The sequence below is a fragment of the Streptomyces sp. NPDC088400 genome, from assembly GCF_044753355.1.
Lineage (GTDB): Bacteria > Actinomycetota > Actinomycetes > Streptomycetales > Streptomycetaceae > Streptomyces.
Genome location: NZ_JBIVMZ010000022.1, coordinates 15,178 through 72,700 on the forward strand (window position 1 = coordinate 15,178; position 57,523 = coordinate 72,700).

Genomic DNA, 57,523 nt, shown 5'->3' on the forward strand with positions numbered 1-57,523 from the left:
CGGTCGAACGCGGAGATCAACTCGATGGGTGAGGACTCCGGTTACTGCCCCGAGCCGGAGGAGGCCGGGGCGTCGTCGGGTACGCCCAAGAAGGATGGCGTGAAGTGCACGGATCAGGTGAATTACGCGGGTGACTCGCGGTCGAACGCGGAGATCAACTCGATGGGTGAGGACTCCGGTTACTGCCCCGAGCCGGAGGAGGCCGGGGCGTCGTCGGGTACGCCCAAGAAGGACGGCGTGAAGTGCACGGACCAGGTGAACTACGCGGGTGACTCCAGGTCGAACGCCGAGATCAACTCGATCGGCGAGGAGTCCGGCTCCTGCCCGCCGGTGCAGAACCGGTGAGTTCCTGCCGCGTGTGCCCGCTCCGGCGGGCGCGGTGATTGACGACGTCGGATGCGGACCTGCGGGCCGGCGTCCGAGCCGCCGAAAGGGTCCTCGGTGGCTACCTCAGTGTGCACACGGCACAGAAGCCAGAAGCTGAGCCAGACCCACTACTCGTGAATCATGACCGAGGAGCCTGCGGGAGCTGCCTGTTGAACGTGAGGGGCGGAGCTCAGACGTGCCGGGTCCTCGGTCCCGATCCCACCCGGCACGGTGTGGTTGTCACGGCAGGAGAGTCAGCGCGGGAACGTGGACCGGTTTGACGGCGTGGAAGTGGCGGTGGTCCAGCGTGGCGACACTGGTCGCCTTGAGACGCTCGGCGAGGGCGATCACCGAGGCATCGGCGATGCCTCGGTGATCGCCGAGGCATCGCCGATGCCAAGAGGGAAGCCCCGGTACTGCCGCATGAGTTCGGTCATACGGGACAGATCTGCGCCCTCGGTAGCTACCTGGATCAGCTCCCCTGCGGCGACGGCTTCGACGAGGTTGATCTCCGCGTCGGGACTCACGTACTTGGCGAGCAGGTAGCAGGCTTCGGTGAGTACATAGGGAGTGATCAACAGTTCGCCGTCATGGGATTCCAGCAGCTCGGCGCAGCTTTCGTGGTCCTTGTCGTTCCGGTTCAGCAGGGCGACGACGGGCCCGGTGTCAACGATCAGCATCGGACTCGCCGAGCTCCTCACGAACGATGCCCTTGGCACGGGCTCCGAGGTCGCTCGACGGCCCGTCGAAGGTTCTCAGGACACGAAAACGGCTGGGTGGGGGTGTCTCGACCAGGCGCAGTGCATGCCGACGCAGTTCCTCAACCTGTTCTGGCTCGAGTCGCTCGATGATGTCGTACAGGTCGCTGTAGTCATGGGCGGCAGTCATCGCGGCTCTCCCTGTCGGGCTGTCTCTGATGTCACGATAGCGCTCGTCCGCGAAGCCCGCCGACAGCTCCGCAGGTGGTGCGGTTCTGGGCAAGAGGCATAGAGAGGCCTGGACAATAAACAAGTCCCGGCTCTGTGACCTGGTACTTCGTCGTGGAGCGGGTGACGAGAATCGAACTTGCGCTCTGAATCCTGGGAAGCAAGGGTCCTATGTGCCCAAGGTGCCCTGACGGGGATTGCGCGACAGCCCTTGGCGAGTTGCAGGTCCTCCTCCGGCAGCCAGGCCCTCCCCCCCGGGGTCCCAAACGGGTAGGCGAGGGCCGTGGGCTGGACCGTGACGGTACGAAGGCCGCTATCATCCCCGATGTGGAACGTTCCCAAAAAACATCGCCGACCATCGTCATGTGGGATCTCGGCGGCGTCCTGGCGCCATCGGGCCGTGCGCTGGCCGCCCTCGCCGAGGCCCTTGACGTATCCGAGTCCGAACTTGCCGACCCGTACTGGAGCCACCGGGACGCCTACGACCTGGGCGATTCCCCGGACACGTACTGGCAACGGATCGCCGAGGCTCTGGGGCGCCCGCTCGACGGGGGGTGGATCGAGCGGCTCGACCGGATCGACACCGAGAGCTGGGCGGCCCTCGCGCCCGAAGCGACGGCGCTGCTCGACCGACTGGCCGCGCGGGGAACGCCGTTGGGGGTCCTCTCCAACGCTCCGGGCTCGCTGGCGCGGGCGGTCCGCCGGGCGCCGTGGAGTGGTCCCTTCGAGACCCTGGTCTTCTCGTCGGACCTCGGCCTGATGAAACCGGACCCGCTCGTCTACCGGGCCGCCGACGAGCGGCTGGGCCGCTCACCGTCGGAGGTGGTGTTCTTCGACGACCGGCCGGAGAACGTCGCGGCGGCCCGCGCGCACGGCTGGCGCGCACATCTGTGGACCGGAGGCGAGGCGGCCGTGGCGGTGCTCGCCCGGGAGGGCGTGCTCGATGACTGACCGGCCGCGCAACCCGACGATCATAGATGTGGCCGGGCAGGCCGGGGTGTCCAAGTCGGTGGTGTCCCGCGTCGTCTCGGGGCGCGGCAGCGTGGGGGAGGAGACCCGGCAGCGGGTCCTCAAGGCCGCGCAGGAGCTGGGCTACGTCGTCAACGCCTCCGCGCGGGCCATGGTGGCCCACCGTACGTACACGGTCGGGGCGTTCGTGCGTGATGCGGCGACGCCCTTCTACGGTCACCTGCTCACCGCGATGCAGGAGCGCGCCGCCTTCCACGGCTACCGGGTGATCACCGCGACCGGGTCCGGCCGGTTCGAGGTGGGCGGCGAGTACCGGGCCCTGGAGACTCTCGCGATGCTGCGGGTCGAGGCGCTGGTCGTGTGCAGCGGGCTGCTGCCGAGCGAGCAGATCCTGCCCTTATCGGCGCGGTTGCCGACCGTGGTGGCGGGACGCCCGGAGACCCATCCCAGCATCACCAGTGTCTACTGCGACGAGGAGGAGGGCGGTGTCGCCCTGGCGGACCACCTCGTCGAGTTGGGGCACCGCGAGGTCGCGGTGGTCACGGTGCCGGTGAGCAGTTCCGTGACGCTGGGGCCGCGGACGGCGGCCATGGCCCGTCGCCTGCGCGAGCGCGGGGCGCGCGTGCTGGAGATTCCGGGGGAGCACCGGGAGACGGCCGGCGCGTGGATGACCGAGGTGCTACGGCATCCAGGGATCACGGCGGTGATGGCTCCCAGCGACCGCCACGCGGTCGCCCTCCTGGAACAGCTCCGGCTCCGGGGCGTGCCCGTGCCGGAGCAGCTGTCCGTCACCGGTTACGACGGCATCGGGGATCTGGCGACGTCCTTGATCGGCCTGACGCACTGGCGCCAGCCGATCGACCTGATCGGCAGCGGGGCCGTGGACGCCGTGGTGCAACTGCTCGACGGGGAGCAGCCGCCCGACCACCACCGGGCGCTGCCCGGCACGCTGGTGGTGGGCCGGACGACGGCCGTGCCGCAGACTCACGGCTGAGACGGCTGAGACATCTGCCGGACGGCGGCGGCGCCGCAGCCCCACGACTGGGACAACAGAGGCAGTTGCCGGGTGGCGCCGCCGCCGCAGCCCCACGGCGGAGCCCGCCGAGCCCACCGAGTCAGCCGAGCCCGCCGAGTCAGCCGAGGCGGCAGCGACCGTCGGGGGGCCGCAGCGACAGCCGACGGGCATTTTGCGAGTTGTTCACCCATCGGGCCCTTCGGAGGTCCCACCCGAAGTGGGAACGTTCCACTCATGATTGGGAACGTTCCACTCCGCCGCCGGCGCGGCAGACCGCCCGGATCGGCCGGACCACGTCCGGCCGCCCTGGTCGGTCCGCTGATGGTCCTGCCGTGCGTCGGACTGCTGCTCGTCTTCGCGTACTGGCCGGTCGTCCGAGGCATCGTCCTGAGCCTGTACGACACCGACCTGCTCGGCGAACCCACGCGGTTCGTCGGCGTCGCGCACTACGTCGACCTCGTCGCCGACCCGGAGCTGCGGCGGGCGCTGCTCGCCACCGGGGCGATCGCCGGGCTCAGCGTGCTGCTCTCCGTGGGCGGCGCGCTCGCCGCTGCGCTCCCGCTGCGCCGGGCCGCCCGGAAGCCGCGTGCCGTGGTGTCGGTGCTGCTCTCCCTGCCGTTCGCCTTCTCGGCGGCGGCGTCGGCGGCCGTCTTCGCGGGCCTGTTCGCGCCGGCGGTCGGGACGCTCAACCAACTGCTGGTCCATCTCGGCGTCGCCGGGCCGCAGTGGCTGCAGTCACCGACGTGGGCCATCCTCAGCATCTCGATCGCCACCGCCTGGTACGAGTTCGGTTTCGCCTTCCTCGTGCTGCTGGCCGCGCTGAGCCAGCTCGATCAGGAGGTCATCGAGGCCGCGGCGCTCGACGGCGCCTCGGGGCCGCGGCTCGCCTGGTCGGTGATCATCCCCATGCTCCGGCCGAGCCTGGTGTTCCTCCTGGTCACCCAGACCATCAACGGCCTCCAGGTGTTCACCCAGGTACAGGTGCTCACCCGGGGCGGCCCGGCCGGCGCCACGTCCACGGTGGTGTACGAGCTGTACCAGCGGGCGTTCGGCGAGGCACTGCCCCAGGTCGGTTCGGCCTCGACCCTGGCCGTGGTCCTGCTGGCCCTCGTCCTGGCGATCACCGCGATCCAGTTCCGGGTGCTCAGGAGGTGGGCGTGAAACGTCTTCAAGCCGGTCCCGTGAAACGCCCTCAGGCCGGTTCCGTAAAGCGTCTTCAGGCCGGTTCCGTACTGCGCTGGTTGTGGCTCGGCGTCGTGGTCGTGCTCGTCACCTTCCCCGTCTACGTCACGGTCGTCACCGCCCTCCTTCCGTCGGGCGACGTCGCCGCGGGCCGCCTCGTCCCGGTGCCGGGCCGGTTGACCCTGGACAATGTGCGCGAGGCGCTGGACTCCGCTCCGCTGGCCCGGCAGTACCTGGTCAGTGTGGCCGTCACCGCCCTCCAGGCGGCCGCCCAACTGGCCACCGCCGCACTGGCCGCGTACGCCCTCGTCTTTCCCCGCTGGCGCGGCCGGGGCATCGCCTTCGCGCTGGTGCTGGCCACCCTGGCGTTCCCCGGGGAGAGCCTGGTCATCCCCAACTTCGAAACCGCCACCGCGCTCGGGCTGCGCGACACCCTGCTCGGGATCGTCATCCCCTACCTGGCCGCGGGCTACGCGGTCTTCCTGCTCCGCCAGGCGTTCCTCGCGCTGCCGCGGGAGACCTGGGAGGCCGCCCGCCTGGACGGCTGCGGCGAACTGCGTGCCCTGCTGCACGTCGTACTGCCCATGGCACGGCCGCAGTTGATCACGGCGGCGATGTGGTGCGCCCTGTCGGCGTGGAACGGCTACTTCTGGCCGCTGCTGATCACCGACTCCCCCCAGCGGCGCACCATCCAGGTGGGCCTCGCCCAACTCGCCGTCGACCAGGCCACCACCCCGGCCGTGATCTACGCGGGCACCCTGCTCGTCCTGCTGCCGACCCTGCTGCTCGTCCTGTTCGGGCAGCGCTATCTGGTCCGGGGTCTGGCCTCACGGGTCACCACGTAGCCATCCCCTCCGTCACACGTACCGAGAAACACACCGGCACACACGCCGACACACGTACCGAAAAACGCCGCCACGCACACCGGCACACGTACTGAGACGCACACCGTCATGCACCGGCACACGCACCGGCACACGCACCGAGAAGAAAGACGATCCGTCATGTCCTCACGAACCCCGCGCTCCAGAAGACTGCCCCTCCTGGCCGTGCTCCTGACAACCATCACCGCGACGACGCTCACCGCCTGCGGCGGTTCCGGCGAGGAGGCGACCGGAACCGCACCGGGACCCTCGGAGCTGGCAGCCGCGAAGGGGCCGGTCACCGTGACCCTGTGGCACGGGGTCGGCGGCCCGGCCGGCAAGGCGCTCCAGAAGGAGATCGACGCGTTCAACAAGGCCAACACCGGCAAGATCGTGGTGAAGGCGTCGTTCCAGGGCAGCTACGCCGACGCCACCGCCAAGTACACCTCCGCGATCCGCGACGGTGGCACGCCGAGCGTCATGGTCACCAACGACATCACCACCGGCTATCTGCGCGACACCAAGCAGACGGTCTCCGCCCAGGCGATGGCCGCCGCCAACCCGAAGGACCTCGACCTCGACCAGCTCCGCCCGGCGGCGCGCAACTACTACACGGCCGACGGCGAGTTGCTCGCCGTACCGCTCAACACGTCGATGCCCCTGCTGTACGTCAACGACAAGATGCTGGACCGGGCGGGCGTGGACCGCTCGACCCTCGGCACGCTGGAGGGCGTGGCAGCGGCCGCCCGCAAGATCCACGCCAAGGTCTCCGGGGTCAAGGGCATCGACATGCCGCTGGACGGCTGGTGGTTCGAGCAGCTCACCGCCGCCGCCGGGGTCCCGTACTGCACGCCGGACAACGGCCGTAAGGGCGACGGGGCCACGGCGCTGAAGCTGACCAGCGAGCCGCAGCGCGCCGCGATCGGCACCATGGCCAAGCTCTACACGGACGGCGTCGCGCTCGACACCGGCGTCGAGGGCAACGCCGCCCTGTCCGCCTTCACCGCCGGCAAGACCGCCATGATGTTCAACTCCAGCGGTGCCATCGGCGGCATCAAGGAGGCCGGCATGAGCGACTACACCGCGCTGCCCTATCCCCTCTCGGGTTCGAAGGACACCGCGGGGCCCGCGATCGGTGGTGCCGCGATGTGGGTGGACCAGGCCGGGCACAGCAAGGCCGAGCAGGTGGCGAGTTGGAAGCTGATCAGCTACCTGGCGTCCGCCGGGGCACAGCAGCGGTTCGCCGAGGCATCCGGCTACGCCCCGATCAACACCGCCGTCGACAACTCGCCCGCCTGGAAGCGGTTCCTCGCGAAGAACGAGCCTTACGCCGTGCTCGACAAGCAGTTCGCCGACACCCCGGCCACGACGGCCGCCTCCGGCTGCCTCACCGGTGCGATGTCGGGCGTACGTGCCGAGGTCGTACCCGCGATGCAGCAGGCGTTCAGCGGCAAGGCCTCCCTCGACAGCGCCCTGAAGGCGGCCGAGAAGGCGGCGACCACCAAGATCAAGAACTACCGGAAGCAGGCAGGGCAGTGACCGCGAACGTGACCCCGATCAGGACCCCGGCGCCGACCCCGACCCCTGCTTCGCCCCACACCCCGGCCCCCGACCCGGCCGAAACGCCCGAACGATTCGCGCAGGCCCCCGGGGACCCGTACCGCTACGGCGTCTACCTCCGCCCCGACCCCGCGACCTGCTACGCGGTGACGGCCGTGACCGCGCAGCTGCGGGCGCAGTACGGGATCGTCTCGGCCGGCGCGTTCCCGCCCCACGCGACCCTGGTCGGCAGCCGGCACATCACGGCTCCCGTCGAGGAGATCGTCGCCGCGGTGACCCGGGGACTGGCCGACGTCTCCGCCTTCACCGTCCACAACGCGGGCGCCCAACGGCAAGGAGTGGGAATGGTCTACGACGTCCACCACCTCGCCGACGGCATCACACCGAACCCCGACTTCGTGGACCTCGCCGCCCGCGTCGACAAGGCCGTCGCACCCCTGCAGACCCCGGCACCGAACCACACCATGCACGATTTCGACCGGGACACGTTCCGGGCGCACCTGTCGCTGGTCTCGCACGACATGTACGTACGCCCCGATCTGGGCGACGAGGTCGAGGAGTACGTCAAGGGGCTCCCCGTGGCGGTCCCGGGCACATTCCCCGGCGACAGGGTCACCCTCTACCGCACCCGCAGCGACGACTGGGCGGGCCGCTGGTGGCAGACCCTCACCTGGGACCACGTACACACCTGGCGGCTGGCGCGCTGAGTGGTTTTCCAGCGGCCTTCCTCCCCAGCCCTGACCGGCGCTCACCAGCCCTTGCCAGCCTGACCAGCCCTGACCGGCGCTCACCAGCCCTCTTTCGTACAACGCGCGTTGCGAGACGTCTGTTGTACGAAAGGGGGCTGCGGCCTGCTCGGGCGGGCACGACCGCGGCCCCCGGTGGGCTCTCACGCCTCCAGCATGCCGGTGACCAGCAGCCGCAGCGACATCGCGAGCCGCCGAGCCTCTCCCTGCCCCAGCAGGCGCACGACCGGTCCGTTCTGCAGAGCGCCAAGCAGGATATGGGCCAGCAACTCGGCGTCCAGGTCAGGGCGTTCCTCGGTGATCAGCTTGCTGATGTGGCCGTGCCAGAACCCGTAGACCGAGTGCTGTTCGCGGGAGTCCTCCTGGGCCTCGCAGGGGGCTGTCGTCACCTCGCCGAGAGCGGCCAGCAGACCCTTGTTGCGGCCGACCACGTCCACGACCGCGTCGAGGAAGGCCAGCAGCCGCTGCCTGGGCGGGGCTCCCGGGCCCAGCGGCGGGGGTCCGTCCGTGACCGATTCGCGCAGGGCGTCGGCTCGATTCAGCATCAGCTCCCGCATCAGGCCCGCGCGGCTGCCGAAGCGATGGAACACCGTGCCCTTCCCGACACCGGCCGCGGCAGCGATGCGCTCCATCGAGACCTGCTCCGGAGGGTGTTCGGAGAGAAGACTCTCGGTGGCCTTCAGGATCGCGTGCCGATTGCGTGCCGCGTCGGCGCGTTCACGACGGACTTCCGCCATCGGCTCGCTCCCCATCCAGAATCATGATCCGTGGACAACTGGACCATCGGTCCAGTACGGTCGAATTGGACCGCCGGTCCAGTTTAGCCCACCCTCTTGTCCGGGGAGATCTGCCATGCGACGAATCCGCTACCACTCCTACGGTGGCCCCGAGGTCCTCACTCTGGAAGAAGTCCCCGTTCCCGTCCCGGAGTCGGGGCAGGTGCTCATCCGGGCCGAAGCGATCGGCGCCAACTTCGTGGACACCCAGCTCCGGCGCGGCATGGCCCAGACCGAGCTCTACCCGCGGCCCTTACCCAGATCCCTCACCGGCGACGTGGTGGGCACGGTCGAGTCGGTCGGGCCGGACACGGATCCGGCCCTGATCGGGCAGCGGGTCGCCACGAGCTCCGAGGACGCGTTCTGCGACCTCGTCCTCGCGGACGCGCGATGGCTCGTCCCGGTACCCGACGGGCTCGACGCGGGCACGGCCGGCGCGCTCCCGACGGTGGCACCGGTGGCCCTGGGCGTGCTGCGCGCCGGGCGGCTGGCGCAGGGCGAGACCGTACTGGTCCATTCCGCCGCGGGCGCCATCGGCCACCTCACCGTGCAGCTCGCGAAGATACTCGGTGCGGGTACGGTCATCGCCACTGCCGGTACGCCGGCCAAGCTGGACTTCGCTCGCGCCCACGGCGCCGACATCGGCGTCGACTACACCGACGAGGACTGGCCGGAGCAGGTCCGCACGGCCGTGCCCGGCGGCGTGGACGTCGTCCTCGACGCGGTCGGCGGCGACATCCTGCGCCGCAGCCTCGACGTACTGGCCCCGTACGGACGGCTGGTGATGTACGGAGCCGCGAGCGGCGAACTCGGCAGTATCCCCGTCACCGACCTGTTCGCCCTGAGGTCCGTCACGGGGTTCTCCCTCATGGCCGCGCATGCGGCCGACGCCGAGCGTGCGGTGAAGGACCTGGCTGAACTTACCGAGTACGCGGCCCAGGGGTTGCTTCGCACAGCGGTCCACGCCCGGCTGCCGCTGACCGAGACCGCCGAGGTGCATCGGCTGCTGGAGAACCGTGCACAGCTGGGCCGCGTACTGGTCGTCCCGTAGGGCGCGGGCCGGTCCGAAGGCTCGTTGTCACGGCCGACGGTCAGCCGCCCTGACGGGTGCTCTTGACGGGTGCCCCTGACGGGCGGCTGGCCGCCCCACGTTTGCCACCACGTCAGTGCCGACCCGATTGCCGGTCGGTCTTATTCCCCCGCGCAGAGCCGCAGGCCCTCCGGGGTGAGACAGGGGAAGTGCCCCTGGTCCCGCACGATGTCCTGTCCGGCGCCGCGGCTCAGGTAGTTGACGAAGCTGGCGGCGAGCGAGTCGGCGGGCGGGCGGCCGTAGGTGTAGGCGTACTCGATCTCCCGGTAGGGGTAGCCGCTGGTGCCGATGGTCTCGATGGACGCCGACTGTCCGTCGATACGCAGCGGGTGCAGGCCCTTGGTGGCGGAGGCGGAGCGCGGTTCGGTGTAGCCGATCGCGCCGGGCAGCCGGGCCACCGTCCTCAACACCTGTGCCGTGCTGTCGAGTTCGCAGCGGATGACCGAGGCACTCGTGTCGTCCTTGGTGCGGCAGTCCCGGGAGGAGTTGACAGGTTCGTTGCGCTCCAGAACCTGCCGCTGGAAGACCTCGCGGGTGCCCGAGTTTGCGTCGCGGCTGACCAGGAGGATGGGCAGATCCGGGCCGTCGAGGTCCTGCCAGTTACGGATCTCGCCCCGGTAGATCTTCCGCACCTCGGCCAGGGACAGATCCTTCACCGGGATACGGTCGTTCGCCACCAGGGTGAAGACGGAGACCGCGACGGGGTTCTCGCGCAGTGCCGGGTAGCCGTTCGGCTTGGGGCCGTCGGAGAGGGCGACGACGGACGGGATACCGCCGGCCGAGAGCGTCTTGGCGCCCGCCGCGTCCAGCGCCCGTATCCCCGCGGTGCTGCCGTGCGGTTCCACGGTGATGTCGGAACCGGGGCAGGCCTTCTCGTAGCCTTCCCCCAGTTTCTGAGCCGCCGGGGCGAAGGCGGTGGATCCCGTGACGGTCAGGGTCCCCGTCGCGCAGCCGATGGGGGACGGTACGTCGCTGCCGCGTATGACGATGATGGACGCGAGCGTGATGACGCACACGGTGAACAGGACCGTGATCAGACGGGCCGGGCGGCTGAAAAGGGGCGGCTTGTCGTCGGGCGTCGTACTCCGGTTGGGCGTCACCTCGCCGTCCCGGACACCGCCGGTCACCGTGACGTCTCCGCCGACTCCGCCGCCGGTCAGCAGCGCCAGCACCTTGAAATGCTGGCCCCTGTTGAGCGGAACCTTCGGGAGGTACAGGGTGTTTCCGTCGTGGTGCAGGCCCGCGATCGGGGTGAAGTGCTCGATCAGATGAACGGCGTTCGCGGGCTGGGTGACGGCGATGCCCCGGATGGAGCGGCCGCTGAAGACGACGGTGAGACCGTGGCGTTCACTGCTGGTGTAGTCGTCACCGGCGATGCCCTCGAAGCCGTCGTTCTCGATGCGCAGCAGGACGAGGGTGGCATCGGACAGGTCGGAGAACTCGTCGAACAGACCGAGCCGTACGTTGCCCCGTCCGCCGTTACGGGCGTCGCTGCCGATCGGAGTGTCCATCTGGACCCGGAAGCCGATGCGTTTGCGGCGCGGGATCCGGCGCTCGTACCAGACCACGCCGACGGAGGCCGCGAGGCCGAGTACCGCCGTACCCACCGCCACGATGTTCTCTGCGTTCAGCCATTCCACGAGTTTGCCCCCGCACCTCGCACGTCGCACGCGTGTCGTACACGCGTCCGCACACCGTACGGAGCCGGGGCGGATGCGCCGGGCGCTTTCGCCGTCCCGTCGGACAATGGCCGTCAGCTCGCCGGTTGTTGTTCGCCTGCGGTTCGCGGGAGTTCCCGGAGAGCGTTTCGGCGGATCTGTCGCCGTAAGGGACTGTCCCCGTAAGGGACCTTCGCGGTAAGGGACCTTCGCGGTAAGGGACCTTCGCGGTAAGGGACCTTCGCGGTAAGGGACTTTCGCCGGGAACGAGCGGCGCCGGATACCTTCGTCGGCTGTTCATCCGGACAACGTTCCCTGCTCCCTCGCCGGGTGGGACCATCCTGCACCGTCACTGTCGTACATCTGTCACTCGTCACTGTCGTACAGCGGAGAAAAGATGCCCCCGAAGAGAACCTACGCCGCGCTCGTAGCCGTAGCTGTCACCGCCGGCGTGCTGGCCGGCACGGGCGGGGCGAGCGCACACCAGGAGCGGCAGCGGCCGGTCGCCTTCGACCGCACCGCCACCTACCCGGTCTTCCAGAACCGGCCGGCCGGCGAGGACCCGGCCTCCCCGACCGTCGCCGAGATCTCGGCGACCAGTGAGGACGGCCGGACCCTCGTCTACACCGACGCGGCGGCCCGGCGGATCGGCTTCCTCGACATCGGCGACCCCGACGCCCCGCGGGGGCTCGGAACACTGTCGCTGACCGAACTCGGCAACGCCGAGGACGAGCCGACCTCGGTGGCGGTGGTCGGCCAGTACGTCCTGGTGGTCGTGAACACCAGCGCCGGCTACGCCGACCCGTCCGGCCGGCTCGACGTCATCTCGCTGCGCGACCGCAAGCGGGTGGCGAGCCACGACCTCGGCGGCCAGCCCGACTCCATCGCGATCAGCAAGGACAAGCGGTACGCCGCCATCGCGATCGAGAACGAGCGCGACGAGGAGGCGACCCCGCCCGGAGGCGAGGAGGGCGACCTGCCCCAGGCTCCGGCCGGCTTCGTGCGGATCGTCGACCTCAAGGGGGACAAGCCGGACCGCTGGCGTACCCGCGCCGTGCCGCTGACCCAGTCGAACGGCGAGGCGCTGCCCGCCCTGGCCGCCGCCGGGATCACCGAGCCGACGGACCCGGAGCCGGAGTACGTCTCCATCAACAGCCGCAACCAGCTCGTGGTGACCCTCCAGGAGAACAACGGCGTCGTCGCGCTGGACCTGCCGACCGGCAGGATCACCAAGGCCTTCAGCACCGGTACGGCGTCGGTCGACGGCATCGACACCGTCGAGGACGGCACGATCGACCTGACCGGCTCGATCACCGACGTACCGCGTGAGCCCGACTCGGTCGGCTGGATCGACGACCGCTACCTGGCGACCGCCAACGAGGGCGACTGGCGCGGCGGCACCCGGGGCTGGTCCGTCTTCGACAGCCGCACCGGCAAGGTCGTCTGGGACGCGGGCAACAGCTTCGAGTCGATCGCCGCGCGCTACGGGCTGCACAACGAGGGCCGGGCCGAGAAGAAGGGCGCCGAGCCGGAGGGCCTGGCGATCGCCGAGTTCGACGGCGTGCGCTACGCCTTCGTCGGCTCGGAGCGGAGCAACTTCGTCGCCGTCTACGACCTGAGCCGGCCGACCGCCCCGGTCTTCCGGCAGGTGCTGGCCACCACCAACGGCCCCGAGGGGCTGCTGCCGATCCCGTCACGTGACCTGCTCGCGGTCTCCAGCGAGGAGGACGACGCCTCGGCCAACGTGCGGGCGTCGGTGAGCCTCTTCCGTCTGGGCAAGAACGCCCCCGGGTCCCCGAGTATCGTCTCGGCCGCGGACTCCACCGGCGCGCCGATCGGATGGGGCGCGCTCGGCGCGCTCTCCGCCGTACCCGGCAGGTCGCACCAGCTCTACAGCGTCACCGACGCCGCGTACTCCGACACCAAGATCCTGACCATCGACGCGGCGCGGCAACCGGCGGTCATCACCCGGTCGTTGACCGTCAAGGGCACCGACGGCCGGCCGGTCGGCTACGACGCGGAGGGTATCCACGCCCGGCCGCAGGGCGGCTTCTGGCTCGCGGTGGAAGGCGCGACCGGCGCGGGCAACAAGCTGGTCCGGCTCAACAGCGCCGGGCGTACCGAACAGGTTGTTCCCCTGCCGGCGGACGTCGCCGCGGGCCTCGGGGGACAGGGCTTCGAGGGGGTCACCGCCACCACCGACCGCAAGGGTCGCGAGGTGGTCTGGGCCACGCTGCAGCGTGAGGTCAAGACCGACCCGTCGGGGATCGTCCGGCTCGGCCGGTACGATGTCGCGGCCGGCACCTGGAGTTGGTACGGCTACAGGACCGGCTCCACCACCACCCCGGGCGACTGGATCGGCCTCTCGGAGATCACCGCGGTCGGCGACAAGCTCGCCGTCATCGAGCGGGACAAGCTGAACGGTCCGTCCGCCAGGATCAAGCGGGTGTACACGGTCGACCTGCCGAAGTCCCCGGCGCCGTCGGGCCAGTTGCCCGTGCTGCCGAAGAAGCTCGCCCACGACGTACTGCCCGACCTGCGCGCGACGAACGGCTGGACCCAGGAGAAGCTGGAGGGACTGACCGTGGCCGGTGACGGCGAGGTCTACGCCGTGACCGACAACGACGGCCTGGACGACGCCACCGGAGAGACAGCCTTCCTGCACCTCGGCTCCAGCAGGAAGATCTTCGGGCGCCACTGATCCGCGCCACTGATCCGCGCCACTGATCCGCGCCACTGATCCGCGCCACTGACCCGCGTCACTGACCCGCGTCACTGATCCACTGCGGCGCTCACGGCGTCGCCTCCGACAACGAATCCCGAACGGCCGCCGGCGGATCGCCGGCGGCCGTTCGCACAACTGTCGGCCGGGCCTCCCTGGCGTCATCGCTTCTGGGCGGGATGCTCCTCCGGTCCGGACAACGACGAACTCCGCTGACCTGGGGTCTCGTCCGAGAGCGGACGGCGGCCAGGCTGGATCAGCTGCTGGACAGCGTCGTCGCCAGCGACTGGAACCAGGCGCCGTGGGAGAACGGCTCGGGCGGGCTGACCTCCATGCCGAGGTCGGCGGCTGCCAGAGCGTAGTCCGCCTCGTCCAGGGGGAGCGCGAGCAACTCGTGGAGTTCGCCCACGAGCCGTGCGACCAGCTGGGGGTCGGTGGTGGCGGCGTAGTCGGCGACGGCGGCGTCGTGGTCGGGGAACTCGTCGACGATGTCCTGCGAGAACCAGCCGCCGAGCAGTTGCGCGGTCTCCTGGAAGCGTGCGTGCCATTCCCAGTGTGTCTGCGGGGACGACGGTTCCGGGACGTCGCCTTCCTCGATGCTCTTCTTCAGGTGGTCGGCCAGCACCATCAGCCAGCCGCCGATCTCCGACTGGGGCATCCCGGTGTCCGGGATCGCGTAGAACTCGCCCAGGCCATGCCGGATGCGGCCCGGAGGATTGCGGCTGTACTCGCGCAGCTGGCGCTCTGCCTCCGCGATGGCCGAGGGACGGGTGTGCCAGGTGTGACGGAGGTACGCGTCGAGCGCGCGGCTGCGCCTCTCCGGGGTGTCGTCGGCCGGCTGACCCAGGTACGCGCGCATCACCTGGTCCAGCTCGCCGTACCGGCGGTCGTGTTCGAGGGGCTTCATGGACATGTGCGTGCGGCCTCTACAGGTAGAACGGGACGGTCGTGTGGACGACGAAGCCGTGCGGGCTCGACGGCTCGCGGCGCAGCACCACGCGCGCCGCGCGCACATCGACGGGCCCGCGCCCGGCCAGCAGCTCGGCTTCCAGCTGGACCCGGCCCACGGGCTCCTCGCGGGACGGCCAGGAGGCCTCGATGGTGAGGCGGGCCCGGGTGTGCTGGGCGAGCCAGCGGTGGATGGCCTGCTCGTTGGTGCTCACCACCTGCTGGGTGGCCCATTGGGCGGTCTCCCGGTCAGGATAGGAAGCGGAACGGGTCAACACGGGAGCATCCTCTCGAAACGCCTGGTCAGAAGCTGCGCTCAACGGGTCGGCGACCGGATCATCAGTCGGTGAAGTTCCAGAACAGGCCGACCTCGGTGTTCGAGACGATGACGAGGCCGCAGTCCTCCATGTAGACGCCCAGCGGGTTGTACCCGAAGGTCTCCAGCGTGAAGTCGAGTGTGCCGGGCGCGCTGCCGTGCTTGCTGACGTTGGTGTGGTAAGTGGCCTCGTCTCCGTAACGCGCGAGAATCGTGCGCGCCATCGCCCGCAGTTCGTCAGGGGATTCGGCGAAGTACTGGAGGTTGGACAAGGTGCAGCCGCCCTCGGTGATTGCCAGGAGCAGGTTCTCGGCGCTGTCCCGATCGATCTTCTTGAGGCGCTGCGCCACGTACTCCGCGGGGTGGCAGGAGAAGGGGTACGTGGGAAACCCCTGACGCTCCGGATCCTCAGCCGCGTCGTCGACGACGGCCCAGCCCCGGGGGTCCGGGATCCGGGCCATCACGGCGAGGACGTCGAGTGTCCAGTCCTCGTGACGGCGCGGTCCGGTGGCAATGTACGCGTACGCGTCCGCGTACAGGTGACGTACCGCGGCGTCCCAGGACGACTGGTCGACGGACGGCATGTGGTGTGGGCCTTTCTCGGGGCTTAAGGGGTCTGCGTGTTCTGGGGCCTGCAGGGCATCGAGGTCATGACCGTGAACGGCGGATTGCGACTGCTGTCGTACTTGAGGCGCGCCTCAACGCCGTTCACGTCGTACGCCCTGGCGTCAGATCCCCCCTGTTTGTACCCGGACAGCGGGTCGTTCGGGTCCACGGGCTGCTTACTCACGCTGCGGCCGGAGGTCTCCCCGTCGGGCACGGTCGACTGGAACTTCTCGACCCTCCCCTCCTCCGGCGGTGGCGGCCCCTTGATCCACGCCTCGATGGCGGCCTTGTTCTTGTTGAGGGTGTACTCGGTCAGTTCCTCCGCCCGCTGGTAGTTCGGGAAGGCCGAAGAGCTGTTGGGCATGGGCTTGCCGTACGGCCAGGCCTGGGTCGGGCCGCCCGACTGCTGGTCGCGCAGGCGTTGCGCGAGTTGCTCGTCCGTCTTGCCGACGTGCTTGTCGAGGGTGTGGCCGTTCTCCAGGTACTCGTTGGCGGCGAGGTTCAGGTCGTACGTGCCGTTCGAGTCGACCTTCAACCAGACCTGCGAGTCCTTGAACTCCTCCAGCGAACGGGCGCCGAAGCCGTGTGCGCGCGCAACACCGGCCTCGAACTTGGGGGCGCTCAGGTACGCCTCGTCCAGCGGCCCCTGCAACGCCTCCATGCGGGTGGTCAGGCCCCCCAGGATGCCGGTGTACGTGTCGACGATCCGGTTCAACTTGGCCGTGTTGATGTTCAGTACGGTCTTGACGTCGAACGACAGGACCATCCCCACCCCCTTGCCGAGCACGGACGTGACCGCGCCGAGGACGCTCTTGGGATCCTTGGGCCTGGCGAGGTCCTCGATGACCTCCTTGGCGGCCACCAACATGGCACGCTGGAGCTCGGCCGCGACGTCGCGGTTGAGGTCGACGGCGGCCTCCGCGTACTCCCGGAGAATGGTGGCGATCTTGTCGGCGGTGTCCTTCAGGACGGTCATGACGGGCTGACTGCCCGTGGGGACGCGGGGCGTGCCCTGGCCTGAGCTGGCCGTCTGTCCCCACTGGGCGCCGTGCCGCTGCTGTCCCCATGCCGTCGCGCCCCACAGAGCGCTGCAGAAGGTCCGCATGGCGGCTTCCCATTCGGCTTGCTGGTGGTTGGTGATGGCGCCGACGGCCTGGGTGAGCTGGTCCGCCCCCGTCGTCGCCGTGATGGAGACGTTCATCCAGCTGTGGCACAGGGAGTTGAGGTAGTGCTGATGTGGGAAGGGATGGACGTCCGCCACCTTTCCGACCCGGAACACGTTCTTGCACAGTGGCTGGAGGATGTCCCGGACGATCTCCGGGATACCCTCCATCGCGCCGCGCATGAGGTCGTCACCGCCGTCGTCGTCGCCCCACTTGATGTCGGGGATCGAGTCGAAGCTCGGTGCCTTGTCGATGACCGCCGGCCGAGGGCGCTGCTCGGCCGTCTTGCCGGGCTTGGGGTGGGCCGCCGCATCCGCCTTGCTGTAGGCGTTGGCCGTCTCGGTGAAGCCGACGGCGACACCGCCGACACTCAGGACGGACCGGCCCCAGACCTCCAGCCAGCGGTTGCCGATCTTCTTGTACGCCTGGGCGAACTTCTGGGCCTCGGTGCCCGCGCCCCCGGCATCGGGGTACTTGCCCAGCTCCTCCAGGAGCCTGTTGGCGCCCCGCACCAGGAAGTCCTGCTGCGCGGCGACCTGTCCGGAGACCGACCACAGGTCGCCCGGCTTGACGTCGATGGTGCCGTTGCCGCCCGGCGGCGGGGCGGGGGTGGGCGGTCCTGCCATCAGGCGCCGCCTCCCCAGCCTTCGAGTACGGACTTGTTGGCCGCGGCGTAGTTGAGGTGCCCCTTGACCACGACCTCGTGGAGCCAGGCCTGGGCGGCCTTGAGGTCGTCGGCGGAGCGGCTCCACTTGTCCAGCTCGTCGATGAATGCCTCGCGGGCCTCGCCGTCCCAGCTCAGTACGACCTTGGTGGCCCGTCCGTACAGCGTGTCCAGCCTCTCGTTGAGGGCGCGGAGGATCTCCTCCAGGTCCCCGGAAAGGTGTTGCAGAGTAGCGAAGTTGACGGTGATCCGGTCTTCGTCCGGCATGGTGCTGATCCCCCGTGGTTCAGACGTCCAGGATGCTGCTCTTCGGCTGACCGGCGTCCGGCACGGGCACCGGGTCGGGCACGGTGAGGGCGCGGGCGGCCGCGGAGACGTCCTCGCTCTCCTGCGTCCGCCGGATCCGGGCCAGGGTGTCGAGCTCCTGCTCGGTGAAGCCGTCGCGCGAGGCGCGCATGGCCGCTTCGAGGAGGATCACCACCTGGCGGATGCGTACGGCGTCCTCGGCGACCCCTCGGTGCAGGGAGCGATACGCGGTGGCGGTGGGGCCCTGCCAGCCCGCGGCGACCTTGTCGACGACCTCGTCCATGCTGCGGGTCTGCTGTTCCAGATAGCGCTGCATCTCGTCGAGGTCGTTCACCAGCCTGCCGAGGTCGTCCCCCGACACATCCAGATCGGCATCGTGCATACTGCGGCCCCCGCCCGTCACGCTTTTGTGCGCGCACATGTGCTCTGCGTATCGGTGCCACTCTAGTGCGTGATGTCGCTGCGGCCCGGGACAACGACTATGACCCGCGTCTCCGACCTGGGGCTCTGCTGAAGAGCGGGTGAGGGGAATTGAACTCGCGTTGTGAGCTTGGGAATCACGGGCACGGCATTCCATGAAGGGGCTCGTCCTGCTGGACGGGACGTCGCACAGGCCGCCTTCTTCGCGGCGGCACGGTTCGTGGCCGCCACGAAGAAGGCGATGGTGGCGCGGACGCCATCCGAAGTGCGCCCGGTCCGGGCCGACATGGCGGTTTCCCAGGCCCGGGGAGTGCCGTCGAGTTCAGGACGCGGGAGAACTGGCTGACGCCGCGGCCGATGTGGGCGGCCCGAGGGGATGAGGCCCTCTTTCCGGCCCGTCGTGGTGAAACTTCCTGCCGGGGAGGTGCCGGGGAGGTCATCCCCGCTCACGAACCGTCAGATTGATGACCCACTGTCGATGACCAGGTCGGTGCCGACCACCGAGCCGGCCGCCGGCGAGGCGAGGTAGAGCACCCCGGCCGCCACTTCTTCGGCCTCCGCGACCCGGCCGAGTGGGCTCTCCGACTTCATCCGCTCGGCACGGTCGGCCTCGGTCTCGCCGGGCTGCAGCGACATGGGAGCGGCGGAGACGCCTGGGCTGACCGCGTTGATCCGAATGCCCTGGTGGATGTGGTCGAGAGCGGCGGCGCGGGTCAGCGCGGCGACCGCTGCCTTCGAGGTGCTGTACGCGGCGATATTCCGCATACGCAGGTGTGCGCCCAGGTTGGAGGAGACATTGACGATGACCCCACCACCGTTCTCCTTCATGTGTGCGATCTCGTGCTTCATGGCCAGCCAGACGCCGGTGACATTGGTCCGCAGCACCGCGTCCCAGTCCTCCTCGCTCACCTCTCCGACCGGTACGGTGCCGCGGAGTATCCCGGCGTTGTTGACCGCGATGTCGAGCCCGCCGAAGAGGGTGACGCTTTCGCGTACGAGGTCGCGGAGTTGGCCCGAGTCGGTGACGTCGGCGGTGACGGCGGCAGCTGTACCCCCGGCCGCCTCGATGCGGCCAACCGTCTCGTCCAGGGAGGCCGCGGTGCGCCCGGCGGCGACCACGGATGCGCCCTCGGCGGCGAAGGCGATCGCGATCGCGCGGCCGAGGCCGGAGCCCGCGCCTGTGACGAGCGCGGTCTTGCCAGTGAAGCGGTTCATTTCGGCAACTCCTTGATATTTGATCGATCGGTCTATTATTTGGGCAGGCAGGCAGGCAGGAGTGCGGACGGAGCCTGGTGGCTCCGGTGCCCGTGATTCAGTCCAGGAGTGCCAGCGCCTGTTCGGCCGCGTCCCGCACCCGGGCGGGATCGCTGGACGCCTTGCCGACGATCCGTACGCCCTGCAGCAGGACGAGCAGCATGCGGGCCAGCGCGCGCGGATCGCGATCCTCGGGCAACTCGCCCTGGGCCTGGGCCCGTACGAGTGCGGAGTGCAGCGGGGTTTCGATGCGATCCCAGCTGATCTCGACCCGACGGGCCGCCGCGGGGTCGTGCGGGGCCAGTTCGGCCGCGGTGTTGGTGATGAGGCAGCCGGTCAGCCGGTCCTCGGGGGAGGCGGCTTCCGAGGCGAAGCGGCGTACCAGCGCCCGCACCGCGGGCAGTGCGGGTCCCGGCTGGGACAGTTCGGCGAGGAGCGCCGGATCGCGCCCCTCGGAGTACCGGTCCATGGCCTTCAGGTACAACTCGTGCTTGTTGCCGAAGGTGGCGTAGATGCTGGCGCGACCGATGCCGAGGTGTTCGACGAGGTCGGCCATCGATGTCGCTTCGTAGCCGCGTCGCCAGAACAGCTCAAGGGCTGACTGCAGCGCCGCGTCCGGATCGAATTCCTTGGTCCTGGCCACACCGGAGACCCTACGTCCAACCAGAACGATCGGTCAATAATGGCCCATCGCAGCGGATCCGAGGGCGGATCCGAGGGCGGATCCGAGGGCGGATCCGAGGGCGGATCCGAGGGCGGATCCGAGGGCGGATCCGAGGGCGGATCCGAGGGCGGATCCGAGGAGGGTCCTCCGTGACGACCGGTTCGTAAAACCTGACCACGCCGCCCAGCGACAGCGACTCCGTTGAGGAACCCAGTGACAGACATCACCGCACTCACCCAGCTCTGCCCGCCCCCTCGAAGCCTGCCCCGCCCCGTTGACCGGGGGCCGGGTTGAAGCCGGCCTGGGCATGCGACTTCCCGAGGACTACAAGCAGCTCGCCACCGCGTACGGTCCCGGGGCCTTTGCCGGCTACATCCACGTCTGTCATCCGCACGGCTACACCGAATTCGTCGACCTCGCCGGCCCCATGCCGGAAAGGCTCCGCGAGCAACTGCAACTGGACCACGACCGTGGTACACACCCCGTCCCATACGTCCCGCGGCACCTCTTTGCCGTGGGCGTGACGGACGATGGCGAAAATCTCTTCTGGATCACCGACCCGGAGGACGCTCCCGAGGCCTGGCGCGTCGCCGTGAACGAAGCCCGGGGACCGCGCTGGTTCACCTTTGACGGCACCCTCACCGCATTCCTCACGGCAGTCCTGAGCGGATCGGCTGCCGTCCCGCAGTTCGCCCCGGATCTCCTCGATCGGGCCGTCGCGCTTCATCCCCTCGAATTCCGCCCTCTGGGTGCCCCCGCAGGCCCCGGCCAGGCCACCTGTCGCCGGCGAAACCATCAGGGAATGGGCGCGAGCCAACGGCTACGAAGTGGCCGGCCGTGGCCGTATCACCGCCGAGATCCGTGAAGCATGGGAACGGGCCAACCCCGCGTGAGGCCCCGTCGGGGCGGGGTGTGAAGTGCCAGGCCGGAGAGGCGACCACCGTGGTCCGCTCGATGGGGGTGCGGGGTTGCCATTCGCCTAAATCCGCTCGCATTCCGATTGAAGGCCGACTCCGTTGCCGAAAATCAGCCGAAGCGGGTATGGCGCCTCTTGGTGCTCACCCTATTTCTCCACAGGCTTCTCCACAGGCGCTGCGTTTCTCCGGTGATGCCGGTGATGCCGGAGGGTTTGTCTGCGGTTCTGCCGGAATGAATTACATGACGGGTTGACCAGTGCTGCCGTGACCGCGAAGAAATGCGTAACGGGAACTGGCCGGACGTTTTCGTGATAGAGTCTTGATGAATTCACAGGACGCCACGAAAAAAGGGGAATGGCGTGAATACCGAGAAGGTTACGGCTCGACGTCTTACGGCCGGAGAGGTTTCGGAGTTGGGCCTCCAGGACGGAATCTTCGTCTCGGCAGAGATGGATGGCCTTCCTCTCGACTGCTACGCCCCGGCTTTCCTTGCGGAGCCGGGTAAGAATTTCGAGGGAGGTTCCTTCACTGCGAGGACGATCTTCGGTCAGGAAATCCACGTTCTCCCGGACAATTCCGAAGAGAGCGGGATCTGGGTTGCCGACAAGGCGGGGGAGGAAATCGAGGTTCTCCAGAGTGCCGGCGTTCTTCTGAATCTCGCCCTCTTCGTTCCCAACGGGAACAAGGAATCTCTGGAGTCGCTCTACTCCTCCGCGCGGGACGCCTTCGGCGCGGGGATCGTTCAGCGCTGGAGCGAGGAAGTCGCCGCGGTGCCGGACGTCAAGGTCGACCTGTTCGAGGAGCCGGCGCGGGGGCGGAAGAACACGAGCAACCAGAACCGCGACCGCCGCGCCTTGGACATCTACCCGACCCGAGTGCGGTTCATGGAGCCCAGCGAAGGCTGGAAGTTCATTGTCGAACCGCACAAGGAGATCGTCGATGAGACACCGACGATCTGACCTGATGGCAGGTTAGACCGCCCCCTAGGGTCTTTCGTTTGGATCAGGCCGGATCAGGGAGCGGGGTCTGGTGCCGTGGATCGCAAGGCGGAGGAGTGAGGCGACGCGGAGCGTCGTGGAGTGACGACAACGCGGCGAGGCGCGGTGCCAGGGCACGCGAGCCCGGCAAGATCCAAACGAGAGGCCCTAATCGCCGGTCGGTCGTGGCTTCGATCCTTCGCGGGAGCCCGTCAGCTTGCTGACGGGCTCTTCCTCTGCCGCCCTCGCCGGTACCTCTTCGAGGCCGTCGCCCCCCCTCGTCTGTCGCGGACTTCCTGCGTTTGTCGCCGGCCCCCTTCGGATTCGTCCGTGATCGGTAACAGAGGGATCCTGCACGGGCGTTCGTATGTCCTCATGGGTGCACGGCATCGGCGGAGACGGCACAAAGGGGCGGGCGGACATGGCACGGCACAAGGAACGGGGTTGGTACAGCCGGCTTCTCGCGGCGGCACTCGGGGTGACGGCGTTGGCCGCTGCCACCTCGGTATGGACCGCGCAGGCCGACTCCGCCGGAGGGCGGCAGCAAGCGCGTGTCTCAGCGCCGGACCAGAACGGGACAGCGGCCAAGGTGGCGGCGGACATCGCGCACGCCTCGGAAGCCGGCGACCGGGGCGTCAACATCACCATCGACGACGGACCCGACCCGGTCTGGACACCGCAGGTGCTGCGACTGCTGAAGGACAACGGTGCGAAGGCCACGTTCTGCATGGTGGGCACGCAGGCCCAGGCGTACCCGGACCTGGTCAAGGCGGTCGTAGCGGCCGGGCACCGGCTCTGCAACCACACGGTCTCGCACGACACCACCATGGACACCAAGTCCGAGGCCTACCAGTCCCAGCAGATCCTGGATGCCGAACGCATGATCACCAAGGCGTCCGGAGGCGTCCGGCCGCTGTATTACCGGGCCCCGGGTGGTGCTTTCACCCCGTACAGCCGGGAGCTCGCCGCGTCCCGGGGGATGCGGCCGCTGGGCTGGAACGTCGACTCCAGGGACTTCGAGCGTCCCGGCGCGGACGTCATGGTCGCCACCGTCAAGCGCGAGATCCCCAACGGCCCGACCGTCCTCTTCCACGACGCGGGAGGAGAACGCTCCCAGACCGTGGCCGCTCTGCGCGAGGTGCTGCCCTGGCTGAGGCAGCAGGGCTACTCCTTCGGCCAGCCCGTGCGGTGAGCAAGGCTCGCCCGCACCGGTACCGGGCCCCGGCCCCCGGCACGGCTGTTCCGGCCCCGGCCCCCGGCACGGCTGTGGCGCCTGCGTCCCGTGGTCACCTGATCACCCCGCTTCGTACGCTTCCGATCGCATCCACGTCCGGTCCGCCAAGGCCTCCAGGACACGACGCTTGATCTCGGAGCGTTCCGGGCTGGTGGCGAGCGACCTGGGCAGAAAGCCGTCGCACTCTTCGTGGGGCCGCAGCACGGCGCGGACGTAGGCGTACTCGGACGGGTACCTCTCGACGAGGAGCCGGCCGGCCGCGGCCTTGGTTTCGGCCAGAGCGAGGACGTGGGGGTCTTCACGTTCCCGTTCACGCAATGCCTGGGTGATCTGACGGACGTATCGCTTGTACTCGAGACGCCGCTGCTGGATGGCCGCGAGGAAGCGGCGGGAGTTGAGCACCGCGATCGCTTTCTCCGAAGGAAGGGCGTAGAAGTCGTCGGGGAGGGTTCCCAGTCCATGAGGGGTTTCCGCGTGCGCGCGTTCCGCGGTCCTCTCCCCAAGCTCCCTCAGAGCGTTCTCCCAGCGGCCCAGCATCAGAGGATGGCGGAGCGCCGTGTTGCGTTCTTCTTGATCCTTCGCGTCCACGGCGGTGGCGAGTCGCACGGCGGCATCATCGGCAGCGACCAGCATGTCGACTTCCGGAGTGCGCGGAGCGGTGAGTTGGCCGTGCTCACAGGCGTACTCGATCTGCTCGTGCACGTTGCGGAACGAGGGTTTCTCGGCTTCGTCGCCCACGTTCCGGCGGGCGCGCTCCTGCTGAAGCAGCTCCGCGAACTCACCCGGGAACGCGGTCCGCAGCCAGCCCAGAGCGGTGAGGTGGGAGTTCGTTCCGATTTTACGTTCCGCGCTGTTGTTGAAGTCGTTGCTGCGCAACTTCTTGGCCAGCACACCGGCCTCGTGTGCGCGGTTGCGGACACGGCGCAGGCGGTGCTCGGTGGGTTCCAGGCGCGGGTCGCGGCCGTAACGCATCCGTTCGACGGCGACCTGGAGTTCTCCGCAGGCGCAGAGCAGGGCATCCTGCCAGTCCAGCCGCCATTCCGCCTTGCGCAACAAGCGACGGGTGCGCTGCGGGACGTAGCCGTTGGTGGCTTCCGCGATGGCTACCGTGACGAGGTTGTCGAAGCTCTCGGTGATCATCTGTACGAGCTCGTCCGTCGGCATGTGCTCGACGTCGGCGAGTCTCAGCCTGTCCCCCATGCCAGCCTTCCTTCGGCACGTCTTCAGTCCAGCACGGCTGCACCACCGCCGTCCCACATGGCCAAAGCAGTCTATCGACACGGACGTTGGACCGAGGGCGTAACAGGTCCACGGACAGCGGTCCGCAACCGCAACCGCAACGGCGTCCACCCGGCTCGGGAGGCGGCGGACACGGGGTCGTCCGCGAAGCGGCTTGACCTTACCCTCGGGGGCAGGGTTTAGCGTTCGTCGAGGTGAGAGACATGCGGATCGGTGAGCTGGCCCATCGGGCCGGGGTGACGACCAAAGCGGTGCGCTACTACGAATCGCTGGGGCTGCTGACGCCCGAGCGGCTGGCCAACGGCTACCGGGACTACGACGAGCACGACGTACGGCTCACGCGGGAGATCCGGGCCCTCAGCGGGCTCGGGATTCCCGTGGAACGCACCCGGCCGTTCCTGGACTGCCTTGCGGTCGGTCATCGGCACGCGGATGACTGCCCGGCCTCCCTGGCCGAGTACCGGGAGGCGATCGACGCGCTCTCCCGGCGCATCGAGGGACTCACGGTGCGCCGGACGGCACTGATCACGCACCTGCGGCAGGCCGCCCACCGCAACAGCCGTGTCCCGCCGCCCGACGAAGGAGAGCACCTGGTGACCGACTACACGAGCCTGCCGGCCGACCTGCCCGTACCCGAGGACGACGGCGCGGCCGCGCACCTGCCCGGGAGGGCGCTGCCGCCCCTGGAACCGCACAGCACCGGCGATACGACGGTCCGCCTCGACGCGCTCGGCACGGGCCGGACGGTGATCTACGTCTACCCGCTCACCGGGCGCCCGGGCACCGACCTGCCGGACGGCTGGGACACGATCCCCGGAGCGCGCGGCTGCACCCCCGAGACGTGCGGCTTCCGCGACCACTACCAGGAGCTGCTGGACGCGGGCGCGGTCCGGGTGTTCGGGCTGTCCAGCCAGGAAACCGACTATCAGCGCGAGGTCGTCGAGCGGCTCCACCTGCCGTTCGAGATGCTCTCCGACCCCGCGCGGAGCCTGGCCCAGGCGCTGGACCTGCCGACCTTCGAGGCCGGCGGGATGACGCTCTACAAGCGGCTGACGCTGATCATCCGCGACGGCGCGGTCGAGCACGTCTTCTATCCGGTCTTCCCGCCGAACGAGCACGCCGACCAGGTTCTGACCTGGCTGCGGGAGAACCCCCTGTAGCGCTGTGACCGGAAAGGTTCACCGGCTCGCGGCGTCCGGCACGGCACCTCGCCGCGTTGTCGGACGCACGCATGGCGATGACCCGGCATCTCCGGGTCATGGCCATGACCCGGCATCTCCGCGCCGTACCGCACATCTCCGCGCCGTACCGCCTGATGCCGGTACGAGTCGCCTCTCGCCAGACACCCGCCCGTACAGCCATCCGGGAGAAAACATGTTCACCGGCCTGAGCGCCTTTCCGCTCACCCCGATCACTGAAACCGGCGTCGACGAAAGGGCGTTCGCCGCTCTGATCGCCCGGCTCGCCGCTGCCGGGGCCGACTCGATCGGGGCGCTGGGCTCCACGGGGTCGTACGCCTACCTGACCCGCGAGGAACGGGCCCGCGCGGCACGCGTCGCTGTGGAACACGCCGAGCGGACGCCGGTCGTGGTGGGCATCGGCGCGCTGCGTACCCGGCACGTACTGGAGGCGGCCGAAGACGCGCAGAACGCGGGCGCGGCCGGGGTGCTGCTGGCACCGATGTCGTATCAGCCGCTGACCCACGACGATGTGTTCGGGCTCTACGAGGACGTCTCGGCGCACCTCTCCGTCCCCCTCGTGGTCTACGACAACCCCGGCACCACCCACTTCGCCTTCACCGACGAGCTGTACGCACGGGTGGCCGAGCTGCCGCACGTGGCGTCCATCAAGATCCCGGGCGTGCCCGCCGACCCCGAGGCGGCCCGGGCCCGCGTCCGGCGACTGCGTCAGATCCTGCCCGGGACGGTGACGTTGGGCGTCAGCGGGGATCCCCTGGGGGCGACAGGGCTGAACGCCGGGTGCGACGCCTGGTATTCGGTGGTCGCCGGCACCTTCCCCGAACCGGCACTGACGATCACCCGGGCCGCACGGTCCGGCGACGCCGGACAGGCCCGCGCCGAGTCGCGGCGCCTCCAGCCGCTGTGGGACCTCTTCGACCGGCACGGTTCCCTGCGCGTGGTCGCCGAGGCCGCCGCGCAACTCGGCCTCACTCCGCCCCACAGCCTGCCGCTGCCGCTGCGCGGCCTCGAAGCCGATGACCGCGCACGGGTCGCCGATGTGCTGGAACAACTGCGGCTGCGTGCGTGATCCCGGCATCGAGCGCGATGCCGCCGTCCCCTCCCGCGGCCCTGTCTCGTGGCCCTGCCTCGCGGCCCTGTCCCGTGGCCCTGCTGAATTCGACCGCAACCCATGGAACTGAATCCGAAACCCATGGAACTGAATCCGAACGGATGATCGTCTTGAACCAATGAAGGGCCCCGGTGCACGGATCGCCGTCGCACCGGCACGGCCGGACTCCGAGGAAAAGAGCCATAAGAAGTTCCGCAGGATCGCTTACACGCTGGTCGCCGCAGCCGCTCTGGGTATGGGCGGGGCCAGTGCCGCACAGGCGGCCGACATCGCCCCGGGCTGGGAGCGGTACGGCGTGTACGCCACCGACGGCGAGTGCCAGGGCAAGCTCAAGGAACTCGGCCGCGCGGGGAAGGTCGACGGGGGCGAGTGCTACGCCGAAGGGCGCGGTTACGCCCTGGACGTCCACTACAAGTGACGAGAAGGCCCGCCCTGGTGCGAACCGAGCCCTGCGACGTTCCGCACCAGGGCCAGGGACCGCATCCGGTCAGGGCGGAGGGTGTCGGCCTCCTGCCGGTGTCGTCGCAGGCCATGCCCCAGCCGAGAAGAACGTCCGACTGAAGATCGAGCAGGCCCGCGTGGAGCTGACCGCACTGGTCGCCCGCCTCTCCCCCCCCTCGCCCCGCCTCTCCCCGCAGTGACCGGACCGCGACGCGCGGAGCCCCCGGGGTGTGCCCGAACGCGACAGATGTTCTATGTTGCACAGGCAAAACAGCGGGGGGAGGCGACGGACAGCACATGGCACGGGACTACGACAGTCAACTGCTGGAGTCGGTGGCGGTACGCCGTCGCAGGATGCGCGACGCGCTGCTTTTCGGGGCGGGGCGGGCGCGACGCACTGCGGACGAACGGCTCGGGAAGGTGTTCGCGGGGATGGCCATCGCGGCCGTCCTCTGCGCGGGATGCGTCGGATGGTCCTTCATCCAGGCCACGCTGGCCAAGCAGAAGGCCGAAGAGCAGGAACAGAAGCGGCAACAACAGGGACTTGAGCAGCCGTACGCGCAGCCGTCGGCGACGAAGTCGCCCAAGTCGGCCCATTCGTAGCAACCTTGACCCTGAAGGGCGGTAACGCCGCGATGATAGGTTCCCGCAAGTGGTGAGCACAGCAACGACTTCCCGAGCGCAACTGTCCCGGGTGACCCTGGTCGGCGAGCGACGCCGGGCCGACATGGTCCTCCCCTCGGACACCCCCATGGGGCAGCTGCTTCCGGACATCCTGCAGTTGCTCGACGACCGTGCCGCCTCGCGGCCCATGACACGCCAGTTGGTGACGTCGGACGGTTCGGCGCTGCCGCAGGACAGCACGCTGGCCGGCGCCGGCATAGCCGACGGCGCGGTCCTGCGGCTGGTCAGGACCCACTCCGCGCCGCCCGCCCCCGTCGTTCACGACGTCGTCGACCTGGTGGCCGACGATCTCGACCTCCAGGCCTGGCGCTGGCGCCCCGCCGCCCGCAGGGGCAGCGCGGGAGTGGCGACCGTCGCCTTCGCGGTGATCGCCGCACTGCTCGCCCGCCGCGAGTTCGCACTCGACGCCCTGGCCGGCGCCCTGCTCGTCATCACCGTCCTCCTGTTCGCCGCCGGCGCCCTCGGCGCCCGCGTCGGGAACGGGAACCGGGGCCTGGCCACGGCTCTCCTGCTCGCCTCCGGAGGACTCGGCGTCCTCACGGCGTGGACGGCCGCCGACGCCTACCAGTGGGCGGGGACCGCACGACTGGCCGCCGTCGCGGCCGCGCTCGTCCTGACCCTCGTCATGCTCGGCTGGTTCTCCCCGCTCGGTCGCGGCGGATTCATCGGCGCCGCAGCCATTGTCACGATCACCGCCGTGTGGGAGGTGGCCGCCTCCGTCCAGGACGACCCGGCCCGACTCGGCGCGGTCATGGCCATGTTCTCCGTCGTCCTGCTCGGCCTGCTGCCCCGCCTCGCGCTGATGGCCTCGGGGCTGACAGCGCTCGACGACCGGCGCTCCGGCGGAACGTCCGTGAGCCGGCACCAGGTGGGCGACGCGCTCGCCGCCACGCACCGGGGCCTCGCCCTCGCCACGATCGCGACGGCCGTCTCCGCCGCGACGGCCGGCTGGTTGCTCACGCTGGCCGGCGAACCGAGCGTGTGGACCGTGGTGCTGCCGTCGCTCGTCGCCCTGGTGCTCCTGTCGAGGGCGCGGGCCTTCCCGCTGGTCGCGGAGGTCGTGGCGCTGATCGCCGCGGCGGGGTTGCTCCTCGTACGCCTGGTGATGCTGTGGATCGGACACGGCGGCGGCGCGGGAGCCCTCGCCGTGCTGTGCGTGGCCGCGCTGCTGCCGCTGCTCGGGCTCGCGATGCAGCCGCCGGACCACGTGCAGGTACGGCTGCGGCGCATGGCCGACTTCGTCGAGTCCGTCGGGGTGGTGGGGTTGTTTCCGCTGGCCGTCGGAGTGTTCGGCATCTACGGGCAGTTGCTCGACAAATTCTGAGGTCCACGCGCGGGCGCTCCGCGCGGGGCAGCAGGTCGGAATGAAGAGGGGCAGGGGGCAGGCATGTCGAACGCGGACAACTGGCAGGGTGATGTCCTGCGGGACCTGAGGGGCGGCGGCCGGCAGCCCGCTCCGCAGGGCGGGCCTGGGCCCGCCGGGCAGGGCGGGCCGGGACCCACCGGGCAGGGCGCCACCCCGCCCGTGCCCCCCGGCCCGGGTCAGGATCCCGCGCTGCCCGTCGCCCCGCAGGCCCCGGTCCCGCACGCGCCCCCGCACCCCGCCCCCGAGGTCCCGGTCCCGTACGCGCCCCCGCACCCCGCCCCCGAGACCCCGCCTGCCGCCCGGCAGCCGCAGAACCACGCTCCGGCACACGGCCCCGCCCACACCGGCGCCCGCGCGACCCGTACCCCCGACTCCCGTCCCGCGGTCGATCCGAGTCTCGCCGGAGCGAGCCGCAAGCCCCGCAACGGCGAACCCTTCACGGTCCGGGCCGCCCGCGCGATCTGGCGAACGGTTTCCTCATCCGTGGCCCGCGAGGTCGCCGAGGTCTCCCGTACCGCCGAATCCCTCCAGCAGCCGGTGACCACCGGCCGCCAGATCGCCGTCACCTCCATCCGCGGCGGCGCGGGCAAGTCCACCGTCGCGGCCCTGCTGGGCACCACGTACGCCCACTACCGCCAGGACCCCGTCCTCTTCGTCGAGGCCGACCCGGCCCTCGGCTCGCTGCCCGTCCGTCTCGGCGCCGAGTCACTGCGCTGGACCACCGGGGACGTCGCCGACATCGTCCAGCCGCAGATGTCGCTGCTCGACATCACCGGCTACCTCGTCCAGCTCCGCGACAACGCCTGGCTGCTGCCCGGCAGCCAGGGCCAGATCGGCGCCATGCTGGACTTCCGCTCCTACGAACGCGTCATGGTCGCCCTGCGCCGCTACTTCGGTGTCACGGTCGTCGACTGCGAGACGCTCCCCGCGGAAGTGGCCCGCGTCGCACTGACCGCCTCCCAGGCCTGCGTCCTGACCACCCCCGCGACCCTCGACGGCGTCGCCAGCACGCACGCGGTGCTCCAGTGGATGCAGGGCCTGCCCCCGCACGTGATCGGCGGCACCGTCGTGGTCCTCACCGAGCAGGCCCCGCACTCGGGCATCGACACCGACAAGGCGGTGCGCACGCTCCGGTCCACCGGGACGAGCGTCCACGTCCTGCCGTACGACCGCCACCTCGCGGACGGCGGCGCGATCCGCACCGACCTGCTCGCCCGGGCGACCAGGACGGCCGCCACCCGCATCGCGGCGGACGCGTTCCAGCTTTCCCAGAAGCGCCACTGACGGACGACGACGGACGACGACGGACGACGAAGATGAGCACCCGACTGATCCACCGCCCCGCCCGGACGGTCAAGCCGCCCGCGGCCTCCGAGGCGCGCGTCATCGAGGCACCGCCGAATCTGCCCGAGGGCAAGGCGGGCAACATCGCGATGTCGCTGCTGCCCGTGGCCGGTGTCATGTCGTCCGTCGTGATGATGACGGTCGTCCGCAACAGCCAGTTCGCCGCTCTCGGCGCACTCATCCTCGTCGTCACCATCATCGGTTCCGTCGGACTCGTCTTCTCCCAGCGCGGCAAGGCCCAGCGCACCCGCCGGACCCAGCGCGAGGCGTACCTCGCCTACCTGGAGGACCTCCGCGAGGAACTCGCCACCGAGGAACGCGAACGGGGCGAGCGCGCCGACGTGCTCAACCCGCCGCCCCACGCGCTCTACGACATCGTGCGCGACCCGGCCCGGCTGTGGGAGCGCCGCCGCGTCGACGCCGACTTCCTGCGCGTGCGCGTCGGGACCGGCGAGATGCCCGTACGCGACCTGCGGATCGCGGACCAGGGCTCCACCGTCCTCACCCCGCCCGACCTCTTCATGCTCAACGAGGCCTCGGCCCTGACCACCCGCTTCCGCAACGGCACCGAACTCCCGCTCACCGTCCCCCTCGACCGCGTCGGCAACGTCACCGTCATCGGTCCCCGCGAGGACTGCCTGCGCGTCGCCCGCGCCCTGATGGTGCAGACCGCCGCTTCCCACGCACCCGACGACGTCGCCATCGCCCTGGCCGTGCCCGGCGACCGGCTCGACGACTGGGAATGGGCCAAGTGGATGCCGCACCTGCTCGACACCGAGCAGTTCGACGGCCCCGTCGCCGCCCGCCGGATCGCCCCCTCGACGGAGCAGCTCGCCCGCCGGCTCGGCCCCGAACTGCGCCGCCGCGCCTCCTACGCCGCCGAAGTCCGGCGCGGCCTGTCCGGCAAGGACGCCCTGTCGATGACCTCCCGGCTGCTCGTCGTCGCCGACGGACACGGCGAGAACGCCGTCGATCTGCCGCGCCCGGACGAGGCCGTCGGCCTGCGCGAGATGGGCACAACCGTCCTGCACCTGCTCGACCAGCGGATCCAGGAGCCCGGCCACGTCGGCGTACGGATCACCGTCGAGGGAGACCGGGTCCTCATCGAGGACCTGCGCCAGGAGGAGCCGATCAGCGCCCACGGCACCGTGGACGAGGTCGGCATCCCCTTCGCCGAGGGCCTGGCCCGGATGCTCGCGCCGCTGCGGCTGTCCGCCGAGTCCCTGATCGACGCCCCGCTGTCCGGACCCGTCGACTTCGCCGACCTGCTCGGCATCGACGACGTGGCCGGCCTCGACCTCGACCGGCTGTGGGCGCCGCGAGGCGAACGCGCCTTCCTGCGCGTGCCCATCGGCGTCAGCGACTCCCGCGAGCCGGTCCTGCTCGACCTGAAGGAGTCCTCCGAGCTGGGCATGGGCCCGCACGGGCTGTGCGTCGGCGCCACCGGCTCCGGCAAGTCCGAACTGCTGCGCACCCTCGTGCTCGCCCTGGTCGCCACGCACCCGCCGGAGGACCTCGCGCTCGTCCTCGTCGACTACAAGGGCGGCGCGACCTTCGCCCCGTTCGCGGACCTGCCGCACGTCGCCGGTGTCATCACCAACCTGGAGAACCAGGCCGGTCTCGTCGAGCGCGTCCACGCCTCCCTCGCGGGCGAGGTCAAGCGCCGCCAACAGGTCCTCAAGGACGCGGGCAACGTCGCCGACATCGGCGACTACGCCGCCCTGCGCGCCGACCGGCGGCCCGACCTGGAACCGCTGCCGCACCTGTTCGTCGTCATCGACGAGTTCGGCGAACTCCTCACGGCCAAGCCCGATTTCATCGACCTCTTCCTGTCCATCGGCCGGATCGGCCGCTCCATCGGAGTGCACCTGCTGCTGTCCAGCCAGCGCATCGAGGGCGGCAAGCTCAGGGGCCTGGACACCTACCTCTCCTACCGGCTGGGCCTGCGCACCTTCTCCGCCGACGAGTCCCGCACGGTCCTGGACACCACCGACGCCTTCCATCTCCCCCCGCTGCCCGGCTTCGGCTACCTCAAGGTCGACACCAGCCACTACGAGCGCTTCAAGGCGAGCTACGTGTCCGGCGGCTACCGCGGGCCCGTCCGACGGACCGAGGAGGAGGACACCGGTCCCCTCGCCCTGGAGTACGAGGCGTTCAACACCCTCGCCGACCTGGAGAACCAGGGGCCGCAGGAGCAGCCCTCCGCCCGGCGCCGCGAGACCGGCCCCACCGAGATGGGCGTCATCGTCGGACAACTGGAGCACGCCGCCGCCCCCGTGCGCCGGATCTGGCTGCCGCCGCTGCCCACCGCGATCGCGCTGGACACGGTCGCCGGCCCGCTGGACGCCGGCCCGCGCGGGATGCAACTCGCCAAGCGGCGCGGCCGGCTCACCGTGCCGCTCGGCCTGCTCGACGACCCGACGAAGCAGTGGCAGGGCGAGTGGTACCTCGACCTGACCGTCGCGGGCGGCCACGCGGCCGTCATCGGCGGGCCGCAGTCCGGCAAGACCACCCTGCTGCGCACCCTCGTCCTCTCCCTCGCACTGACCCACACCCCGCGCGAGGTCGGCGTCTACGGCCTCGACCTGGTCGGAGGCGGCCTCCAGGCCCTGTCGGGTCTGCCACACGTCGGCGGCATCGCCGGCCGCGCCGACCGCGAGCGCGCGGCCCGTACCGTCGAAGAGGTACGGAACATGCTCGCCATCCGCGAGGACCTCTTCCGCGAGCACGGCATCGACTCCGTCGAGCAGTTGCGCACCCTGCACGCGGCGGGCCGGCTGCCCCTGCTGGCCTCCGCCGAGATCGTCCTCGTCATCGACGGCTTCGGCGCACTGCGCGACGACTTCGAGGAACTCGACGACGCCGTCGTGGACATCCTCAAGCGCGGCGGCGGCTACGGCATCCACGTCGTCGCGGGCATGCTCCGCTGGAACGATGTCCGCATCGCCACCCAGTCGAACTTCGGCACCCGGGTCGAGCTGCGCCTCAACGACCCCGGCGAGTCCAGCATCGAGCGCAAGCTCGCCGAGACCCTCTCGCCCGACGAGCCCGGCCGGGTCCTCACCGACGGCAAGCTGTTCGCACAGGTCGCGCTGCCCCGCACGGACGGCCTCGCCGACCAGGCGGAGCTGGGCGCCGTACTGGAACGTACGGCCCGTCAGGTGCGCGCCACCTGGAGCGGAGAGGCCGCCCAGCCGGTACGGGTGCTGCCGCACGTCCTGGAGCCGCACCTGCTGCCGGGACCCGCCGCCGAACCCCGCCGGGTGCCGATCGGCCTCGACCAGACGGCACTGGCGCCCGTACTGCTGGACCTCTTCGCGCACGACCAGCACCTGCTGGTCATGGGCGACAGCGAATGCGGCAAGACGAACCTGCTGAAGACCATCGCGGCCGGACTCATCGAGCGGTACGGCGAGGAGGAGCTGGTCTTCGCCGTCATGGATCCGCGCCGCGCTCTGCGCGGAGCGGTCCCCGAGGAGTTCAACGGGGGCTACGCGTACAACTCCAAGATGTGCGGGGGACTGGCCGCGGGCATCGCCACCGAGCTGGAGCGGCGGATGCCCGACGACAAAGTCCCCCTGGACGACCTGGAACCCGGCAGCTGGGGCGGCGGTCCCCGGATCGTGGTCCTTGTGGACGACTACGACGTGCTCACCACCGCCGGGCAGTCGCCGCTCGCTCCCTTCCTGCCGTACATCCCGTCGGCGGTCGACATAGGCCTGCACTTCGTGCTGACCCGTCGCGTCGCCGGCGCCTCGCGCGGCATGTTCGAGCCGCTGGTGCAGGGGCTGCGCGAATCGGGGGCCTCGGCCGTGGTCATGGCGGGCGACCGCAGTGAGGGCCAGCTCTTCCCCGGTGTGTACGCGTCGCAACAGCCCGCCGGACGCGGTGTGTTCGTCCGACGGGGGCAGACCCAACGCCTGATCCAGACCGTGTACACGCCCGGGTGACGAAACCGCCGGACCACCAAGGACCGTACGACGCCATGACCGACCAAGGACCGTACGACCCGATGACCGAGTAAGGACCGTACGACGCCATGACCGACCAAGGACCGTACGACCCGAAGACCGAGTAAGGACCGTACGACCCGATGACCAAGGACGTCATAGCCCTCACCCCGCGGATGCCCGACGCCTGGAGCGTGCTCGCGGGGCTGCTCTCCGGCGGCCCGGACAAGCTGGTGGACACCACTGGCGAGGGCGCCGTCATACAGCTCTGCGACGCGCGGGGCCGGCCGCTGGTGGCCGTCGAGGCGCCGGTGCTCGTACAGGTCCCCGGCGAGGCCGCGCGGCTGTTCGGGGCCGTGGAGCCACCGGTGCCGTTCTGGTGGACCGAGGCCCGCGCCACCACCGGCGTCGCGGAGGCCGAGCGGCTGGCGGGCACCTTCGCGGCCCGGGTCGCCGCGCTGACCGGCGGTACGGCCTGGCCGCCGGAGGCCGCGCTCTCCGTGGCCGTGGTCCCGTCCGAGGGCGTGGGCGTCGCCCCCGAGCAGGCCGCCGCGCAACCCGCCGTGGACGTCCTGACCGACAAGGTCGCCGTCGTCATCATGGACCGGCCCGTGGTCGCGATGACGGCCTGGCTCTCGGACGCCTTCCGGGCCGCCGCCGCCTCGGAGCGCGGACTCCAGATCGTCAGTCAGGCCGGCAGCACCCTCACCCCGGCCGTGCGCGACGCTCTGCCCGGCTGGCCCTCGCGCTGGGTCGTGCAGGACGAACGGGACGGCTACTACGACGGCCGCACGGGCGCCGTGCTGCGCTGGCAGGAGGGCATGTTCGCGACGGTCGCGCAGCCGGACGCGACCGAGGACGATCCGCGTACCCCGGTCGCGGCCTCGTTCCGGGAGTTCGCGGACACCGGTGAACGCCAACTGGCCGTCTCCTTCCGGACGGTGCACCCCGCCGACGACCGACTGGTGCTCGGCGGCGCCCTGGAGACGGTCTGGCGAGAGCTCACCGGCGAGGCGCCGGCGGGCTGGGCGACCGCCGAACCCGCCAACCTGCCCTGGTCCCCGGCACGGTTGACCGATGTCGCCCACGCGCGGTCGCCCGAGCCGAGCTGGTTCGTGGTGGTCGGGAGCCCGGCGCGGCCGGGCGTCGCCGGCGTCCGGGTGACGCGTACGAAGGCGGGCGTGGAGGAGGACGTCACACTCGCGTTCGGCTACGGGGCCCATGAGGAAGCGCCGTTGGACGCGCTGCCGCGGCTCGCGGAGGTGCTCGCCACCCGCCACCCCCTGCGCTCCATGCTCGTACAGCTCCGCAAAGCACGGCGTGACCTGGCGGTACCGGCCCGCTTCGAGGGCCCTGGCGTGCCGGTGGCGTTTGTCCTGGGCTCCGAGGAGGTCCGGGCGATGCCGGGCGACCGCGCACGGCGCACGCCGCTGTCAGTGCGGCCGGTCACACTGGGACCGAAGGCCCGCCCGGCGCTGTACTACCCGTTCCCGGGCGATCCTTCGGACCTTTCGGGGTGGAGCGACTTCGAGCGGTTGGTGCGGCACCTGAAGGGCGAGTGACGGGCGAGTGACGGGACTGCGGATTTGTCAGGCATTTGTCACGGCTACTCGGTTGCTGGTGGCACCAGCGATGTGAGTTGATAGAGATGAACATGCTTGCGATCGTCCGAGTGTGCGGGGGAGTGGGATGAAGTTCGACATGGGGACGCAGGTTCTGACGAGCCTGATGTCGGGGTCGCGGTACTCGAGTACCGACCTGGGAACGCTGATCCAGCAGTTGATCAACGCGGCGCAGCCCTTGGAGGGCAAGTTCAACGGCCAGGGCAAGGTCGCCTTCGACTCGTTCAAGCTGCGGTCGGACGGGATCACGAAGGAGCTGAACGCCTCGCTGTCGGCCATCCTGGGCGGCCAGTCCGGCATGGAGCAGGCTTTCGGGACCGGTGACCAGGAGCACGGCGACAACGCGCGCACGCAGATGGGCGCGGGCAACTTCGACGCGGCCCGGTTCTCCGGCCGCTGATTGTTCTTCAGAACCTTTCAACCACACGGGGAGTGTGTTGCGTGATGGCCGGTGACACGGACCGTCGGTCCTACGACACGGGTGCGTCGACCGAGGCGCAAGGCAACATCCAAGCGGTCATCGGCCAGTTGGAGCAGGTGATCGCGGCGCGTGAGGCGCAGGTGCGCGCGGCGATGTCGGACTTCGCGGCGGACGGTGTGGCGGACGAGTACCACGCCAAGGAACTGCGTTGGAAGAACGCCTCGCAAGAGGTGAAGAACATCATCCAGCTGCTCAAGACGACGCTGGAGAAGAACGACGCGACGGCGCAGCAGACGCTGTCGCGGGCCAAGGCCGCGGTCGACAACATCGGCTGAGCGGATTGTCAGAGCTTCGGGGGAGCCATGACGGGGTGGGACATCAAGCCGCAGGGTGTGCAGGGCCAGCTCAAGCTCACCGGTGAGCGGGCGGGGGATCTGGAGAAGGCACTGAACAAGCTGATGTCGGACATGTCGGAGGCCGCGTACGCGGCCGGTACGGCGATTCCGGGGTCGGCGGCCCAGGTGCCCTCACCCGCCATGCAGGGGCCGGTGCCGACGGGGCAGGTGCCCTTGTCGCACCGGGGCAGCACGGGCCCGGTGGCCGCCGCGCTCAGCCAGTACCTGGAGAAGCGGCAGACGGACCTCAAGTCCATGGTGGACCGCATCCAGGCCGCGGTCCTGGGCGCGGCCAAGGCGACGAACGAGTACGTCCAGGGTGACCTGGAAGCGGCCAAGGAGGCCCAGGACGCGGCGAAGAGCGTGCGCCTGGACCTGTTGAAGGACGCCGCGGGAGGCGGCAAGTGAGCAACGCACCGGTTGATGCCGGCAATGTGCCCGTGTTCACGGGGCAGTTGTCGGTGTTGGACGAGAAGGTGAAGGCGCTGTCGGCGGATGGCGGCGCGTTGGCGAATGCCGGCTCGTCGGTCCATACGACGTTCGGCGGGATGTCGGCGTATTACCAGGCTCCCGAGGCGGAGCAGTTGTTCGCGGTGACGAAGCCGGTCGTGGACATCACGTTGTCGTTCAGCGGCGACATGTGCACCATCGCGGGGGCCTTGGGCACGTACTCCCAGGAGATCCGGCCTCTGGTGAAGCAGCTGGAGGAGCTGAAGGCGGAGGCGGCGTCGTTCCAGTCGAAGGTCTCGAACGACGAGGACTGGATCGAGGACGGGGATCTCATCGACGAGAACCTCGATCGCCGGAACAAGATCGCCGAGGTGTGGACGCAGTTCCAGGCGGCGGAGCGGCACGCGCACGACAAGATCGTGGCGTTGGTGTGCGGTGCGCCGCTGAAGGTGAACGACGGCTCCAACGGCGAGGGCATGTACGGCTACGACGCCGAGGCCCTCAAGCAGGCGAAGTCCCTGCCGTGGGGTGACGCGGTGGAGGAGTCGGTTCCGGCGTGGCAGGTGTGGGAGCACGCCTACGACTTCGGCAAGGGCGTGATCGTCGACGGCGTGTGGGGCACGCTCAAGGGTCTGGGGACGCTGGTCGGGTTCAGTGGCTGGGACGCGGCGGGGCAGGCCTGGACGGGGCTGGGGAAGCTCGCGACGGGCCTGGCGATCACCTCGACGCCGATGGCGGCCGCGTTCTGGATGGCGGACGACAAGGATCTGCCGCCGTGGATTCGTGATTCGCGGACGGCGATGAAGGAGACCGGCAAGGCGCTTCTCGCGTGGGATCAATGGGGTTCGAACCCTTCCCGCGCGGCGGGTGCGGTCACGTTCAACGTGGTGACGACGGTGTTCACCGGTGGCGCCGGTGGTGCGGCGGCGGGCGCGGGCAAGGCGGGGCTCGCGGCGAAGGCGATCTCGCTGGCGGGCAAGGCGGGTCGTGCGATCGATCCGATGACGTACGTCTTCAAGGGCGCCGGGGTCGGTGTCTCGAAGATCGGTGATGTGATGGCCGGTCTGAAGGGCTTGGGAAAGGTCGAGGTTCCCAAGATCGACGAGGGTGCGTTCAGCCTGCCCGAGGGCGCCATGGAACTGCCTGACGGAACGATTCAGCTGCCCAAGGACACCCCGATACCCGAGGGGGCCATCAAGGTCTCCGACGACACCATCAGACTCCCCGAGGGCACCACCTCCCTGCCCCCGGGCACGGTCAAGTTGCCTTTCGACGGCCCCGCGAAGTACGCCGACGAGGCGGGCAACCTCTACAAGGAGGACGGCAGCCTCTACCAGAAGGCCGACGAAGCCAGGCCGGAGCCGTCCCCGAAGCCCGACACGAACGCGAACACCCCCAGGACGGAGACCCCGGTCCGCCAGGAGGCCCCGGTCCTGGCAGGAGTCGGCGCCCGAGGCGGCGACGACGTCATCCGCGTGGGCAGCGACATCTCGGACCCGGTGCGTGTGAGCGACAGCGCTCCGGGCCGCGCGGGCGACACGGCCCCGGGCGGCCACGCCCCGGACGGCATGCCCCGCAACAGTGCGGAAAACCATATCCCGGGCGCGGGCGGCCACTCCGAGACCCCTTCGACATCGGGCCACACTGGCAGTTCCGGCGGTTCCGGCCACTTGGACGGGCCCGGCAGCGGCGGCCACGGCGATGGTCCGGGCGGCACGGGGCACGGTGACGGGCACTCCTCGGGCGCCGGCCATACGGACGGCCCGACGCTTCCGCCTCATGGTCATTCCGATTCCCCACCGTTCCCGTCCCGTGACGGATCCGAGGGCCACCCCGAGCGCGGCACCGTCTCGGAACCGGCCGACGCGATTTCCCCGGACACCCGACTTCCCGACCCGGACGGAAGGCTTCCGGCCGGGCATGGAGAGAAACTGCTGGACCTGGTCGACCTGAATCGCCCCGGTGTGACGGTAGTGGACGACGTAGTCACACACATCGACGGCAAGCCTGTCGACCAGTACCTCGACGGCCTCGCGAAGGAGAGGGCGCAGGTCTACCGGGATGCCAAGGATGCGAAGACGTTCGTCAAGGGTGATGTGGGTGCCTGCGTCGGCGCGGTAATGGACACACGGACCGGCCTCGTCATCGAAGGGATCAACGGGCGATCAAACAATGTAATTTCGCTTGAAAGGCTTCACCCCACGCTTCGTGAACTCTATGAAAAGGTAGCTCCGGGCAAGCCGCACCCGGACGAGCCACTGGGGCACGCAGAAGTGAAGGCCACGAACGAGCTGCTGTGGGCGCGTACCCGACTCGGAATACCTGCCGGGGTCGATGCGCTCAGGGAGATACATGCTGCTGTCGAGTTTCCCTTCCTGAAGAACAGGTCGACCGGCACTCCCGGACGCGATGCCCCATTCTGCGCCAACTGCTATAATATGCTGCCCGGTATGCCGACCAAGAATGGACGCTTTACCGGGTATCCGCCAAGTGACGAAAATTGGATTCCCTGATGGACCCAGTGCATCGCATCGACATCGATGATCCGGATGTTGAAATGGACATGGGGCAGCGACTGCTGTACCAGGGGGAGCTGTTTACCGGTGAAGCTGCCGAGTACATAGACGATCAGATCGTCTATCTTGACGTCTATACCGAAGGCATCCGAGACGGCCTGTCGCAGGGGTGGTACCCGGATGGTTCTCGGAAATCGCTGGGAAACGTGCGAAATGGCATGCCCCGGGGCGAGTTCAAAGAATGGCATCCCAACGGAGTTCTGAAGGCGCGGCAATTCTTTGATGATGACATCTACAGTCTGCGAGACGAGACGTTCTGGGACGAGCACGGCAATGTTACTCGTGACTGGCATCGCGAGTGACGAGCGGACAGCGTGCCGTCCTGGTGGCGGGTAATGGAATTCGATCGCGTCAAGTCGTCATCGGCGTCGGCAGCGAGATCTCCGACCCGGTGCGTGCGGTGGACAACGGGGCGCACGGCACGGAGGGTTTCGACAACAGCCCCACGGGCCGCGCGGGCGGCCACGCCCCGGACAACATGCCGCGCAACGACGTGGACAACACCCCCCCCGGGGCAACTCCCGCCGGACACCCCGTCCACAGCCGGCACCCACACGGACCGCCCCGGCTCAGGTGCCACCCACACGGACGGCCCCTCCGTAGGCGGCGGCCACCACGAGCCCCCGTCCCCGGGCAGCGCCCACCTGGAAACCTCGGGCACGGGCGGCGTTGACGACGCGACGACTCCTGGCGGTGGCGCACCCGTTCCGAACCGTGTTCCCGACCCTCCGAGTTTCATGCGGCAGGGGGACAACCCTACGGCACTCCCGGGTCGCTCAAGTTGGAGCAGATCACGGAGATCCAGGTCTACAGGGCCGGGGTACATCAAGGACTACTACGAGGAGCGCGGCTACCGCCACGACACCGACGTCCCCGACGAGAGCGGCTTCCCACCGCCGCAGCTGATCAGAGACCCCGCCGATCCGAAGATGTGGATCGCGAAAGACAATGCTCCGTCGGCCAAGTGCCACCCGGGCTGGGGCCGTCCGGGTACCGCCCAGCAGCTCACTGATCCGCAAGCCAAGTCCACCTTGGACAACGACGCTAAGACGCGGCATGAGGCGAGTCAGCCGACAACCTCCTGCACGATCCGCTTGGCAAGGCCAAGAAGGCTTGGGAAGCGAATAAAACGCCCGAGAACAAGGCGGTATACGACGCTCTCAAGGCTGAGCACGCACCGTTCCACGACACGATGACAAAGGCCACGGAGGCCTACGGTGAGTCCGTCGCCCTCCACCATGTCGTCTCGAAGTTCTACGACGGAGCGAAGTGGGAGCCGACCGCCGGACCGAAGAGCGGGAACGACCAGTTCGACCAGGTCTGGCGACGCAAGAACGACGAGGACTTCGCCGTCATCGAAGCGAAGAGTGACGTCCGTACGGGTATCAACGAGCGTACGCTGCCGACCGGATGCAAGGCAAAGCAGGGCTCGCGTGAATACTTCCTCGACGTCATGAACGAGATGTGGAAGAGAGCGGCGAACGGAGATGCCGCCGAGCTCAAGTTGTACACTGACCTCAAGAAGACGCTCATAGTGGACAAGGTCGAATACATCCTCGTCAAGAGTGTTTCCGACGGGCCGATTTGTGGGGGCTTCAAGAGTCGCTGATTCAATATCGGAACATTTAAAGAGGAAGCCTTCTTCTTCGAGGCCACTAACAGGAGCAATCCGTGACGGTGATTGTGGAGCGGCACGCCATTCCTACGGTCGAGGAGCAGGTCACCGAGCGCCTCGCCGAGGAGTTCGAGACGAGCATTCAGAATCTGGACGCCTCGCCTGCGGTCGTTGGCATGGCACTGAACGAGGCACTTCTGCGGGTGCAGGCGAACCAGGCCCTCAATCCGCGCGGTAACCGTTTCGCCACGTGGGACGCCACCGTCTCCGCCATGCAAATGGGTACGGCGGCCTTTGCCGCCGCCTCCGTCACCGAAGGTTCGATTGAGACGCGCATCGCACACGAGATACGCGCCATCAACGCCACGGGGCCCCAGTTCTACGCAAACGCCGGCAACTGGCTGACTGCGCTCTGATTCGTCATCATCTGTCGGGATCAGCCCCGTATGGGCACGATGTGCCATATTCCACTCGACCTCCTGCGGTCGTCCGGCGCGGAGGGGGACGAGTACCTCTACCACTGGGTGGACGCCCTGCAGACGTACTGGCGCGAGCAACCGGGGCTGCCGGAGAAACTGACGGCGGCCATCGAGCAGTCCCATCCGGATATCGCCACGATCATGCCGCGCGATCTGCTGCGGTGTGTGCTGTACCCGCCGATCAACCTCTTCTACCAGTTCCTGCGCAAGAACCACGACGGGTTCAACCAGGCACTCGTGGAGGCTCTGGAACTCCACAAGGCGTACTGGAGTACGCCGGAGCGTTCGGGAGACATCGCGGGGTTCCTGGCCCTCGGGCCGCTGGCCATCGCATGCCTCGCGTACGACGCAGGCTTCCCCATCGAGGTTGAGTCCGAGTACCTGCCCGTCCGCCTTCTGGACCGTTCCTGGGTGGGTGAGTTCGACACGTGATGCCACCGGCCGGGAGGGCCACGGTCGTGACCGTGTCCCGCCAGGACTATCCGAAAGACGCGATGGCGGCGGTGGTTCCCGTCATGGAGGAGTCACTGTCCGATGCGCTGGAGGAGATCGAGACCTCGCACAACTCCAGGTCGGGCGCGGTCACGAAGTCCCTGAACGTGGCCCTGGTCCGGTGTGTCGGGGATCCCGGCGCCGTGATGCTGGAGTCCTGGGAGTCCTGGCTGCTGGCCATGCAGGTGCATTCGGCTGTCTTCGCGGCCGCCGTTCCCGAAGGGGAAGCAGTCGCCTGCAAGATCCGCCAGGAGGAGCGCCACCTCGCTACCACCGGGCCGCAGACCTACCTCAACGCGAGCACCTGGCTCGACGCCTTCTACCTCGCGGTCATCTGCCGTGAAGCGGCCCGCCTCGACATGCTGGCGCGGGTCCCGGTGTCCCTGCTGCGCGACTTCGGCGGCACGCTGGACGAATACGCCTACGCCTGGGTGGAGACCCTCCAGAGCTTCTGGCTCCACCACCGTGACGATCTGCGCACTCACCTGGTGCGCGCCGTGGACCTGAGCGCTCCCGAGCAGGCCCGCGTCCTCGACGCGGAGACCATGAGCAAGCTCGGGTACCCACCGATCATGCTGCTCTACCGCTACCTGCGCAACGACGTGGCCGGCTTCAACGAGGCCCTGGCCGACGCCGTCCGCTGGCACAAGGAGTACTGGACCGCGGACGAGGACCGCACCCACAACATCCAGGGGGTCGTGGCCCTCGCTCCGCTGGCGATCGCCTGCCTGGCAAAGGCCAACGGCATCCCGGTCGAGATCGAGTCCGGCTACCTCCCCGAGGCCCTCCTCGACTTCGCCTGGCGGGGCGAGTTCGAGGCGTAACACCGCACCCCGCGTGAGGCGCACACACGACCATCGCCCTCCCACGCCACGCGTTCCGCACGGACACATGGCCGTGACCACGGCGCCGGTCGTCGCGACCGCTTAGGAAGCCGTCGAGGGGATGGAAACCTCCTCAGAATGAGGGCATTCCGACCGGTATCGAGTCCGAACGCCTGCCAGCCCCCTCCTCGCTGGCAACTGGTGCGGCGAATTCCCCACGTAGGGTCGAAGGCATCCGGGGCGGCTTGTTGCAGGGGTGGTATCCAGATGGTTCCCCGGAAGTCATTGGCGGCTAACGGAATTCGATCGAAAGTCGTGGTTGGGGAGATCGTGTCATCTGGTATCCGTAAGAACTGGAAGCCGACCGTGCTCCCGGCCGATCCGGAAGCCACGCGGCAACTGCGGGAATGGCTCGCCTCGGAGAAGTACAACCTCAATGGCATGGAGCGCGACTTCCGGGGCGCCGACCTCTCGGGCGGAGACTTCTCGAACGCATGGTTCACCGATGCGGTCCTCGTGGGCGTGCGACTTGTCGGCGCCTCCTTCTACCGGGCCGACCTTCAGTCGGCGGATCTGACCGGGGCGGATCTGACCGGAGCGGATCTTGTCAAGGCGAACCTGGACGAGGCCGTGCTCCGATCGGCGCGGCTCAACGGGACGGACATGGCCGGGGCTTCGCTGTGCGGTACCGACGCGTCGGGAGCGAGCTTCCGCGCAACGAGGTTCCTCGGTGCTTCGCTGATCGACACCGATATGAGGGGGGCGGACCTGACCGATGCCGTCCTTGATGAGAACATCTTCGAGATCAAAGGCGACGACTCTACGGTGATGCGTGGTTTGACGGGCACCGTTTTCGGGCCGGTCACCGTCTTCAGTGGCGAATCGTCCCAAGAGCTGGCCGGCACCGAACTCGAGGCATGGATCGCTGAGCGGGGTGGACAGGTGCGGGTACTTCCTCCGTACCGCACACCGCAGTAGGGCCACGCCCGGAGTTCACGGCAGGGCAATGCAGGAGATTCACAGGGTGCTTGGCACAGTCTTCCGCAATCGGCACTACACCCAGGGCAAGTTCGGTGAGCCTCATTTCGAGGGGCTCACCGGGCTGAAACAGGAAGTTCGATGGTCATGCTGATGCGCGCGCCGAGAGAGTGCGGCTCGTGGTTCTGGGACCTGGACGACGTGGTGGAGCCTGGTCTGGAGTCCGCGCTCAGCACCGCGGGGCGCATGAGTGCGGTGCTCCAGAAGCACGCTTTGCTGGAGCCGGACGCGCTTGAGTGGAACTGGTTCCAGGTCGGAAAGGGCGGCCTCGGTATCCATAGCCGCCTGGACCTCGTCAGGCGTTCGCCCGGCGATCCGGCATTGCCCGATGAACTCCGCGCCTGTCGGCCGACCGGTCATCCGCAGGCGGAGATGGGCGGAATCCTTGTGCTGGGATCCGGCGCGTGGTTCGACGCGAGCGGAACGCGCCAGAAAGAGTACCGTCTGGTCGAACTCATGGTGTCACCCGACGAGATCGGCCCTTCGGCCGAACTGTCCGTGTACCACGACGTATGGGGTCTGTGTGATTTTCAGGGCGAGCCCCACCCGGCCGTCCATGCCACTAACGCGCCACGGCTCGCGTCAGCCCTGCAGGAGCTCGTCCAAGTGCTCGGAGCCGAGGCGGAGCCCGGCGAGCCGACGTACTACGGTCGAGCGGAGGGGCACGGGCTCAAAGCTCCCGACACAATCGACGGGCGGGGACCGGACCTCACCGATGCGGTATTCGGCTAAATACCCAACACGGTCCACATTGTCCTGGGGGAGCACCGCATGACCAAGGACGTAGTCGCACTTACCGAGCGTAGCCAGACTCGCTGAGCATCCTGGCTGGTCTGCGGGGCGAGCTGTTCACGGGCGAGGTCGAGAAGCGCCTTGCCGGTCACCATGTCAGTGTCACGAGCAAGGAGAAACGCCTTGGTTTCGGTCATCCCGCGCCATCCCTTCCCCACAGAGAACGCGAAAGCAGCGCTCACCGTACTCAAGGAGAGTGCGGAGGGGTGGATCGGTGGACTGGAGGCGGAGTCGACGGGTCTGGGCGAAGCCTTGGACACCACGCTCATGGTGGCCAAGGTGCGCTGCCTGACGGATCCGCAGGGGTCGATCTTTCCGACGTGGGATGCCTGGGTGGACGCCATGCAGGTCGGTTCGGCCGTGTTCGCCGCCGCGACCACGGCCGAGGACCACGTGCAGTGCCGTATCGCGCACGAGGACCGTACGCTCCGGGCCACCGGCCCGCAGCAGTACGTTACGCCGGGTACTTGGCTGACCGCCTTCTACCTGGCCGTGGTGTGCCGGGAGCGGGACAGGATCACGGCCCTGTGCCGGGTGCCGCTGTCGCTGCTCCGGGACAACAACGCGCAATTCGACGCGTTCGAGTACGCCTGGATCGACGCGTTGCAGACCTACTGGCTCGGTGGTGACGGTTTCAGCGCGAAGCTGGTGGCCGCGATTGACGGCACGGACCCGGCAGTCGCCACTCATCCGGAAGCCGCAGGCAAGCTGATGTATCCGCCGATGGAGATGTTCCACCGCGTCGTTCGCGGGGACCACGCCGGCTTCAACCGTGCGCTCGCCGCAGCCTTGGAGTGGCACAAGGAGTACTGGACCGACGAGGGCCGGGCGGCCCGGGTCTCGGGTCTCGTCGCCCTCGCTCCGCTCGCCGTGGCCTGCTTCGCCCAGAACGAAAGCATTCCGATCGAGGTCGAGTCCGAATACCTGCCCGCCACCCTCCTCGCCGGTAACTGGTGCGGCGAATTCCCCACGTAAGGTCGAAGGCATCCGGGGCGGCTTGTCGCAGGGGTGGTATCCGGATGGTTCCCGGAAGTCATTGGCGGGCAACGGAATTCGATCGAGTCGACGTGCGTCGTATCGATGACGAGGCCCCGGACATGGACGGCGGCTAGGCCGAAGGGCCTGGCGGACACCGACCGGCCGGGGCGGCCACGGCGATGGTCCGGGCGGCGGCAGCCACCACGAGCCCCCGTCCATGGGCGGCGGCCTTGACGACACCATCCCGGGCGGCGGCCACGGGAACGGCCCAGCACGCCGGACGGAGTCATGTCGTCCCCCGGGCCGGTAAGTTCATGCCGGAGGTAGCGTCGTGATCGCTGGTACGCCAGTAGCCCGATGGACATGGGGCGACGCCATTGAGGGCGTGGACCCGCTTGTCCGGTGCCTCAAAGATCTGATGGCGGCTCGGTCCGTCCTGGCCTCGCACCGGCTTGCCATCGGCGAGCCGATGTTCCATCTCACCATCTCGGAGGCCGGCACACCGACCGGCATGTTGTTCCAGGGCGAACTCACCGTGGCCGGATCCGCTGAGGAGCTGGCAGGAACGGTCAGGTCAGCCATGCGTCCAGGGCGCATCGGATCCGTGGATGCCAGGAGCACTCTGGCCGGCTCGCTGTTCAACGGTGCGGAGGAGCTCCGGACGGAAGGCCTGCTCGACCTCAACGCATCCGTCGACGTGAACTTTGCCGCGGTTGAGCTGGTTACCTACTCCGATGCCTGGATGCCGTTCGACCTCAAGGGCCGTGCCCAGTCTGCCGTGTACGAGGCGAACGCGCCCCGTCTGGAGGCCGTGCTCCCGGAGCTCACCAACGTACTCGGATCCAGTATGGACCCTGAGGATCCCACCTACTTCGGCACGCCGACCGAGACGGGCGTCCTTCCTCATGTCGGCCAGGACGGAACCCCGTCCGACTCCTGGTCCCGGTACGAGGTGCCCCGGCGGTACGACGCCTTCACCCACGCGCCTGGCTTCGGGCACATCGGCTACCGACGTTCAGTGACCGGCGACGTCCGGTATGTGCCGGTGGCCGACGACCGCGGCGTGCTCGGATATCTCTGGGCCTCCGAGGCTGAGCCCGCGGCGAGCTTCGAGCCTCTCGACCTCGACGGCGACGAAAGGTACCGGGCTGCTCTCACGTGGCTGGACCGCCTGCGCTCCGCCTACGACCAGGGGCTGTCACCCTGTCAGGCCCTCACGGAGCTGACGGGTCGCTCGCTGCGTGGCACGGAGGGGCCCTTGGATCTGGCGGCGCTGCGTGCACACGTGGAAGAGGCATGACCGCGCCGCCTTCGCCTCTACGGTTTCCTGTCTCGCAGGCTCCACGAGTACTGAGCCCATCGACTCCTCCATGCAGCCATGTCCGCGCAGCGGTTGTCGATGCCGTACGACATCGCGCCGCCCTGGTCGCCGCAGCCTTGGAGTGGCACAAGGACTGCTGAACCGACGAGGGCCGGGCGGCCCGGGTCTCGGGTCTCGTCCCCTCGCCGTGGCCTGCTTCGCCCAGAATGAGCGCATTCCGATCGAGGTCGGGTCGGGTCGGAATGCTTGCCAGGGTCGATGCGCTCGGAGAGATACACGCTGCTGCCTCGTTTTGCGCCAACTGCTGCAATATGCTGCCCGGTATGCCGACCAGGAATGGACGCTTTACCGGGTATCCGTCAGGTGGTGAAAATTGGATTCCCTGATGGACGCAGTGCATCGCATCGACATCGATGATCCGGATGTTGAAATGGACATGGGGCAGCGACTGCTGTACCAGGGGGAGTTGTTTACCGGTGAAGCTGCCGAGTGCATAGACGATCAGATCGTCTATCTTGACGTCTATGCTGAAGGCATTCGAGACGGCTTGTCGCAGGGGTGGTACCCGGATGGTTCTCGGAAGTCGCTGGGAACCGTGCGAAATGGCATGCCCCGGGGTGAGTTCAAGGAATGGCATCCCAATGGAGTTCTGAAGGCGCGGCAATTCTTTGACGATGACATCTACAGTCTGCGAGACGAGACGTTCTGGGACGAGCACGGCAATGTTACTCGTGACTGGCATCGCGAGTAACGAGCGGACAGCGTGCCGTCCTGGTGGCGGGGGGGGGGTAATGGAATTCGATCGCGTCAAGTCGTCATCCGGAGGCTTGCACTTCTCGATGAGGAGGAGGCCCCGTCCAACGGTTCGGGCTGGCGCCAAGGCAAGGCCGACCCCGACCCGCTCGACCCGAGCGACCACGGCGGTGCGCAGGGCATGCGGACTCAGCAAGCCGCCCGGCCATATATGGGTACGATCCTGGCAGAAATGACTTCGCACGGTGGCAGGGGCGCCGAGATCGCGAAGGACCTCCGGGCCGCGTTGAAAGCGGGGAAGCCGGTGCGTCCTTATCAAGGCCAAAGAAGATGTCAACGGTGACGGCCTCTACGCTGGTGCCGTGATCGAGGACTTCAAGTTTTAGCTGAAGGCGAACCAATGGCAACGCGCATTCCGCGCCACGACTTCCCTACGGACAACGCGGCAGAGGCCATGGAGCCGGTGGTTGCGGCTGCCCAGGAGGCCATCGAGGGGATCGAGGCGTCCGAGGACGACCGCTGGGACGCGCTGCCGTCCGCGCTTTCGGCGGCGAAGTGGCACTGCCTCCAGGACTCGGTGGCGGGCGATCTCAGAACCTGGGAGTCGTGGGTCCTGGCCATGCAGGTGGGATCCGCACTCTTCGTCGCCGGCACCGCGCAGGAAGGCCCGGTGACCTGTCGGGTCGGGACTCTGGACGAGGTGCGCAAGCTCCCTGCGACCGGTCCGCAGGACTACTTGCACGCCGGGAACTGGCTCACCGCGTTCTACTTGGCGCTCATCTGCCGCGAGAACGAGCGGGTGAACCAACTGGCCCAGGTCCCGGTGGAGTTCCTGCGTGCCTCAGGCGCGGAGTTCGACGAATACGTCTACGCCTGGATCGAGACCCTCCAGAACTTCTGGTTCGGCCGGGCGGAGACCTGGAACACCCTGGTCGCCGCGGTCAACGCCACCGATCCCCAGCACGCCCGGATCGCCGGCACAGAACTGATACTGAAGATCATCTACCCTTCGCTGGAGCTCTTCCAGCTCTATCTGCGCCGGGAGGACCAGGCGTTCAACGACTCCCTGGTGACGGCCCTGACCTGGCATAAGGAGTACTGGACCGCGAACGAGGCCCGTTCCCTCAGCGGTGACAGTCTGGTGGCCCTGGCACCGCTCGCGATCGCCTGCATGGCGTCTGACGCGGACATGTCGATCGAGGTCGAGTCGGAGTACCTCCCCAAGCACCTGCTGCGGCGCACCTGGGTCGGTGAGTTCGCCACGTGAGTCGTGCGGTGACTCGCCACCCCTTTCCCGCGCGGAAGCGGGCCTGGCCGTGCTCCACGAGAACACGCAGGAGTTGATCGACGGCCTGGAGGAACGCCCCACCAGACTGGGCGATGCCATGGGCACCACGCTCACTCTGGCCAACTGGCCGTGGTGTGCCGGGAACGGGAAAGGACCACGGCCCTGTGCCGGGTGCCGCTGTCCCTGCTTCGCGAGAACGGTTCGCGCTACGACGAGTTCTTCCAGGCCTGGATCGACACCCTCCAGACCTGCTCGCTCGGCGGATCCGATCTCGACCGGAAGCTGTTTGCCGCAGTTGACGGCACGGACCCGGAAGCCGTCACCGACCCGGAGGCGGCGTGCAAGCTGCTGTATCCGCCCATGGAGATGTCCCACCGGATCGTCCGCAAGGACCACGAGGATTTCAACCGTGCGCTCGCCGACGCCCTTCAGTATCACAAGGAGTATTGGGGCGAGGAGGACCGAGCCTTCACCATCCCGGGCCTTGTGGCGCTCGCGCCGCTCGCCATCGCCTGCTTCGCTCACGACGCGGGCATCCCCATCGAGGTCGAGTCGGAATACCTTCCCGCCACCCTCCTTGGGCGCAACTGGTGCGGCGAGTTCCCCACGTAAGACCGACCGGCGATCGGAGGGCGGCGTCGCGAGGGTGGGCCCGTGCATCTGCGGCGTTGTCCCTCACCAATGCTCCGCGTTGACTCGACCCTGCGCCTTGCACCCGCCCCCGCTCCTTGCTCCCACCCCCAATCGCCGGTCGGTCTCAGCCGTCGGCGGCGCGGCGGTGGTTCTTCCGCCGCGAGCCGAGGACGAAGGCGAGGATGCCCGCGACAAGAGTGCCCACAACCGGCGGAATCAGGTCCCCGGCGTCCTGGCCGGTGGCCGCGATGGCACCCCTCGTACCGTTGGTGGCGTCTCCCGTCGGAGACGACCCCCCGGTGGTGGAGGTCGCCGTAGGCGTGGCGCCTGGGGCCGTTGTGCGCCCGCCGTTCGTGCCCGAGCCGCCCGATGGAGTCGAGCCGGTCCCCTTCGCCGTGATCTCGAACGAGCCGACGAAGTTGTCCTGCCCGGGGTCCAGCGTGCACGGCACGCGGAACTCGTCCAGAGCGTCGCCGCCCGCTTTCTTCCCCACGACGTTCAGGACGATGTCGCCGACGGTGATCCGCGCGGTGCCCGGCCGGGTGAAAGTGGGAGTGAGCGCGGCGCCGGTCGCCGCGATGTCAAACGAACCGGATGCCGGGACGCCGGTCTTGGCGATGCGGAGGGGCACGACCCTGACCTGGCTGCCGGCCTGCGGCGCGGCCACTCTGATCTTCGCGTCCACCCTGCCCTCAACGGTCTTCACACCCAATCGGCCGAGCCATGGTGTGAGGGACGCGTCCACTGTCGTCCCCGCGCCGACGGCGACTTTCTTGCCGGATTGGCCGACCACGACCGACGCCGGGATATTCGCGTCGATCCGCGCCGTGATGTGCGGATCCTTGATCACCGGGACATCGCATGTGTACTTCAGCGTGAGCGAAACCGGTTGTGCGGCCGCGATTCCGGCTCCGGAAACTCCCACGACTCCGACGGCGGTCCCTAATGCCGTAAAAACCCCCAGGGCGATCCTCGCCCTGGGCCTTCCCGTCCTGCGCTTCGCAGTCATGTGCCGCCTCCGTTACTTGGTTCGCTGCGTTTTCCGTCGATACCTGATGGTGGGCTGATCCCGGAATGACACGTTGTTCTGGTCGCCGATGGTTCCGGGACTGCCGGGCCTGCTGAATTCGACCGGTGAAAGGTGTGGTGCGCGTGAAAGAATTGGGCCAGGTGGTCTTGGAGTTGAGCGTGGCGGAATTGGTAGACCGTGCCGGCCCGGCGCAGCACACCTCGCTGATGGGCGTCGTCCAGAAAAGCGATCACTGCCCAGGGCAGCCGACCTGTCAGCGGCAGCCACACACGTGACAGGGCCACCCACTGACCCCAAGCGGTGAAACTCAGCCCGTACCCGAGCCCGCCCCCGAACGCCGCCTCAAGCCCGAACACGAGCCCGGCCAGGAGCCCGCGGACAGGCTCGGACACCTGCCTGATGCCGGGCCCGTCCGGGAGCGCGAACCCGAACCCGATGGCGAGCCCGGCCGGGAGCCCGAACACGAGCATCCACACGAGCATATGGAAGACCACGTTCTTGCGGTTCGTGCTCAACAGGTCCCAGGCGCTGACCGCCCGTCGGATGTCGATGGGCGCTTCGAGCCAAGCCATGAGCACGAGCACGAACCCGGTCCCGAGCCCCACCTCAAGCGGGAACAGGAGCGCGCCCATGGTCCCGCCGTCGAGTCCGTCGTCGAACCCCACCGCCCCGACCACGTATCTGTCCAGGAGCACCAGCACGATCGCGGCCGGGAACCCGAGCCCGAGCCCGATCAGGAACCTGGAGACGAACGTGGCACGCGTCCGGCCGGTCCTGCCGAAGATCTGTACGCGTACGCGCGACGGCTCACGTGGCGCGGTCCTGGACACGTACCCGTACGCCAGGCCGAAGACCAGTCCGACGACGAGCCCGTGCAGGAGCCCGACGATGAGCCCCCGGGCGATCGCGAACCCGGGCCCCTTCTCAGTGGCGACCAAGTCCACGGGCACGTTCCCGATCGCGGTCGTCACCCCGAAGGCCAGCGCGGCCAGGAACCCGACCACGAGCATGCGTGACGAACGGCGCATGGTGGTGCCCAACTTCCACCAGGCGAGATCGTGGGTGCCGAGTTCATCCAGGTGCGCGGCGAGGTAACTGAGCCAGCGCTCGGCACGTTCGGGCTTCCAGCGACGGAGATCGCCAGTGCCGCCGCCGGTGGGTGTGGGGTCGTAGACGGCGGGGACGAAGCCTGCCAGGAGATGGGCTTCCAGGGCTTCGGGGGATGCGAACCGGGTGGTCTTCAGAAGCTCCGAGGGGTCGTGTCCGGGAGCGCCGCGATAGACCGTGCCGGCCAGGGAGACCATCAGTGGGGTGGTGAGCACCTTGGCGAGGTTCGCCGCGCCCGGGCTGCGCGGCTCCTCGCCCAGCTCGGCCAGGACCGGTTTCCATGCGGAGCTGTCCTCGCCGCTGTTTCTGACCGGTCGGCCGGCCCGGTGCAGGTAGTCGGCGTAGCTGTCTACGGTGAGGTCTTCCAGCTCGATGACGGCTGCTGCGGTGAGCAAGCGGGTTTCGTCCACGGCCTGGCTGTATTCCGCGGGGCGGCTGGTGAGCAGCAGCGGCGTGGTGGTGAGGTTGAGCGCTCGGAGTGCCGCGCCGTGCAGGCCGCTTGCGATCTCGTCGAAACCGTCGAGAACGGGAAGGATCTTGTCCTTGTCGAGCAGGGCATCGGCCAGACTTCCTCCGTGCCCGGCCGGAGTTTCCAGGAAGGGGTGGTCGCGCACCAGTTGGCCGCACAGCCAGTCATCCAGTGAGGTACTGGTCGGATCCCACGAACCCAGGGCGAAGATCACCGGTACCCGGTCGCCGGGGGCACGGGAGCTCAGGCGGTCGAGCACGAAACGCAAGGTCAGGATCGTCTTGCCCGCCCCCGCCTCACCCAGCACCACCAGGCGACGGGACGGGACGGACTCGTACACCTCCAGGATCCCGTCGAGTTGACCGTCCAGTGGGAGGGGCTCCGGGGCCGTTCCGGGCGGCGCTTGGCAGATGTTGGCCCAGTGATCGAACACATTCCGGTCGGTGCACCCGAAGCGCACGGCGAGCGTGAACGGGTCGCTCACTCGCCGCCGGGCCTCGCGATTCCACTGCTTGTGCACATCGTCGGCGAGTTTCCTGGTCGCCTCCTGCACTTCCGGCGCGTCGTCCGGCTCCGACGTGTTGTCCGGCTCCGACGTGTCCGGCTCCGACGTGTCCGGCAGTGGCGAGGGCGGCGGGATCTGGGTGAGTTGGTCAGTATGGGCCGGCAGACCGATCAGTTCGTTGAGTTCGTTGATCTGGGCTGGAGTGAGGCGGCGGTACCAGCGTTGCACCCGGCTTGCCGTGAGCCTGCCGAGCCCGTCGGTGAGGTGGTGCTCGCTGACCACCCCGATCACGTACCCGCCGCTCCACACCGCGGCCCCCGACATCCCCTCCCAAGGGGAACGGTGTGGCTCGGGGCCAGAGCCAGGAGGATCCATGGAGATCTCCAGGCCGCCCCCGCGCATGTTCGTCCACGGTGTGGTCCTGCCGCGCGCGTGGTGAGAATCCCGGAACCGCGTGGGGGTACCACGGTTCGGTGACGCGGTATCGGGGCGCAGCATGAACCTGGGAAATCCCAGCGCTTCACAATCCAGGGACCGCGTAATCTCGGCGAATTGCACGGGCGGGACCTCGGCGGCGCACCATCCGCCGGTGCTCGCCTCCTTCGCGATCTTGAGCACCGCGATATCCAAGGCGGAGTCCGCCCAGACCTGCTCGCCGGGCACCTCTGTTGTGCGATCGTCCTCGGTGAGAAAACGCAGTTGCACGGACACCGCGTCACTCAGCACATGCGCGGCTGTGAGCACCGCATCCCCACTCACCCGGTAGCCCGACCCGAGCTTCCTCGCGCCCGCGTGCTGTGTGGTGATGACCTGGACCACTCGCTGTGGGTCGAGCCCGTCCGGCTCGGACGCTCTGTTGTCCGCGGGATTCATCGCTCATCTTCATCGGCGAACCCGGAGACCAACGGAGAATGGCCCGACCCGGCGAGGGTCGGCTGTAATGCCAGTGTGATGCGCTGAGTCGAGGTGGCCCCCACTGCCGCCTCCGCACCGGACTCCACCACCAAAAACCGTACCTTCGCCCCCGCCTGCGCGGTTCGCTCCAGGGCGACCGACACCTCCAGTTCGATCGTCCCCAACTCGAAGCGCAGTACCTCACCCTTCGCCGCGACGACCGCCCGCTCCAACTCCTGCCGAAGATCCCTGATAACAGTGGCTAATTCGATCACTCCACGCCCCCTTGTCGAGCCCACCAGTCACCGGTAACCGAGGACTCTAGCCACGTGATGCGGTACTCGGTGGCGCAATTGGAGTTCACGTGTGTTCCTCTCCGGATCTTGGTGCGGGGAACAGCGCAGGTGAGAAGCCGGGAGACTTCTCGATGCGGGTCACTCATATGTGCCAAGTTCTTCAATGTGCCAGCAGATTCTGAAAGTTTGGTCGATAATTCGCGAGGCCATGCGGGATTCAGGAATTCGCCCTCGGTGGCCCGGGGCAGTACGGCGGGGCCGGGGCAGTACGGCGGGGCCGGACGGGCTTCAGCTCCGGGGCCTCCCAGAGCCGCGATCGGTCCCGGCCCGCCGGCCCCGCGCCAGGATGCCGGGTGCAGCGCCCGCCGGCCCCGCACCCGGATGCCAAGCGTTCGCCCGCCGGCCCCGCACCCGGACGCCAAGCGTTCGCCCGCCGGCCCCGCACCCGGACGCCGGGCGCTACGCCTTGCGGAGCCGGTCGATGATGCCGTCGAGATCATGGATGAACAGGTCCTGGCGGACGGAGTGGCCGCCGGGCACCTCGTGCGACTCGTGCGGGATACCGGCCCGGTCGAGGAAGCCGCGCCACTCCCGCTGGGTTTCGAGCACGGCCGTCTCGTTGAAACTGTCCCAGAAGGTCGGCCCGGGACTTGTGCCGGCGACCATGAAGATCCGCTTGCCGCGGTAGCTCTCGACACGTTCGCACGGGTTGTCCATGCTGACTCTGTTCTGGTCCCACGGCACGCCGTAGACGGTGGCGCCGCCCAGTTCGATGGCGGCGGAGGACGCGTTGGCCCAGTGCACGATCCCGCCGGCGATCCCGCCGGCGTTGCCACGCAGGCTGGCCGGGCCGGAGTGGGAGCTCACCGAGGCGAAGTGGCCCCAGTACTTGGCCGCGTACTTCAGCGCGCCGAAGCCGCCCATCGAGAAGCCGGAGACGGCACGGCCGTCGTGCTCCGCGAACGTCCGGAAGTTCGCGTCGATCCACGGGATGAGCTGGTGGATGTGGAAGTTCTCCCAGTTCCGCGGGCCGACGTTCGAACCGACCGGGTTGGAGTACCAGCCCGCGTGGCCGCCGTCGGGCATCACCACGATGATCGGCTTGCCCGCCGCCCAGTCGCGGATGCGCAGGCGGTCGAAGGTCATGAAGTCCTGGCCGTCACCGCCGCCGTGCAGCAGGTAGAGGACGGGGTACGTGCGTCCGCCGACGTGGTAGTCGTCGGGGAGCAGGACGTTGACCGCGGGCTTCCAGCCGATCTCGGCGGTCTCGAAGCGGTAGTACCACATGCGGGGGTCGCCCTCGCCGCGCTCCACGATGCGCAGCCCGAAGCCGTCGTCGGCCGCACTGGCCGCCGACGCCGCCGACGCCGTCGAAAGGACAGTCCCGGCACCGAGCGCCAGCGCGGCGGAGGCTCCGCCGACGGCCCTGAGAACATTCCTGCGGGTGGGGCGATGCTCGTTCAACACAACCTCCTGGTCGGTGAATCATCGGTAAGTGCGTGTGGACGCAGGTCAGTTGCGGGTGATCCAGGTGCCCCGGTCGGCGTTCCAGCGGATCGTGGCCCGAGGGGTGAGCGCGGTCCGGGGACCGACACCCGGCAAGGTAGTCGGGGGAGCGCGGGGCCCGGTATCCGGAACGATCCGGAGTGACACGCGCCCGGATCCGCGATGGACTCTGTTCGTGCCGATGCCCTGTCGCCGCGTGCCATCCGCTGTGCGGGGCAGGGTGGTTGACCGGCGGCGCACGGGGGACGGGTGACGGGGCTCGGAAGCCCCTAGCGGTGGAGGGCCCCCGGCGATCCCGGGAGCTCCCTCACCGTACGGGGGTCCTTGTACGGGGGTCCTTCACCGTACGGGGGTCCTTGTACGAGGGTCCCTCACCGTACGGGGGCCCTCCACCGTACGGGGGGCCCTCACCGTACGGGGGCCCTCACCGTCCGGGGGTGGGAGGCGGGCACTCGGGAACTGGGGGGCGGGCCTTCGTGCGCACGGCGGGCAGCCAGGCGGTGGGCCGCTCGAAGCCGCGGGGGAGTTGGACGCGGTACCAGGCGGCGGACAGTGTGTCCGCCTCGTCGATGATGGGCGTTCCCTGGGCGAGCCGGCAGTCGACAGCGAGTTCGTCGCCGTGCCACACCCGGATCGGTACGACGTTGTCGACGGTATAGGGCCGCAGCGGGTCGATCGCCAGGCCGAGACTGCACTGCCGGACCCGGTCCGTACGGCCCCGGCAGCTCTGCTCGGCGTTGAACACCCGGATCCGGCCGGTGGCTTCGGCCGTCGTGGCGCCGGGCCTGCCGGATGCGGCGTCGCGCTCGATGTGCGGCCAGATGTGCGGCCAGATCGTCGCGCCCACCGCGCACACCGCGACGGTGACGAGCGCGGCGCGGGTTCGTCTCCAGCGGCGCGCCGCCGGCCGTCCTGACCGCTCCGCTGTGTCCGCCTCGGTGGCCTGCCGGTCGTTGATGCGCGCCAGCAGACTCTCGGCGGTGTGCTGAGCGCGTGCGGGGTGGGTCGGGGCCAGGCAGTCGACGGCCAGCGCACGCCAGAACGGCGGCACCGCGCTGTCCAGGCGCAGCGGCGCCCGCCCGTCGGCGTACTCCTGTGCGGCGGCACCGCGCGCCATGGGTGTGGCGCCGGGGAACGGCGAGGCGCCGGAGGCGAACAGCTCGTGGATCGTGATGCCCAGGGCCCAGATGTCGGCGCTCGGCCGGACCTGAACACCGTGTTCGCCGAGCGGCGCTCTCCAGCGCTCGGGCGGGAGGTAGTCGAAGGTGCCCATCGGGGGCGCGTACCCGTGGGTGCCGTGGGTGCCGGTCAGCTGTGTGACCAGCCCGAAGTCCGAGAGCTTCACCGAACCGTCCGCCATGAG

General features: G+C 68.9%; 51 protein-coding genes and 3 pseudogenes (1 of these 54 cut by a window edge). 36 read left to right on the top strand and 18 right to left on the bottom strand.

Annotation, left to right across the window (positions count from 1 at the left end):
* Positions 1-345, top strand: a pseudogene (locus ACIQD6_RS34415) (hypothetical protein); the annotation flags it as partial.
* 368 nt (positions 346-713) lie between these two features.
* Here ACIQD6_RS34415 and ACIQD6_RS34420 read toward each other — a convergent pair.
* Positions 714-1,046 carry a type II toxin-antitoxin system VapC family toxin gene (locus ACIQD6_RS34420; protein WP_401890497.1) on the bottom strand — a complete coding sequence of 111 codons (333 nt, stop codon included), beginning with the start codon at positions 1,044-1,046 and terminating at the stop codon, positions 714-716.
* A complete protein-coding gene (locus tag ACIQD6_RS34425; RefSeq protein WP_401890500.1) occupies positions 1,033-1,254 on the bottom strand; it encodes a hypothetical protein in 222 nt (73 codons plus the stop codon). The genes ACIQD6_RS34420 and ACIQD6_RS34425 overlap by 14 nt, the downstream gene beginning before the upstream one ends.
* A gap of 365 nt (positions 1,255-1,619) precedes the next feature.
* On the opposite strand from ACIQD6_RS34425, the gene ACIQD6_RS34430 reads away from it, so the two are divergent.
* From ACIQD6_RS34430 to ACIQD6_RS34455, 6 genes are all read left to right on the top strand, one after another.
* Complete coding sequence (locus ACIQD6_RS34430) at positions 1,620-2,243, top strand: HAD family hydrolase (RefSeq protein WP_401890501.1); 624 nt, start codon at positions 1,620-1,622, stop codon at positions 2,241-2,243.
* A complete protein-coding gene (locus tag ACIQD6_RS34435) occupies positions 2,236-3,255 on the top strand; it encodes a LacI family DNA-binding transcriptional regulator (protein WP_401890504.1) in 1,020 nt (339 codons plus the stop codon). The genes ACIQD6_RS34430 and ACIQD6_RS34435 overlap by 8 nt, the downstream gene beginning before the upstream one ends.
* A 255-nt stretch (positions 3,256-3,510) precedes the next feature.
* The gene (locus ACIQD6_RS34440) at positions 3,511-4,437 is read left to right on the top strand and encodes a carbohydrate ABC transporter permease (RefSeq protein ID WP_401890506.1); all 927 of its coding nucleotides are present in this window, start codon (positions 3,511-3,513) and stop codon (positions 4,435-4,437) included.
* Positions 4,434-5,303 (top strand): carbohydrate ABC transporter permease, encoded by an 870-nt coding sequence (locus tag ACIQD6_RS34445; protein WP_401890509.1) that lies wholly within the window; start codon positions 4,434-4,436, stop codon positions 5,301-5,303. The genes ACIQD6_RS34440 and ACIQD6_RS34445 overlap by 4 nt, the downstream gene beginning before the upstream one ends.
* A 159-nt stretch (positions 5,304-5,462) precedes the next feature.
* Positions 5,463-6,860: an extracellular solute-binding protein gene (locus tag ACIQD6_RS34450; protein ID WP_401890511.1), complete on the top strand. Its 1,398-nt coding sequence runs from the start codon at positions 5,463-5,465 to the stop codon at positions 6,858-6,860.
* Positions 6,857-7,588 (top strand): 2'-5' RNA ligase family protein, encoded by a 732-nt coding sequence (locus tag ACIQD6_RS34455; protein WP_401890513.1) that lies wholly within the window; start codon positions 6,857-6,859, stop codon positions 7,586-7,588. The genes ACIQD6_RS34450 and ACIQD6_RS34455 overlap by 4 nt, the downstream gene beginning before the upstream one ends.
* A gap of 182 nt (positions 7,589-7,770) precedes the next feature.
* Here the strand turns inward: ACIQD6_RS34455 and ACIQD6_RS34460 are convergent, their stop codons facing one another.
* Positions 7,771-8,364, bottom strand: coding sequence for a TetR/AcrR family transcriptional regulator (locus ACIQD6_RS34460; protein ID WP_401890516.1), 594 nt, complete (start codon positions 8,362-8,364; stop codon positions 7,771-7,773).
* Between the two features lie 115 nt (positions 8,365-8,479).
* Here ACIQD6_RS34460 and ACIQD6_RS34465 point away from each other — a divergent pair, with 115 nt between their 5' ends.
* Positions 8,480-9,454: a zinc-binding alcohol dehydrogenase family protein gene (locus ACIQD6_RS34465; RefSeq protein ID WP_401890518.1), complete on the top strand. Its 975-nt coding sequence runs from the start codon at positions 8,480-8,482 to the stop codon at positions 9,452-9,454.
* Between the two features lie 140 nt (positions 9,455-9,594).
* Here ACIQD6_RS34465 and ACIQD6_RS34470 read toward each other — a convergent pair whose 3' ends face one another.
* Positions 9,595-11,133 carry a substrate-binding domain-containing protein gene (locus ACIQD6_RS34470; protein ID WP_401890520.1) on the bottom strand — a complete coding sequence of 513 codons (1,539 nt, stop codon included), beginning with the start codon at positions 11,131-11,133 and terminating at the stop codon, positions 9,595-9,597.
* 415 nt (positions 11,134-11,548) lie between these two features.
* Here ACIQD6_RS34470 and ACIQD6_RS34475 point away from each other — a divergent pair, with 415 nt between their 5' ends.
* The gene (locus tag ACIQD6_RS34475; RefSeq protein ID WP_401890521.1) at positions 11,549-13,852 is read left to right on the top strand and encodes an esterase-like activity of phytase family protein; all 2,304 of its coding nucleotides are present in this window, start codon (positions 11,549-11,551) and stop codon (positions 13,850-13,852) included.
* Between the two features lie 277 nt (positions 13,853-14,129).
* On the opposite strand, the gene ACIQD6_RS34480 is transcribed toward ACIQD6_RS34475, so the two are convergent.
* The 8 genes from ACIQD6_RS34480 to ACIQD6_RS34515 all read right to left on the bottom strand — a co-directional run bounded on the left by ACIQD6_RS34480 (position 14,130) and on the right by ACIQD6_RS34515 (position 20,193).
* A complete protein-coding gene (locus ACIQD6_RS34480; RefSeq protein WP_401890524.1) occupies positions 14,130-14,786 on the bottom strand; it encodes a contact-dependent growth inhibition system immunity protein in 657 nt (218 codons plus the stop codon).
* Between the two features lie 13 nt (positions 14,787-14,799).
* On the bottom strand, positions 14,800-15,099 hold the full coding sequence (locus tag ACIQD6_RS34485; protein ID WP_401890526.1) for an RNase A-like domain-containing protein: 300 nt from the start codon (positions 15,097-15,099) through the stop codon (positions 14,800-14,802).
* A 61-nt stretch (positions 15,100-15,160) separates the two neighbouring features.
* Positions 15,161-15,721: a hypothetical protein gene (locus tag ACIQD6_RS34490; RefSeq protein ID WP_401890528.1), complete on the bottom strand. Its 561-nt coding sequence runs from the start codon at positions 15,719-15,721 to the stop codon at positions 15,161-15,163.
* A gap of 23 nt (positions 15,722-15,744) precedes the next feature.
* Positions 15,745-17,532 carry an RNase A-like domain-containing protein gene (locus ACIQD6_RS34495; protein ID WP_401890530.1) on the bottom strand — a complete coding sequence of 596 codons (1,788 nt, stop codon included), beginning with the start codon at positions 17,530-17,532 and terminating at the stop codon, positions 15,745-15,747.
* Positions 17,532-17,837: a WXG100 family type VII secretion target gene (locus tag ACIQD6_RS34500; protein ID WP_401890532.1), complete on the bottom strand. Its 306-nt coding sequence runs from the start codon at positions 17,835-17,837 to the stop codon at positions 17,532-17,534. Before ACIQD6_RS34500 ends, ACIQD6_RS34495 begins: the two co-directional genes overlap by 1 nt.
* Before the next feature lie 19 nt (positions 17,838-17,856).
* Entirely contained in the window at positions 17,857-18,297 is a 441-nt protein-coding gene (locus tag ACIQD6_RS34505; protein WP_401890535.1) for a WXG100 family type VII secretion target, read from the bottom strand.
* Between the two features lie 455 nt (positions 18,298-18,752).
* Positions 18,753-19,511, bottom strand: coding sequence for an SDR family NAD(P)-dependent oxidoreductase (locus ACIQD6_RS34510; RefSeq protein WP_401890537.1), 759 nt, complete (start codon positions 19,509-19,511; stop codon positions 18,753-18,755).
* A gap of 97 nt (positions 19,512-19,608) precedes the next feature.
* Positions 19,609-20,193 carry a TetR/AcrR family transcriptional regulator gene (locus ACIQD6_RS34515; protein ID WP_401890539.1) on the bottom strand — a complete coding sequence of 195 codons (585 nt, stop codon included), beginning with the start codon at positions 20,191-20,193 and terminating at the stop codon, positions 19,609-19,611.
* A gap of 328 nt (positions 20,194-20,521) precedes the next feature.
* Here ACIQD6_RS34515 and ACIQD6_RS34520 point away from each other — a divergent pair.
* The 4 genes and pseudogenes from ACIQD6_RS34520 to ACIQD6_RS34535 form a co-directional block, all read left to right on the top strand.
* Positions 20,522-20,743 (top strand): annotated as a pseudogene (locus tag ACIQD6_RS34520) (hypothetical protein); the annotation flags it as partial.
* A 298-nt stretch (positions 20,744-21,041) separates the two neighbouring features.
* Positions 21,042-21,107: a hypothetical protein gene (locus tag ACIQD6_RS34525; protein ID WP_401890651.1), complete on the top strand. Its 66-nt coding sequence runs from the start codon at positions 21,042-21,044 to the stop codon at positions 21,105-21,107.
* Positions 21,108-21,490: 383 nt separating this feature from the next.
* The gene (locus ACIQD6_RS34530) at positions 21,491-22,090 is read left to right on the top strand and encodes a hypothetical protein (RefSeq protein ID WP_401890541.1); all 600 of its coding nucleotides are present in this window, start codon (positions 21,491-21,493) and stop codon (positions 22,088-22,090) included.
* A 439-nt stretch (positions 22,091-22,529) separates the two neighbouring features.
* The gene (locus ACIQD6_RS34535; protein ID WP_401890543.1) at positions 22,530-23,300 is read left to right on the top strand and encodes a polysaccharide deacetylase family protein; all 771 of its coding nucleotides are present in this window, start codon (positions 22,530-22,532) and stop codon (positions 23,298-23,300) included.
* Positions 23,301-23,402: 102 nt separating this feature from the next.
* Here the strand turns inward: ACIQD6_RS34535 and ACIQD6_RS34540 are convergent, their stop codons facing one another.
* Positions 23,403-24,542 (bottom strand): hypothetical protein, encoded by a 1,140-nt coding sequence (locus tag ACIQD6_RS34540; protein WP_401890545.1) that lies wholly within the window; start codon positions 24,540-24,542, stop codon positions 23,403-23,405.
* Positions 24,543-24,784: 242 nt separating this feature from the next.
* Here ACIQD6_RS34540 and ACIQD6_RS34545 point away from each other — a divergent pair, with 242 nt between their 5' ends.
* From ACIQD6_RS34545 to ACIQD6_RS34655, 23 genes and pseudogenes are all read left to right on the top strand, one after another.
* The gene (locus ACIQD6_RS34545) at positions 24,785-25,741 is read left to right on the top strand and encodes a redoxin family protein (RefSeq protein ID WP_401890547.1); all 957 of its coding nucleotides are present in this window, start codon (positions 24,785-24,787) and stop codon (positions 25,739-25,741) included.
* Positions 25,742-25,955: 214 nt separating this feature from the next.
* Complete coding sequence (locus tag ACIQD6_RS34550; protein WP_401890550.1) at positions 25,956-26,849, top strand: dihydrodipicolinate synthase family protein; 894 nt, start codon at positions 25,956-25,958, stop codon at positions 26,847-26,849.
* A 160-nt stretch (positions 26,850-27,009) separates the two neighbouring features.
* The gene (locus tag ACIQD6_RS34555) at positions 27,010-27,309 is read left to right on the top strand and encodes a hypothetical protein (RefSeq protein ID WP_401890552.1); all 300 of its coding nucleotides are present in this window, start codon (positions 27,010-27,012) and stop codon (positions 27,307-27,309) included.
* 320 nt (positions 27,310-27,629) lie between these two features.
* Positions 27,630-27,935 (top strand): hypothetical protein, encoded by a 306-nt coding sequence (locus tag ACIQD6_RS34560; protein WP_401890554.1) that lies wholly within the window; start codon positions 27,630-27,632, stop codon positions 27,933-27,935.
* A gap of 49 nt (positions 27,936-27,984) precedes the next feature.
* On the top strand, positions 27,985-29,340 hold the full coding sequence (eccD, locus tag ACIQD6_RS34565; RefSeq protein WP_401890556.1) for a type VII secretion integral membrane protein EccD: 1,356 nt from the start codon (positions 27,985-27,987) through the stop codon (positions 29,338-29,340).
* 63 nt (positions 29,341-29,403) lie between these two features.
* On the top strand, positions 29,404-30,666 hold the full coding sequence (locus tag ACIQD6_RS34570; RefSeq protein WP_401890558.1) for a MinD/ParA family protein: 1,263 nt from the start codon (positions 29,404-29,406) through the stop codon (positions 30,664-30,666).
* Between the two features lie 32 nt (positions 30,667-30,698).
* A complete protein-coding gene (gene eccCa / locus ACIQD6_RS34575) occupies positions 30,699-34,676 on the top strand; it encodes a type VII secretion protein EccCa (protein ID WP_401890561.1) in 3,978 nt (1,325 codons plus the stop codon).
* A 143-nt stretch (positions 34,677-34,819) separates the two neighbouring features.
* Positions 34,820-36,238, top strand: coding sequence for a DUF6177 family protein (locus ACIQD6_RS34580; RefSeq protein ID WP_401890564.1), 1,419 nt, complete (start codon positions 34,820-34,822; stop codon positions 36,236-36,238).
* 127 nt (positions 36,239-36,365) lie between these two features.
* Entirely contained in the window at positions 36,366-36,698 is a 333-nt protein-coding gene (locus ACIQD6_RS34585; protein ID WP_401890566.1) for a hypothetical protein, read from the top strand.
* Positions 36,699-36,742: 44 nt separating this feature from the next.
* Positions 36,743-37,054, top strand: a complete 312-nt coding sequence (locus ACIQD6_RS34590; RefSeq protein WP_401890568.1) for a pore-forming ESAT-6 family protein — start codon at positions 36,743-36,745, stop codon at positions 37,052-37,054.
* A gap of 27 nt (positions 37,055-37,081) precedes the next feature.
* Positions 37,082-37,522, top strand: coding sequence for a DUF6507 family protein (locus ACIQD6_RS34595; RefSeq protein WP_401890571.1), 441 nt, complete (start codon positions 37,082-37,084; stop codon positions 37,520-37,522).
* Positions 37,519-40,077: a hypothetical protein gene (locus tag ACIQD6_RS34600; RefSeq protein ID WP_401890573.1), complete on the top strand. Its 2,559-nt coding sequence runs from the start codon at positions 37,519-37,521 to the stop codon at positions 40,075-40,077. Before ACIQD6_RS34595 ends, ACIQD6_RS34600 begins: the two co-directional genes overlap by 4 nt.
* A complete protein-coding gene (locus ACIQD6_RS34605) occupies positions 40,077-40,442 on the top strand; it encodes a toxin-antitoxin system YwqK family antitoxin (protein WP_401890576.1) in 366 nt (121 codons plus the stop codon). Before ACIQD6_RS34600 ends, ACIQD6_RS34605 begins: the two co-directional genes overlap by 1 nt.
* An 890-nt stretch (positions 40,443-41,332) precedes the next feature.
* Positions 41,333-41,749, top strand: coding sequence for a hypothetical protein (locus ACIQD6_RS34610; protein WP_401890578.1), 417 nt, complete (start codon positions 41,333-41,335; stop codon positions 41,747-41,749).
* A gap of 182 nt (positions 41,750-41,931) precedes the next feature.
* Positions 41,932-42,666: pseudogene (locus tag ACIQD6_RS34615) on the top strand (immunity 49 family protein).
* 26 nt (positions 42,667-42,692) lie between these two features.
* Positions 42,693-43,550, top strand: coding sequence for an immunity 49 family protein (locus tag ACIQD6_RS34620; RefSeq protein ID WP_401890581.1), 858 nt, complete (start codon positions 42,693-42,695; stop codon positions 43,548-43,550).
* A gap of 315 nt (positions 43,551-43,865) precedes the next feature.
* Positions 43,866-44,528 carry a pentapeptide repeat-containing protein gene (locus ACIQD6_RS34625; RefSeq protein ID WP_401890583.1) on the top strand — a complete coding sequence of 221 codons (663 nt, stop codon included), beginning with the start codon at positions 43,866-43,868 and terminating at the stop codon, positions 44,526-44,528.
* Positions 44,529-44,675: 147 nt separating this feature from the next.
* Positions 44,676-45,320 carry a hypothetical protein gene (locus ACIQD6_RS34630; protein ID WP_401890654.1) on the top strand — a complete coding sequence of 215 codons (645 nt, stop codon included), beginning with the start codon at positions 44,676-44,678 and terminating at the stop codon, positions 45,318-45,320.
* A gap of 183 nt (positions 45,321-45,503) precedes the next feature.
* Positions 45,504-46,355, top strand: a complete 852-nt coding sequence (locus ACIQD6_RS34635) for an immunity 49 family protein (protein ID WP_401890586.1) — start codon at positions 45,504-45,506, stop codon at positions 46,353-46,355.
* Between the two features lie 421 nt (positions 46,356-46,776).
* Entirely contained in the window at positions 46,777-47,658 is an 882-nt protein-coding gene (locus ACIQD6_RS34640; RefSeq protein ID WP_401890588.1) for a hypothetical protein, read from the top strand.
* Between the two features lie 406 nt (positions 47,659-48,064).
* Positions 48,065-48,430, top strand: a complete 366-nt coding sequence (locus ACIQD6_RS34645) for a toxin-antitoxin system YwqK family antitoxin (RefSeq protein WP_401890591.1) — start codon at positions 48,065-48,067, stop codon at positions 48,428-48,430.
* Between the two features lie 402 nt (positions 48,431-48,832).
* On the top strand, positions 48,833-49,699 hold the full coding sequence (locus ACIQD6_RS34650) for an immunity 49 family protein (protein WP_401890594.1): 867 nt from the start codon (positions 48,833-48,835) through the stop codon (positions 49,697-49,699).
* 153 nt (positions 49,700-49,852) lie between these two features.
* Entirely contained in the window at positions 49,853-50,332 is a 480-nt protein-coding gene (locus ACIQD6_RS34655) for an immunity 49 family protein (RefSeq protein ID WP_401890597.1), read from the top strand.
* 145 nt (positions 50,333-50,477) lie between these two features.
* Here ACIQD6_RS34655 and ACIQD6_RS34660 read toward each other — a convergent pair whose 3' ends face one another.
* The 5 genes from ACIQD6_RS34660 to ACIQD6_RS34680 form a co-directional block, all read right to left on the bottom strand.
* Positions 50,478-51,362 carry a DUF6801 domain-containing protein gene (locus ACIQD6_RS34660; protein WP_401890599.1) on the bottom strand — a complete coding sequence of 295 codons (885 nt, stop codon included), beginning with the start codon at positions 51,360-51,362 and terminating at the stop codon, positions 50,478-50,480.
* Complete coding sequence (locus ACIQD6_RS34665; RefSeq protein ID WP_401890602.1) at positions 51,359-54,337, bottom strand: NACHT domain-containing protein; 2,979 nt, start codon at positions 54,335-54,337, stop codon at positions 51,359-51,361. Before ACIQD6_RS34665 ends, ACIQD6_RS34660 begins: the two co-directional genes overlap by 4 nt.
* Positions 54,334-54,633 carry a trypco2 family protein gene (locus ACIQD6_RS34670; RefSeq protein WP_401890603.1) on the bottom strand — a complete coding sequence of 100 codons (300 nt, stop codon included), beginning with the start codon at positions 54,631-54,633 and terminating at the stop codon, positions 54,334-54,336. Before ACIQD6_RS34670 ends, ACIQD6_RS34665 begins: the two co-directional genes overlap by 4 nt.
* A gap of 480 nt (positions 54,634-55,113) precedes the next feature.
* Positions 55,114-56,118 (bottom strand): alpha/beta hydrolase, encoded by a 1,005-nt coding sequence (locus ACIQD6_RS34675; protein WP_401890606.1) that lies wholly within the window; start codon positions 56,116-56,118, stop codon positions 55,114-55,116.
* A 466-nt stretch (positions 56,119-56,584) separates the two neighbouring features.
* Positions 56,585-57,523: the 3' portion of a serine/threonine-protein kinase gene (locus ACIQD6_RS34680; protein WP_401890609.1), read on the bottom strand. It continues 519 nt past the right edge of the window; only the last 939 of its 1,458 coding nucleotides appear in the window; its start codon lies off the right edge, out of view; it ends in the stop codon at positions 56,585-56,587.

What these genes read in the sequence shown, in the direction of transcription:
- ACIQD6_RS34420 (WP_401890497.1), bottom strand. Translation starts at nt 1,046, where the DNA reads ATGCTGATCGTTGACACCGGGCCCGTCGTCGCCCTGCTGAACCGGAAC.
- ACIQD6_RS34425 (WP_401890500.1), bottom strand. Translation starts at nt 1,254, where the DNA reads ATGACTGCCGCCCATGACTACAGCGACCTGTACGACATCATCGAGCGA.
- ACIQD6_RS34435 (WP_401890504.1), top strand. Translation starts at nt 2,236, where the DNA reads ATGACTGACCGGCCGCGCAACCCGACGATCATAGATGTGGCCGGGCAG.
- ACIQD6_RS34440 (WP_401890506.1), top strand. Translation starts at nt 3,511, where the DNA reads ATGATTGGGAACGTTCCACTCCGCCGCCGGCGCGGCAGACCGCCCGGA.
- ACIQD6_RS34450 (WP_401890511.1), top strand. Translation starts at nt 5,463, where the DNA reads ATGTCCTCACGAACCCCGCGCTCCAGAAGACTGCCCCTCCTGGCCGTG.
- ACIQD6_RS34460 (WP_401890516.1), bottom strand. Translation starts at nt 8,364, where the DNA reads ATGGCGGAAGTCCGTCGTGAACGCGCCGACGCGGCACGCAATCGGCAC.
- ACIQD6_RS34465 (WP_401890518.1), top strand. Translation starts at nt 8,480, where the DNA reads ATGCGACGAATCCGCTACCACTCCTACGGTGGCCCCGAGGTCCTCACT.
- ACIQD6_RS34475 (WP_401890521.1), top strand. Translation starts at nt 11,549, where the DNA reads ATGCCCCCGAAGAGAACCTACGCCGCGCTCGTAGCCGTAGCTGTCACC.
- ACIQD6_RS34480 (WP_401890524.1), bottom strand. Translation starts at nt 14,786, where the DNA reads ATGTCCATGAAGCCCCTCGAACACGACCGCCGGTACGGCGAGCTGGAC.
- ACIQD6_RS34490 (WP_401890528.1), bottom strand. Translation starts at nt 15,721, where the DNA reads ATGCCGTCCGTCGACCAGTCGTCCTGGGACGCCGCGGTACGTCACCTG.
- ACIQD6_RS34495 (WP_401890530.1), bottom strand. Translation starts at nt 17,532, where the DNA reads ATGGCAGGACCGCCCACCCCCGCCCCGCCGCCGGGCGGCAACGGCACC.
- ACIQD6_RS34500 (WP_401890532.1), bottom strand. Translation starts at nt 17,837, where the DNA reads ATGCCGGACGAAGACCGGATCACCGTCAACTTCGCTACTCTGCAACAC.
- ACIQD6_RS34505 (WP_401890535.1), bottom strand. Translation starts at nt 18,297, where the DNA reads ATGTGCGCGCACAAAAGCGTGACGGGCGGGGGCCGCAGTATGCACGAT.
- ACIQD6_RS34510 (WP_401890537.1), bottom strand. Translation starts at nt 19,511, where the DNA reads ATGAACCGCTTCACTGGCAAGACCGCGCTCGTCACAGGCGCGGGCTCC.
- ACIQD6_RS34535 (WP_401890543.1), top strand. Translation starts at nt 22,530, where the DNA reads ATGGCACGGCACAAGGAACGGGGTTGGTACAGCCGGCTTCTCGCGGCG.
- ACIQD6_RS34540 (WP_401890545.1), bottom strand. Translation starts at nt 24,542, where the DNA reads ATGGGGGACAGGCTGAGACTCGCCGACGTCGAGCACATGCCGACGGAC.
- ACIQD6_RS34545 (WP_401890547.1), top strand. Translation starts at nt 24,785, where the DNA reads ATGCGGATCGGTGAGCTGGCCCATCGGGCCGGGGTGACGACCAAAGCG.
- ACIQD6_RS34550 (WP_401890550.1), top strand. Translation starts at nt 25,956, where the DNA reads ATGTTCACCGGCCTGAGCGCCTTTCCGCTCACCCCGATCACTGAAACC.
- ACIQD6_RS34555 (WP_401890552.1), top strand. Translation starts at nt 27,010, where the DNA reads ATGAAGGGCCCCGGTGCACGGATCGCCGTCGCACCGGCACGGCCGGAC.
- ACIQD6_RS34560 (WP_401890554.1), top strand. Translation starts at nt 27,630, where the DNA reads ATGGCACGGGACTACGACAGTCAACTGCTGGAGTCGGTGGCGGTACGC.
- ACIQD6_RS34570 (WP_401890558.1), top strand. Translation starts at nt 29,404, where the DNA reads ATGTCGAACGCGGACAACTGGCAGGGTGATGTCCTGCGGGACCTGAGG.
- eccCa (WP_401890561.1), top strand. Translation starts at nt 30,699, where the DNA reads ATGAGCACCCGACTGATCCACCGCCCCGCCCGGACGGTCAAGCCGCCC.
- ACIQD6_RS34580 (WP_401890564.1), top strand. Translation starts at nt 34,820, where the DNA reads ATGACCAAGGACGTCATAGCCCTCACCCCGCGGATGCCCGACGCCTGG.
- ACIQD6_RS34585 (WP_401890566.1), top strand. Translation starts at nt 36,366, where the DNA reads ATGAAGTTCGACATGGGGACGCAGGTTCTGACGAGCCTGATGTCGGGG.
- ACIQD6_RS34590 (WP_401890568.1), top strand. Translation starts at nt 36,743, where the DNA reads ATGGCCGGTGACACGGACCGTCGGTCCTACGACACGGGTGCGTCGACC.
- ACIQD6_RS34595 (WP_401890571.1), top strand. Translation starts at nt 37,082, where the DNA reads ATGACGGGGTGGGACATCAAGCCGCAGGGTGTGCAGGGCCAGCTCAAG.
- ACIQD6_RS34605 (WP_401890576.1), top strand. Translation starts at nt 40,077, where the DNA reads ATGGACCCAGTGCATCGCATCGACATCGATGATCCGGATGTTGAAATG.
- ACIQD6_RS34610 (WP_401890578.1), top strand. Translation starts at nt 41,333, where the DNA reads ATGACAAAGGCCACGGAGGCCTACGGTGAGTCCGTCGCCCTCCACCAT.
- ACIQD6_RS34630 (WP_401890654.1), top strand. Translation starts at nt 44,676, where the DNA reads ATGCTGATGCGCGCGCCGAGAGAGTGCGGCTCGTGGTTCTGGGACCTG.
- ACIQD6_RS34640 (WP_401890588.1), top strand. Translation starts at nt 46,777, where the DNA reads ATGGCGGCTCGGTCCGTCCTGGCCTCGCACCGGCTTGCCATCGGCGAG.
- ACIQD6_RS34645 (WP_401890591.1), top strand. Translation starts at nt 48,065, where the DNA reads ATGGACGCAGTGCATCGCATCGACATCGATGATCCGGATGTTGAAATG.
- ACIQD6_RS34650 (WP_401890594.1), top strand. Translation starts at nt 48,833, where the DNA reads ATGGCAACGCGCATTCCGCGCCACGACTTCCCTACGGACAACGCGGCA.
- ACIQD6_RS34660 (WP_401890599.1), bottom strand. Translation starts at nt 51,362, where the DNA reads ATGACTGCGAAGCGCAGGACGGGAAGGCCCAGGGCGAGGATCGCCCTG.
- ACIQD6_RS34665 (WP_401890602.1), bottom strand. Translation starts at nt 54,337, where the DNA reads ATGAATCCCGCGGACAACAGAGCGTCCGAGCCGGACGGGCTCGACCCA.